Annotated in this window: 54 protein-coding genes and 2 tRNA genes (1 of these 56 only partly in view); 27 read left to right on the top strand and 29 right to left on the bottom strand. The window is 70.4% G+C overall.

Translation table 11 applies throughout. The features are described 5' to 3' along the window. Positions 1 to 219: 219 nt before the first annotated feature. Positions 220 to 858 carry an MBL fold metallo-hydrolase gene (locus tag J4573_RS17655; RefSeq protein ID WP_208256599.1) on the bottom strand — a complete coding sequence of 213 codons (639 nt, stop codon included), beginning with the start codon at positions 856 to 858 and terminating at the stop codon, positions 220 to 222. Positions 859 to 925: 67 nt separating this feature from the next. Between J4573_RS17655 and J4573_RS55355 the strand changes: the two genes are divergently transcribed. Both J4573_RS55355 and J4573_RS17645 read left to right on the top strand, forming a co-directional pair. Continuing rightward, positions 926 to 1,351, top strand: coding sequence for a MarR family winged helix-turn-helix transcriptional regulator (locus tag J4573_RS55355; RefSeq protein WP_208256598.1), 426 nt, complete (start codon positions 926 to 928; stop codon positions 1,349 to 1,351). Positions 1,352 to 1,361: 10 nt separating this feature from the next. Continuing rightward, positions 1,362 to 1,910, top strand: coding sequence for an NUDIX domain-containing protein (locus J4573_RS17645; protein WP_208256597.1), 549 nt, complete (start codon positions 1,362 to 1,364; stop codon positions 1,908 to 1,910). Between the two features lie 333 nt (positions 1,911 to 2,243). Here the strand turns inward: J4573_RS17645 and J4573_RS17640 are convergent, their stop codons facing one another. Further along, entirely contained in the window at positions 2,244 to 2,744 is a 501-nt protein-coding gene (locus J4573_RS17640) for a MarR family winged helix-turn-helix transcriptional regulator (RefSeq protein WP_208256596.1), read from the bottom strand. Between the two features lie 325 nt (positions 2,745 to 3,069). Between J4573_RS17640 and J4573_RS17635 the strand changes: the two genes are divergently transcribed. Continuing rightward, positions 3,070 to 3,714 (top strand): anthrone oxygenase family protein, encoded by a 645-nt coding sequence (locus tag J4573_RS17635; protein WP_243773119.1) that lies wholly within the window; start codon positions 3,070 to 3,072, stop codon positions 3,712 to 3,714. Between the two features lie 128 nt (positions 3,715 to 3,842). On the opposite strand, the gene J4573_RS17630 is transcribed toward J4573_RS17635, so the two are convergent. After that, positions 3,843 to 4,718: a LysR family transcriptional regulator gene (locus J4573_RS17630; RefSeq protein ID WP_208256595.1), complete on the bottom strand. Its 876-nt coding sequence runs from the start codon at positions 4,716 to 4,718 to the stop codon at positions 3,843 to 3,845. 80 nt (positions 4,719 to 4,798) lie between these two features. On the opposite strand from J4573_RS17630, the gene J4573_RS17625 reads away from it, so the two are divergent. Both J4573_RS17625 and J4573_RS17620 read left to right on the top strand, forming a co-directional pair. Continuing rightward, positions 4,799 to 4,945: a hypothetical protein gene (locus tag J4573_RS17625; RefSeq protein ID WP_208256594.1), complete on the top strand. Its 147-nt coding sequence runs from the start codon at positions 4,799 to 4,801 to the stop codon at positions 4,943 to 4,945. 35 nt (positions 4,946 to 4,980) lie between these two features. Next, a complete protein-coding gene (locus J4573_RS17620) occupies positions 4,981 to 5,382 on the top strand; it encodes a carboxymuconolactone decarboxylase family protein (protein WP_208256592.1) in 402 nt (133 codons plus the stop codon). 397 nt (positions 5,383 to 5,779) lie between these two features. Here the strand turns inward: J4573_RS17620 and J4573_RS17615 are convergent, their stop codons facing one another. The 3 genes from J4573_RS17615 to J4573_RS17605 form a co-directional block, all read right to left on the bottom strand. Further along, positions 5,780 to 6,274 (bottom strand): GyrI-like domain-containing protein, encoded by a 495-nt coding sequence (locus J4573_RS17615; protein ID WP_208256590.1) that lies wholly within the window; start codon positions 6,272 to 6,274, stop codon positions 5,780 to 5,782. A 63-nt stretch (positions 6,275 to 6,337) separates the two neighbouring features. Further along, complete coding sequence (locus tag J4573_RS17610; RefSeq protein ID WP_208256588.1) at positions 6,338 to 7,102, bottom strand: MBL fold metallo-hydrolase; 765 nt, start codon at positions 7,100 to 7,102, stop codon at positions 6,338 to 6,340. Between the two features lie 102 nt (positions 7,103 to 7,204). Continuing rightward, the gene (locus J4573_RS17605; protein ID WP_208256587.1) at positions 7,205 to 7,849 is read right to left on the bottom strand and encodes a hypothetical protein; all 645 of its coding nucleotides are present in this window, start codon (positions 7,847 to 7,849) and stop codon (positions 7,205 to 7,207) included. A gap of 88 nt (positions 7,850 to 7,937) precedes the next feature. Between J4573_RS17605 and J4573_RS17600 the strand changes: the two genes are divergently transcribed. The 3 genes from J4573_RS17600 to J4573_RS17590 all read left to right on the top strand — a co-directional run bounded on the left by J4573_RS17600 (position 7,938) and on the right by J4573_RS17590 (position 9,921). Then, positions 7,938 to 8,393 (top strand): VOC family protein, encoded by a 456-nt coding sequence (locus tag J4573_RS17600; protein ID WP_243773118.1) that lies wholly within the window; start codon positions 7,938 to 7,940, stop codon positions 8,391 to 8,393. 80 nt (positions 8,394 to 8,473) lie between these two features. Next, a complete protein-coding gene (locus J4573_RS17595; RefSeq protein ID WP_208256586.1) occupies positions 8,474 to 9,001 on the top strand; it encodes an RNA polymerase sigma factor in 528 nt (175 codons plus the stop codon). After that, positions 8,998 to 9,921 (top strand): hypothetical protein, encoded by a 924-nt coding sequence (locus J4573_RS17590; protein WP_208256585.1) that lies wholly within the window; start codon positions 8,998 to 9,000, stop codon positions 9,919 to 9,921. Before J4573_RS17595 ends, J4573_RS17590 begins: the two co-directional genes overlap by 4 nt. 77 nt (positions 9,922 to 9,998) lie before the next feature. On the opposite strand, the gene J4573_RS17585 is transcribed toward J4573_RS17590, so the two are convergent. Both J4573_RS17585 and J4573_RS17580 read right to left on the bottom strand, forming a co-directional pair. After that, positions 9,999 to 10,595 (bottom strand): dihydrofolate reductase family protein, encoded by a 597-nt coding sequence (locus J4573_RS17585; protein ID WP_208256584.1) that lies wholly within the window; start codon positions 10,593 to 10,595, stop codon positions 9,999 to 10,001. 112 nt (positions 10,596 to 10,707) lie between these two features. Then, positions 10,708 to 12,075 (bottom strand): MFS transporter, encoded by a 1,368-nt coding sequence (locus tag J4573_RS17580; protein WP_208256583.1) that lies wholly within the window; start codon positions 12,073 to 12,075, stop codon positions 10,708 to 10,710. Between the two features lie 175 nt (positions 12,076 to 12,250). Between J4573_RS17580 and J4573_RS17575 the strand changes: the two genes are divergently transcribed. Then, the gene (locus J4573_RS17575) at positions 12,251 to 12,712 is read left to right on the top strand and encodes a PPOX class F420-dependent oxidoreductase (protein ID WP_208256581.1); all 462 of its coding nucleotides are present in this window, start codon (positions 12,251 to 12,253) and stop codon (positions 12,710 to 12,712) included. A 60-nt stretch (positions 12,713 to 12,772) separates the two neighbouring features. On the opposite strand, the gene J4573_RS17570 is transcribed toward J4573_RS17575, so the two are convergent. Both J4573_RS17570 and J4573_RS17565 read right to left on the bottom strand, forming a co-directional pair. Then, positions 12,773 to 15,154, bottom strand: a complete 2,382-nt coding sequence (locus J4573_RS17570) for an ABC transporter permease (RefSeq protein ID WP_208256579.1) — start codon at positions 15,152 to 15,154, stop codon at positions 12,773 to 12,775. Then, positions 15,151 to 15,843, bottom strand: coding sequence for an ABC transporter ATP-binding protein (locus J4573_RS17565; protein WP_243773117.1), 693 nt, complete (start codon positions 15,841 to 15,843; stop codon positions 15,151 to 15,153). The genes J4573_RS17570 and J4573_RS17565 overlap by 4 nt, the downstream gene beginning before the upstream one ends. A 213-nt stretch (positions 15,844 to 16,056) precedes the next feature. Here J4573_RS17565 and J4573_RS56115 point away from each other — a divergent pair, with 213 nt between their 5' ends. The 3 genes from J4573_RS56115 (at position 16,057) to J4573_RS56110 (ending at position 19,124) form a co-directional block, all read left to right on the top strand. Beyond that, positions 16,057 to 17,427: a sensor histidine kinase gene (locus J4573_RS56115; protein WP_307796673.1), complete on the top strand. Its 1,371-nt coding sequence runs from the start codon at positions 16,057 to 16,059 to the stop codon at positions 17,425 to 17,427. After that, entirely contained in the window at positions 17,424 to 18,155 is a 732-nt protein-coding gene (locus tag J4573_RS17555) for a response regulator (protein WP_307796672.1), read from the top strand. The genes J4573_RS56115 and J4573_RS17555 overlap by 4 nt, the downstream gene beginning before the upstream one ends. Before the next feature lie 114 nt (positions 18,156 to 18,269). Further along, on the top strand, positions 18,270 to 19,124 hold the full coding sequence (locus tag J4573_RS56110; RefSeq protein ID WP_208256577.1) for a GNAT family N-acetyltransferase: 855 nt from the start codon (positions 18,270 to 18,272) through the stop codon (positions 19,122 to 19,124). Positions 19,125 to 19,233: 109 nt separating this feature from the next. On the opposite strand, the gene J4573_RS17545 is transcribed toward J4573_RS56110, so the two are convergent. The 3 genes from J4573_RS17545 to J4573_RS17535 all read right to left on the bottom strand — a co-directional run bounded on the left by J4573_RS17545 (position 19,234) and on the right by J4573_RS17535 (position 22,064). Further along, positions 19,234 to 19,686, bottom strand: coding sequence for a hypothetical protein (locus tag J4573_RS17545; RefSeq protein WP_208256575.1), 453 nt, complete (start codon positions 19,684 to 19,686; stop codon positions 19,234 to 19,236). An 11-nt stretch (positions 19,687 to 19,697) separates the two neighbouring features. After that, the gene (locus J4573_RS17540) at positions 19,698 to 20,297 is read right to left on the bottom strand and encodes a TetR/AcrR family transcriptional regulator (RefSeq protein ID WP_243773193.1); all 600 of its coding nucleotides are present in this window, start codon (positions 20,295 to 20,297) and stop codon (positions 19,698 to 19,700) included. Positions 20,298 to 20,459: 162 nt separating this feature from the next. Next, positions 20,460 to 22,064, bottom strand: coding sequence for an MFS transporter (locus J4573_RS17535; protein ID WP_208256572.1), 1,605 nt, complete (start codon positions 22,062 to 22,064; stop codon positions 20,460 to 20,462). A 137-nt stretch (positions 22,065 to 22,201) separates the two neighbouring features. Here J4573_RS17535 and J4573_RS17530 point away from each other — a divergent pair, with 137 nt between their 5' ends. Both J4573_RS17530 and J4573_RS17525 read left to right on the top strand, forming a co-directional pair. Further along, a complete protein-coding gene (locus tag J4573_RS17530; protein ID WP_208256571.1) occupies positions 22,202 to 22,972 on the top strand; it encodes a TetR/AcrR family transcriptional regulator in 771 nt (256 codons plus the stop codon). Positions 22,973 to 22,994: 22 nt separating this feature from the next. Further along, positions 22,995 to 23,381, top strand: a complete 387-nt coding sequence (locus J4573_RS17525) for a barstar family protein (RefSeq protein ID WP_208256569.1) — start codon at positions 22,995 to 22,997, stop codon at positions 23,379 to 23,381. On the opposite strand, the gene J4573_RS17520 is transcribed toward J4573_RS17525, so the two are convergent. From J4573_RS17520 to J4573_RS17510, 3 genes are all read right to left on the bottom strand, one after another. After that, on the bottom strand, positions 23,341 to 24,627 hold the full coding sequence (locus tag J4573_RS17520) for an RNA polymerase sigma factor (protein ID WP_307796677.1): 1,287 nt from the start codon (positions 24,625 to 24,627) through the stop codon (positions 23,341 to 23,343). The genes J4573_RS17525 and J4573_RS17520 overlap by 41 nt on opposite strands. A gap of 30 nt (positions 24,628 to 24,657) precedes the next feature. After that, positions 24,658 to 25,026: a YciI family protein gene (locus tag J4573_RS17515; protein ID WP_208256567.1), complete on the bottom strand. Its 369-nt coding sequence runs from the start codon at positions 25,024 to 25,026 to the stop codon at positions 24,658 to 24,660. 83 nt (positions 25,027 to 25,109) lie between these two features. Further along, positions 25,110 to 25,856 carry a carbon-nitrogen hydrolase family protein gene (locus J4573_RS17510; RefSeq protein WP_208256566.1) on the bottom strand — a complete coding sequence of 249 codons (747 nt, stop codon included), beginning with the start codon at positions 25,854 to 25,856 and terminating at the stop codon, positions 25,110 to 25,112. A gap of 117 nt (positions 25,857 to 25,973) precedes the next feature. Here J4573_RS17510 and J4573_RS17505 point away from each other — a divergent pair, with 117 nt between their 5' ends. Together J4573_RS17505 and J4573_RS17500 are read left to right on the top strand one after the other, a co-directional pair. Continuing rightward, positions 25,974 to 26,195 (top strand): sigma factor-like helix-turn-helix DNA-binding protein, encoded by a 222-nt coding sequence (locus J4573_RS17505; RefSeq protein ID WP_307796671.1) that lies wholly within the window; start codon positions 25,974 to 25,976, stop codon positions 26,193 to 26,195. A gap of 218 nt (positions 26,196 to 26,413) precedes the next feature. Beyond that, complete coding sequence (locus tag J4573_RS17500; RefSeq protein ID WP_208256565.1) at positions 26,414 to 28,195, top strand: tetratricopeptide repeat protein; 1,782 nt, start codon at positions 26,414 to 26,416, stop codon at positions 28,193 to 28,195. A gap of 44 nt (positions 28,196 to 28,239) precedes the next feature. Here J4573_RS17500 and J4573_RS17495 read toward each other — a convergent pair whose 3' ends face one another. Further along, a complete protein-coding gene (locus tag J4573_RS17495; RefSeq protein ID WP_208256564.1) occupies positions 28,240 to 29,142 on the bottom strand; it encodes a LysR family transcriptional regulator in 903 nt (300 codons plus the stop codon). A 106-nt stretch (positions 29,143 to 29,248) separates the two neighbouring features. Between J4573_RS17495 and J4573_RS17490 the strand changes: the two genes are divergently transcribed. From J4573_RS17490 to J4573_RS17470, 5 genes are all read left to right on the top strand, one after another. Then, on the top strand, positions 29,249 to 30,073 hold the full coding sequence (locus tag J4573_RS17490) for an oxidoreductase (RefSeq protein ID WP_243773116.1): 825 nt from the start codon (positions 29,249 to 29,251) through the stop codon (positions 30,071 to 30,073). A 219-nt stretch (positions 30,074 to 30,292) separates the two neighbouring features. Next, positions 30,293 to 30,375 (top strand) — tRNA-Ser (locus tag J4573_RS17485). A 1-nt stretch (position 30,376) separates the two neighbouring features. Further along, positions 30,377 to 30,449, top strand: a tRNA-Arg gene (locus J4573_RS17480). A 139-nt stretch (positions 30,450 to 30,588) separates the two neighbouring features. Then, entirely contained in the window at positions 30,589 to 32,433 is a 1,845-nt protein-coding gene (locus J4573_RS17475) for a glycoside hydrolase family 3 protein (protein WP_208256563.1), read from the top strand. A 17-nt stretch (positions 32,434 to 32,450) separates the two neighbouring features. Beyond that, entirely contained in the window at positions 32,451 to 33,413 is a 963-nt protein-coding gene (locus tag J4573_RS17470) for a TAXI family TRAP transporter solute-binding subunit (RefSeq protein ID WP_243773115.1), read from the top strand. 9 nt (positions 33,414 to 33,422) lie between these two features. Here the strand turns inward: J4573_RS17470 and J4573_RS17465 are convergent, their stop codons facing one another. From J4573_RS17465 to J4573_RS17455, 3 genes are read right to left on the bottom strand one after another with little or no spacing between them, the layout of a single operon-like run. Beyond that, positions 33,423 to 34,778 (bottom strand): sensor histidine kinase, encoded by a 1,356-nt coding sequence (locus J4573_RS17465; protein ID WP_243773114.1) that lies wholly within the window; start codon positions 34,776 to 34,778, stop codon positions 33,423 to 33,425. 43 nt (positions 34,779 to 34,821) lie between these two features. Continuing rightward, complete coding sequence (locus J4573_RS17460) at positions 34,822 to 35,496, bottom strand: response regulator transcription factor (RefSeq protein ID WP_208256560.1); 675 nt, start codon at positions 35,494 to 35,496, stop codon at positions 34,822 to 34,824. Positions 35,497 to 35,548: 52 nt separating this feature from the next. Then, positions 35,549 to 36,880, bottom strand: a complete 1,332-nt coding sequence (locus J4573_RS17455; protein WP_208256558.1) for an MFS transporter — start codon at positions 36,878 to 36,880, stop codon at positions 35,549 to 35,551. Between the two features lie 212 nt (positions 36,881 to 37,092). Between J4573_RS17455 and J4573_RS17450 the strand changes: the two genes are divergently transcribed. Next, positions 37,093 to 37,983 (top strand): LysR family transcriptional regulator, encoded by an 891-nt coding sequence (locus J4573_RS17450; protein ID WP_208256557.1) that lies wholly within the window; start codon positions 37,093 to 37,095, stop codon positions 37,981 to 37,983. Between the two features lie 9 nt (positions 37,984 to 37,992). On the opposite strand, the gene J4573_RS17445 is transcribed toward J4573_RS17450, so the two are convergent. Beyond that, entirely contained in the window at positions 37,993 to 38,760 is a 768-nt protein-coding gene (locus tag J4573_RS17445; protein ID WP_208256555.1) for an oxidoreductase, read from the bottom strand. A 214-nt stretch (positions 38,761 to 38,974) separates the two neighbouring features. Here J4573_RS17445 and J4573_RS17440 point away from each other — a divergent pair, with 214 nt between their 5' ends. Then, on the top strand, positions 38,975 to 40,561 hold the full coding sequence (locus J4573_RS17440; protein ID WP_208256553.1) for an ATP-binding protein: 1,587 nt from the start codon (positions 38,975 to 38,977) through the stop codon (positions 40,559 to 40,561). Positions 40,562 to 40,637: 76 nt separating this feature from the next. Continuing rightward, positions 40,638 to 41,627, top strand: a complete 990-nt coding sequence (locus J4573_RS17435) for a trypsin-like serine peptidase (RefSeq protein WP_208256551.1) — start codon at positions 40,638 to 40,640, stop codon at positions 41,625 to 41,627. Between the two features lie 4 nt (positions 41,628 to 41,631). Here J4573_RS17435 and J4573_RS17430 read toward each other — a convergent pair whose 3' ends face one another. Continuing rightward, positions 41,632 to 42,303: a Crp/Fnr family transcriptional regulator gene (locus tag J4573_RS17430; protein ID WP_208256550.1), complete on the bottom strand. Its 672-nt coding sequence runs from the start codon at positions 42,301 to 42,303 to the stop codon at positions 41,632 to 41,634. A 56-nt stretch (positions 42,304 to 42,359) separates the two neighbouring features. Here J4573_RS17430 and J4573_RS17425 point away from each other — a divergent pair, with 56 nt between their 5' ends. Then, the gene (locus tag J4573_RS17425; RefSeq protein ID WP_208256549.1) at positions 42,360 to 42,617 is read left to right on the top strand and encodes a YciI family protein; all 258 of its coding nucleotides are present in this window, start codon (positions 42,360 to 42,362) and stop codon (positions 42,615 to 42,617) included. A gap of 12 nt (positions 42,618 to 42,629) precedes the next feature. Here J4573_RS17425 and J4573_RS17420 read toward each other — a convergent pair whose 3' ends face one another. Then, on the bottom strand, positions 42,630 to 43,562 hold the full coding sequence (locus J4573_RS17420) for a Rossmann-fold NAD(P)-binding domain-containing protein (protein WP_208256547.1): 933 nt from the start codon (positions 43,560 to 43,562) through the stop codon (positions 42,630 to 42,632). Positions 43,563 to 43,674: 112 nt separating this feature from the next. Between J4573_RS17420 and J4573_RS17415 the strand changes: the two genes are divergently transcribed. Next, positions 43,675 to 44,607 carry a GlxA family transcriptional regulator gene (locus J4573_RS17415; RefSeq protein WP_208256546.1) on the top strand — a complete coding sequence of 311 codons (933 nt, stop codon included), beginning with the start codon at positions 43,675 to 43,677 and terminating at the stop codon, positions 44,605 to 44,607. Here the strand turns inward: J4573_RS17415 and J4573_RS17410 are convergent. From J4573_RS17410 to J4573_RS17385, 6 genes are all read right to left on the bottom strand, one after another. Then, the gene (locus tag J4573_RS17410; protein WP_208256545.1) at positions 44,577 to 45,407 is read right to left on the bottom strand and encodes a polysaccharide lyase family protein; all 831 of its coding nucleotides are present in this window, start codon (positions 45,405 to 45,407) and stop codon (positions 44,577 to 44,579) included. The genes J4573_RS17415 and J4573_RS17410 overlap by 31 nt on opposite strands. A gap of 4 nt (positions 45,408 to 45,411) precedes the next feature. Then, a complete protein-coding gene (locus J4573_RS17405; protein WP_208256544.1) occupies positions 45,412 to 47,019 on the bottom strand; it encodes an alkaline phosphatase D family protein in 1,608 nt (535 codons plus the stop codon). Between the two features lie 152 nt (positions 47,020 to 47,171). Beyond that, positions 47,172 to 47,987: a carbohydrate ABC transporter permease gene (locus J4573_RS17400; protein ID WP_208256543.1), complete on the bottom strand. Its 816-nt coding sequence runs from the start codon at positions 47,985 to 47,987 to the stop codon at positions 47,172 to 47,174. Beyond that, positions 47,987 to 48,982 (bottom strand): carbohydrate ABC transporter permease, encoded by a 996-nt coding sequence (locus J4573_RS17395; protein WP_208256542.1) that lies wholly within the window; start codon positions 48,980 to 48,982, stop codon positions 47,987 to 47,989. Before J4573_RS17395 ends, J4573_RS17400 begins: the two co-directional genes overlap by 1 nt. A gap of 2 nt (positions 48,983 to 48,984) precedes the next feature. Next, positions 48,985 to 50,277 (bottom strand): ABC transporter substrate-binding protein, encoded by a 1,293-nt coding sequence (locus J4573_RS17390; protein WP_208256541.1) that lies wholly within the window; start codon positions 50,275 to 50,277, stop codon positions 48,985 to 48,987. Further along, positions 50,274 to 51,611: a Gfo/Idh/MocA family protein gene (locus J4573_RS17385; protein ID WP_243773113.1), complete on the bottom strand. Its 1,338-nt coding sequence runs from the start codon at positions 51,609 to 51,611 to the stop codon at positions 50,274 to 50,276. Before J4573_RS17385 ends, J4573_RS17390 begins: the two co-directional genes overlap by 4 nt. 157 nt (positions 51,612 to 51,768) lie before the next feature. Here J4573_RS17385 and J4573_RS17380 point away from each other — a divergent pair, with 157 nt between their 5' ends. Next, positions 51,769 to 52,050 carry the 5' portion of an ROK family transcriptional regulator gene (locus J4573_RS17380; protein ID WP_307796670.1) on the top strand. The gene runs 858 nt beyond the window's last position, so 282 of the gene's 1,140 nt are visible here — the first part of the coding sequence; it begins with the start codon at positions 51,769 to 51,771; its stop codon lies off the right edge, out of view.

The following is a 52,050-nucleotide window of genomic DNA, read 5'->3' as shown; positions in this document are numbered from 1 at the left end:
GCGGCGCCGGACGCCGCTCGTCGGGAGTCGGCTCATGGCCGTGAGCTTGAACGCATTGGCGAGTGGGTCTGCGACCCGTCCGCGCTGACGAACGGAGGCCCGCCGGCCGGGAGTCGGCCGTTCCGGGGGTGGGCCGTCGAGGTGGCGGCTCGCCACCATGTGCCGGACCGTGTTGGGGGATTGAGGCGCGGCGGGCTTCGGCCGGGACGGGTTGGGGGGTCAGAGGTCGCGGGTTTCGCCTGGGGTTAGGGGGCTGTACGGGGCGTTGACTCCGGGGCCGTTCTCGCTGAGGAGGTTGTTGAGGACCATCTTGCCGACGTCGCTGAGGACGGAGTCGTGGACCGAGTAGGCGTGGGCGGGCTTGACCTCGCGGATGTAGTCGATGACCTCACCGGCCTTCTGCCAGGGGCCGCTGATGGGGACCATGAGGTTCTCGACGGGGCGGCTGGGGACGGTGAAGGCGTCGCCGGGGTGGAAGAGGGCGCCGTCCACGAGGAAGCCGACGTTGCCGATGCGGGGGATGTCGGGGTGGATGACCGCGTGCCACTCGCCGTGGACCTCGACGTCGATGCCGCCGACGGTGAACGTGTCGCCGTGGCCGACGGTGTGGACGCGGGGGCCGAGGCCGGTGAGCTTGGCGGCGGTCGAGCCGTTCGTCCAGACCTCGAGAGCTGGGTCGGCCTCCAGCGCCTGGCGGAGGGCGGGCTCGTCGAAATGGTCGAAGTGCTCGTGGGTGATGAGGATGGCGCCGGCGCCTTCGTACGCGGTGGGCTCGGTGAGGCCGCCGGGGTCGATGACCAGGGTGGTTCCGTCCTTCTCCAGCCGTACGCAGGCGTGCCCGAGCTTGGTGAGCCGCATTGGTCCTCCTGAATAGTTGTACAGCCTTGCTACACAAATTATACAGGCGGGCTGTAGAGTGTGCGGTGTGGGGCAGGTTGATGTCGCGGAGACCGCACGGGAGCTGAGGCTCGTCGTGGGACGGCTCGTACGTCGGGCACGGGGGCGGGAGGACCTGCCGTCCTCTCAGGTGGCGGTGATCGGCTATCTCGACCGGGACGGGTCGATGTCGACCAGTGAGCTGGCGCAGTTGCAGCGCGTTCGGCACCAGTCGATGGCCCGTACGGTCGGACAGCTCGAGGACATGGGGCTCGTGGAACGCCGGCCGCATCCGCAGGACGGGCGCAAGAGCCTGATCGTTCTGACGGACGCGGGGCGCGAGGTGATCGAGGCGCAGCGCGAGCGGCGGGCCGACTGGCTGGCCGAGGCGATCACCGCCGAGCTGTCGGAGGCCGAACGGGAGAGGCTGGCGGAGGCGGTGGGGCTGCTCGGACGGCTGGCCGACCACGACTAGGTTCGCGGGTATGGCTGACGAGCAGGCGATCAAGCAGGTGTCGTCCCGGCTGGTGTACGAGAACAGCTGGATGAGGGTTCGCGAGGACGAGGTCGAACGGCTCGACGGGTCGCGCGGCATCTACGGCGTGATCGAGAAGCGCGACTTCGCGCTGGTGATACCGGCCGAGAACGATGGATTCCATATGGTCGAGGAGTTCCGCTACCCGATCGGCCGGCGGAGCTGGAACTTCCCGCAGGGCGGGTTCCCGAAAGGGATGGACGGCGATCCCGAGGAGCTGGCGCGGCACGAGCTGGCCGAGGAGACGGGATTCCGGGCCGGAACGTTGACGCGGCTCGGATATCTGTACGGCTCGCATGGCAGCAGCACGCAGGGCTTTCATATCTTCCTCGCGACGGACCTCGAGCCGGGGGAGGCCAACCGGGAGATCGAGGAACAGGACATGCGGCAGGGCTTCATCAGCCGCGCCGAGTTCAAGCGTTATGTGCGCGACGGCGTGATCACCGACGACTCGTCGGTCGCCGCCTACACGCTGTTGATACTGCACGAAGGTCATTAGGGCTTCGCGGCGTTCGGCGTTCGGCGTTCGATGGAGGGGGTTGTGCTCGGGCGTCATTGCGTTGTCGGTGGCCGTGGCCGTGGCCGTGGCCGTGGCTCTGTCCGTGGCCGTGCCTGTGGCCGTGGCCCTGCCCGCGCCCCTGCCCGCGCCCCTGCCCGCGCCCCTGCCCGCGCCCCTGCCCGCGCCCCTGTCCGTGGCCGTGCCCGAGCTCGTGGCCGTGATCGTGATCGGGGCTGTCGATCGTCGCTTACGAGGCCGGCCTGGTTGGTCGCCTGCGAGGTCGGCCTGGTCGACGGGATCGGACCCGGCGCGACGAGTAGTTGGGTGGCTTCCTCAGTCGAGTGAGGTGTCGCCCATGGACTCGAGGAGGTTGCGCAGGAGGCCTTCCAATTGATCCCTGTCGGCGGGGTCCAGGCCGGCCAGCATGCGCGCCTCGTTCGCCACGTGCAGCCCGACCAGCTTGTCGATCAGCTCAAGCCCGGCCGGGGTGAGCCGGATCCGCACCGAACGGCGGTCGCCGGTGTCACGGATGCGTTCGACCAGGCCCTTGGCCTCCATGCGGTCGATCCGGTTGGTGATCGCGCCCGAGGTCACCATGGACGCCTTGAGCAGCGCTCCGGCGGTCAGCTCGTACGGCTCGCCAGAGCGACGGAGCGTGGCCAGCACGTCGAACTCGAAGCGCTCCAGGCCGTGCTCGGCGAAGAACTCCCGCAGGCCGCGGTCGAGCATGCGGGACAGCCGGGAGAGGCGCCCGATGATCGCCATCGGCCACACATCGAGGTCGGGCCGTTCGCGCCCCCACTGGGCGATCACCGCGTCCACCGCGTCGCTCACGGCCGACTCCTCTCAATCGAATTCCTCTTAATATTGACATACTCAACAGCGTTCCGTGGACGCTCGCATATGCGGCCACGTCTCTGAGCCATGTCGTGCGACAGCCCCCGACGGTTGCATAGAGGACATGACGCAGACGTACGAGAACCCCGCCGCATACAGGCAGAACACCGGCAACGCGCCGCACGCGGCGGCCCGGCCCTCGTACGTCGCCCACAACCCCGCCACGCTTCACGCCGCGAGCGCACCTGTCCCGTCTCACACGGGCAGCGCGCCTGCTGTGCCGGGCGTAGGAGACGTGCCTGCCACGCCACAGATCGCTCGGATGCCCGACCGCCTTCGCGTGCCTGGCGCGGTGTCCGCGACGGGGGCGATGCGGGCCGCTCAACGGTCTGACGTAGTGCGGGCGGCCTGTGCCGCTGATGTTCCTGCCTCGCCCATCAAGCCGACCAGAAGGAAGTCCCACATGTCTTGGTTCCAGACCGCATCTCTTATCGCCGCGACGCTTACCACCGGTCTCATGGCCGGGCTGTTCGCCGCGTTCTCCTACGCCGTGATGCCAGGCCTCTCGCGGGCCGACGACCGGTCGTTCATCCAGTCCATGCAGGGGATCAACGTGGCCATCATCAATGGCTGGTTCATGCTCTGCTTCATGGGCGCGATCGCGTTCGCCGGGCTGGCGGCGGTGCTGCACTTCCGCGGTGACGGGCGGCCCGCTCTGCCGTGGATCATCGCTGGCCTGGTGCTCTACCTGGTGATGTTCATCATCACGTCGGCCGTGAACGTGCCGCTCAACAATCAACTCGTCGCCGCGGGCGACGTCAGCAAGATCTCTGATCTGGCCGCTGTGCGTGCGCAGTTCGAGGCCAAGTGGGTGACCTGGAACATCGTCCGCACGATCGCCTCGACCGGTGCGTTCGGCTGCTTCATCTGGGCGCTCATCCAGCACGGCCGTTCCCTTGCGGGCTGACCTCGTCGGGGCCGACGGCGCGAGGGCTCACAGTGCGCCGCACCACAACGCGTGGTGCGGCGCACTTTGCTGTGTCCGCAGTGGTGCGGGGGCGTTGCTGTGTCCGCAGTGGTGCGGGGGCGGGGTGGCTAGGTGAGGTCGGCGAGGGTGCGGAAGCGGGCGACCAGAGGGTTGGGGTCGTCGGTACGCCAGACGAGGTGCTGGGTGGTCGAGGTGTCGATGATGGGGCGGGGGACCACGCCGACGCGGCGGAGGGCGCGGTGCGAGTCGGAGATCACGGCGGCGCCGAAGCCGGCGGCCACCAGGGCGAGGAGGGTTTGGGCGCTGCGGCCCTCCGCGCCGACGCGCGGGGCGATCCCGGCCTGGTGGCACAGGGCGATGATCTCGTCGTACGACCTGGTCGAGACGTCGCGCGGCCACAGGACCAGGGGGATCTGGCCCAGGGCTGAGACCGGGACCGGTTCGGTGGTGCGGGCGAGCGGGTGACCGCCGGGCAGGAAGAGGGTCAGCGGCTCGCGCCACCACACTTTGGCGGTCAGGCGGGCGTCCTGCATGGGGAGCCGCTGAACGGCCAGGTCATAGCGGCCGTCCAGGACGCCCTGCGACATCTCCGCGTCGTTGAAGCTCTCTTCCAGGCGCAGGTCTACGAGGGGGAGTTCCGTGCGGACCCGGCCCAGGGTGTCGCAGAGCGGGCCGTTGATGCCCGAGCCGGCGAACGTGACGGTGAGGCGGCCGGTCATGCCCTGGGCGGCGAGCCGTACGTCGTCCAGGGCGGCCTCCGCCTCCGCGAGCACTGTGGTCGCGCGCCGTACGAGCGCCTGCCCGGCCACGGTGGGGACCAGGCCGCGGCCCTTGCGGGTGAACAGTTCCACGCCGAGGCGCCGCTCCAGATCACGGAGCTGGCGGCTCAAGGTCGGCTGTGTCAGGTGCAGCCGCCGGGCCGCGCCGCTGATCGTTCCCTCCTGGGCGATCGCGACGACGTAGCCGAGCAGACGAAGCTCCATCTATACCTCCAAGGCATAGAAAGTATAGCTATGCATGCCTCATGGACAGATCTTGGTGGAGTGTGGGCCACAGTGGAGTCATGACCGAACGGAGCCCCGTCCAGACCGTCAAGGCGTTCTTCGAAGCCGCCGGCGACGGCCGGATCCGCGCCTACCAGATCTTTGAGGACTCGCTCGGTCTGGCCGGCATCCACCTGGGCCGCCGGCCGGTCCTGGCCTCCGCCTGACACCCCGAACGAATCTGAACGAGGAGATAGCGAAAATGAGCCGCGAAGAGCGCTACGAGCACGGCATGAAGGTCCTGTCGGACGTTGACGGCGAGGCCGGGCAGAGGGTCGTGGACTCCCTTGCCGACGTGTCGCCCGAGCTCGGCCACCAGGTGGTCGCCTGGGCCTTCGGCGACATGTACGCCCGTCCGGACCTGTCGCCCCGCGACCGGCAGCTGGTCACCCTTGGCGTACTGACGGCGCTGGGCGGCTGCGAGATCGAGCTCGACGTGCACATCAACGCAGCCCTGAACGTGGGCCTCACGCCCGCCGAGATCTCAGAGGCTCTGCTTCACACGGCGGTCTACGCCGGCATGCCCCGCTCCATCAACGCCACCCTCGTGGCCAAGAAGGTCTTCGGCGAACGCGACCTCCTGCCGGTCAAGCCCTCCGAGTGACCGCCCGGCCGGCTGGCTGGCCCCGCCTAGTTTTCCGGCCGTACGTGGCGTACGCGCCGCATGGCAAGCCAAAGGCCCGCGCCACCTGGCGCGGGCCCCGGCGCTTCGGCTCCAGAACGGCAATCAGGGCAGTTGGTGGTCACCTGACGAGTCGGCCGCAGTCCCCGCGACAGGTCCGCCTCAGCGGCAGCTCGCCCGCGCTGCCCGCACTGCCTGCGCTGCCGCGCTGCCCGTACTGCCTGCGCTGCCGCGCTGCCTGCGCTGCCGCGCTGCCTGCGCTGCCGCGCTGCCCGTACTGCCGCGCTGCCTGCGCTGCCGCGCTGCTGGGGCTGGTGCGCTGCTGGGGCTGGTGCATGAGTGCGGTGGGGGTTGGGGCGGCCCGGGGCGCGGGTTGCGGTTAGGGGGCGGCGAGTTTGAAGGCGACCTCGGTTTCCCAGGTTTCGGGGTCGGGCTGTTCGGCCGGGTTGGTCTTGAGGATCTCCAGGCGGGCGGCCCAGTGTTCGCCGTCGTCGGATTCGCTCATGTCCCAGGTGTGGCCCTGGCCGGCGGCCCAATTGAGGAGCTGCTTGGTGACGTCGAACAACTTGTCCGGGTGGCCCACGTGGGTGACGGACGCGTAGCGGCCGGCGGGCAGGGTGCCCGCGACGATGTCGCCCTCGACCGCGACAGCGGTCGCTACCGGGACGCCCGCCTCCACCTCCATCTGGCCGTCATCGCCCACGGTGACGTACCGGAAGAACGGGGCACCTGCGGGCGCCACGCCGCGCTGCCCCAGCCACCCGAACAGCCCCGGCATCCGGTCGGCGATCTCGTGGAACCGCTGCAGGGTGACCCGCCGCCGGACCGCGACGTACGGCTGCTCGGGGCGCTCGACGATCAATGGTTCGCTCATAGGTATGAAGACTGCCGGGTCCCCCGGAAATCATCGGCGCATCCAGAGACATTCAAAGGGCACTCACAGCTCGATGACGTCACCCGGCTGCGGTAGGTGCAGTCGGTCGGCCAGCCCGGCCTTGTCGAACGCGGCCACCAGCGTGTCGGGGCCCTGGCTGAAGTGAGCCCAGTGCTCGAAATGCAGCGGTACGACATGGCGCGCGCCGAGAAGAGCGGCGGCCTCTGCCGCAGCCTCACTGGACAGCGTGAGCAGAGCGTCGCCGAGGAGCTTGGTCTGCGCGCCGCCCGCGAAGAGCACGGCGATGTCCACGTCGTCGAACCGTTCGGCGATGGCTCGTACGACGTCCAGGGAGGCGTTGTCGCCGCTCACGTAAACCGTCGGCAGCCCCTCGCCGGACAGAACGAAACCGGTGACCTCGCCCGTCAGGTGTTCGGTCCCGTCCGGCCCGTGCTGCGCCGGAACGCCGGTGACCCGCAGGCCGCCCGCGCCGGGCAGCTCGACCGTCTCCCAGTTGGGCAGGGCGCGAACGGGGTCGCCGATCCGTTCCCGCGCGGAGGCCGTTGAGAGCACCAGGGGAGCGGCCTTCACGTACTCGCTCCCGAGGTCGTCCATGTTGTCCGGGTGCTGGTCGTGAGAGAGCAGCACCGCGTCCACGGGGCCGATGTCGGCGGCGCCGAAGGCGGGTCCGGTGATCTTGGTCAGGCCGCTGCCGACCTGATACGCCTTGGGCTGGTCGAACGTCGGGTCGACCACCAGCCGCAGCCCGCCGATCTCGATGACCGCCGTGGGCCCGCCTGCGTACCTGATCTTGAATGCGCCTGCCATCGTGACCACCTCTTGTCTCCGCTCAATTCCAGCACGGCTGACAACACAGGAGGTCGGCGCCCCATTCCGGCCGTACGACCCACTCCGACGGCGCGACGCGCACTAGTCGCGGACGGTGCCGTCCCATTGCCAGGTGGTGAGGCGGGTGTGGCCGGGCAAGTCTCCTCGCCCCGTGGCCCAGAGCATGGTCGCCCAGGGCTCTGTGTCCTCCGGAGCGTTCGGGAACAGCCGCCCCAGCACCCGCGCGCACAGGTCCGCGGGCGGCTCCCATACGAATCCGAGCCCACCGGCCAGGTCATGGGTGTGAACGAGGGTCTCCACCACTCCCATCGCCCCGAAGCCCTCAGCGTCCGAGAGTCCGAAGACGTGGTGGGAGCGAACGTCAGGGGAGGTAGTGCGCACCATCGCCGTGAGGAGGGCGCCGCACGATTCCAGCACCTGCAGCAACCCTGCTATGCCTGCGTGCGGATCCGCATGGATGGCGTTCGCGGGGCCACCCGGCCGACGGCTCTCCCAGATGAACGGCACCTCCCGGTCAAGCGGCGCCGGTGAGGGCCCGAGCTGCGCCGCGTACGCGAAGAGGTCGTCGCTGAGGTGCTCGACCGTTTCCCAGCACGTCCACACAAGCGTTCCAGCGTTGCCGTACCACCTGTCTACAGGCGCACTGCGCAGCGCCGCCACCGCCAGCCGTACGGCCAAGTCGACATCGTCAGCGGTGACCGGTTCACGCTTGCTTGATCGCGACATGCCAGGACCGTACCCCGCCCAGCTCACCCGGACTGCCCCATTTTCTGTGGTCACCACGCGTGTCAGAGGTAAAGGGCATCATCGGTTCATGGCGAGGAGATTCCAGGTGTCCATCGACTGCGCGGACCCCGATCGGCTGGCGCTGTTCTGGATGGAGGCACTCCAGTACGAGCTGGAGCGGCCGCCGGGCGGGTACGCGAGCTGGACCGATTACTGGCGCATCCTCGGCCTGCCCGAAGAGGAGGTGGATGAGAGCATCGGCAATGACCGGATCGTGGATCCGGGCGGCGGCGGTCCGCGGCTGCGGTTCCAGAAGGTCCCCGAGGGCAAGGTGGTCAAGAACCGCCTCCACCTCGACCTGGACGTGACCGGGGGCCGCTCCACACCACTCCCGGGCCGCAAGGAGCAACTGGACGCGGAGGCCGTCCGGCTGACCGCCCTCGGCGCGTCGGTCGTCCGCGTGATGGACGAGACGTACGGAGGGAACGGCTTCTACGCGATCACGATGATGGACCCCGAGGGGAACGAGTTCTGCATCCGCTGAGGAGCCGCGAAAGATCCGAGGACGTCCTGGACATGTGCAGGTGACCAACGACCCAGGAGGCCACATGCCGAGGACCCCGGATGGATGAAGAAGAGTTCACGGCGGTGTACGCCGCCACCTACAAACCCCTGCTCGGCTATGCCCTGCGCCGCTGCGGCTCGCCCGAGGACGCCGCCGACGTCGTCGCCGAGACGTTCACGGTCGCCTGGCGCCGCGCCGACGAGATGCCCGCGGGCGCGGAGGCCCGCCTCTGGCTGTACGGGGTGGCGCGCCGCGTGCTGGCCAACCACCGCCGCGGCGAACGACGTCACATGATCAAGACGGCGGCCCTCCGCGCGGAGCTGCCCGCCCGGACCTCGCCGCCGAACGAGTCGCGCGTCGCCGAGGTCTTCCAGGGCCTGTCCGAAAGCGACCGTGAGCTGCTCGCGTTCGTGGCCTGGGAGGGCCTGACCAACCCGGAGATCGCCGTCGTGCTCGGATGCTCGGCGAACGCGGTCAGCATCCGCCTCCACCGCGCCCGCAAACGCTTCGCGCGCGCCCTCCGCTCCGCGGGCGTCGACCGTTCGGCAGCCCAGACCCGTTCCGCCCTCCAAGGGGAGCTGACATGACCTCCCGAATCGACGGCCTGGTCGCCGACCTGGCCTCCGTACGCGACGACGACATCACCAGCGAGCCCCTCGGCTCAGGCGGCAAGGCCCTGCTCACCGCCATCACCGCCGCCCCCGCACCGACTCCCGCGCCCACACCGACCACCGCCGGTGGCGGATTGCTGGGTGGGCGCAGGCGCGCGCCTCGGGTGTTGGTGGGGGCCGTTGCGGTTGCGGGGGCCGCGGCGGCGGTGGTCGTTGGGATGGGGGGTTCTGATTCGGGGCCGCTGCGCAGTTATGCGAATGCTGCGGTGTCCGTTCATGCCACGGGGCGCACGTATGAGGTGGAGGTCAAGGACGCCTACGCCGACCAGCGGAAGTTCGCCGAGGCGTTCGCCAAGGTCGGCCTGGACGCGCGGTTGCGCATCGTTCCGGCACCGCCGGGGGCCGAACGGACCGTCCTCCAGGAGAACACGCTGCACGAGCCGAAGGGCGGCATGCCCCCGGGAGGACTCTCCGGCACGTCCACCTCGATCATGAAATGCCCGCCCGGTGAGGAAGGGGCCTGCCCGCTCAAGGTACGGCTTGGCGGTGAGATGTTCCTCCGGGAGGGAGCCGACATCATCATCGGCCGCAAGGCTCGTCCCGGCGAGCTCTACTGGAACGTCATGGGGACTACGGGGGACCGCCCGAAGAGCCTGCACCTGACAGGCCGTACGGCGGCGCAGGCGCTCAAGGATCTGCGCCGCCGCGGGTTCTCGGTGGCCTTCATGTTCGGCACGTTCAAGCCGGACGGCTCGGGCCAGGCATGGGATGCGCCCCCGAACTGGCGGCCCGCAGGTGAGCGGCGGGTCACGGGTGCCTGGATGCGCAGTTCCAACTCGGTGGGCCTGATGCTCCTGCCGATCAAGAACGACCCGCAGCCACGGCCCTTCAGCTGACCTGCTTTCAGCTGACCTGCTCCCTGATGGTCCCCGGGCTTCCCGGGGACCATCAGGCAGGCAAGCCTCGGGGAGCTTCAGGACTGAGGGATCACGGGGTACTGCAGGTGGGTGACCCGGTCGCCTTCGATCACGCGTGGGTTGCCCAGGGCGACAGGGGCGCCGGCGATGTCGTCGGCGAAGCGGGTGCCGCCGCCGAGGAAGACGGGGACCAGTTCGACGCGGACCTCGTCGACCAGCCCGGCCTCGAGCGCCTGCCGGCCGACGTTGCCCGCCGCGATCGACACGTAGCTGTCGCCGGCGGCCTTCTGGGCTTGGCGGACGGCGCTCTCCACCCCGTCGGTGACGAACGTGAACGGGGCGTCGGGGTGCGGCCAGTCCGTCGGAACGTTGTGCGTGACCACGAAGACCGGGGCGCCGAGAGGGTGGTGACCGCCCCAGCCCTGCGTGAGATCGAACAGGCGGCGGCCGCACACGATCGCGCCGACCTGCAGATACTCGCGTACGACGGGCTCGCTCGCCCTGCCGGGGCGGAACGTCCATTGCTCGTGCGCCGCAGGGATCTCCACCTCGCCGTTGTTGTGCCAGGCGAAGAGGTGATCGAAGCCCGACTCGTTCGGACCGGCGATGTAGCCGTCCAGCGACATGGACGCGCCCATGATGACCTTGGTCATTGCCCTGCTCCTTAGAGCCCGAGGTGGTCGAGGTACCCGAGGTGGTCGAAGCGCCTGGCGCGCCTCAGTGGTGGTGCTCGTTGGGGGATGAGACCTGCCGTTCGATCGAAACTCATCGGAGGCTACGCAGGGCGAGCACGGCGATGGCGGCGAAGCAGGCGGTGACCAGGGCGGCGCCGATGCGGAGGCCGTCGTTCATGACGATGAACGTGCCGAGGAGGGCGACGCCCATGGCCATTCCGGCCTGGCGGGCGGTGTTGAGGACGCCGGAGCCGATTCCCGCGTACGCGGGGTCGATGGACTGCATGGCGGCCGCGTTCAGGCTGGGGGAGAGGACACCGCAGCCGAGCCCGGTGAGGCCGGTCGCCAGCAGGAGAAGCGGGGTGGTCGCGCGGCCATCGACCCCAAGGAGCAGCAGGGCGCCCACGGTGGCGGTCAGCGCGCCGGACGAGAGCAGGACGCGCGGGCCGCGCCCGACGAGGCGGCGGTTGATGACGAGGGTGCCGAAGATCCAGGCGAGGGAGAACGGGACGAACAGCGCCCCGGTCTCCAGCGCGTCCAGGCCCCACCGCTGCTGCAGGTAGATGGCGAGCATGAACTGCATGCCGTAGCCCGCGAACTGGAAGGCGAACCCGGCCGTGACGGACGCCGAGAACGCGGCGCTGCGGAAGACCCCGAGCGGCAGCATCGGATGCGCGCTGCGCCGTTCGATCAGCACGAACACGGCGGCCGCGAGCAGCGTCACGACCGGCAGTGTGATGGCGAGCGTCGACGTCCAGCCGAGCGGACCGCCCTCGATCAGCCACGCGGTGACGGCCGAGAGCGCGACGACCCCCGCGACCTGCCCGGGCAGGTCGGCACGGGCCGCACGGCGCGGCGTCTCCCGAACGTGGCGGCGCGCCAGATAGAGGGTGGCGAGGCCGACCGGAACGTTGATCACGAAGATGGACCGCCAGCCCCACAGGTCGGTCAGCAGGCCCCCGCCCAGCGGTCCGGCGACGAGGGCGAGGCCGCCGGTGGCGCCCCAGGCGGTGATGGCCTTGGCGCGTTCCATCGGATCCTCGTAGGAACGGGCGATGATCGTGAGAGTGGTGGGCAGCAGGCCGCCGGCCGCCAATCCCTGCAGGAAGCGTGCGCCGATCAGCGTGCCGAGGGTCGGGCCGGCCGCGCACAGCAGGGACGTGGCGGTGAACGCGCCCAGCGCCATCATGAACAGCCGCCGCGCGCCCCATCTGTCGGCGAGCGCGCCGGCGGTCAGCAGAACGCTGGCCAGCGGGATCGTGTAGACGTTCACCACCCATTGCAGCGCGGTGATCGAGCCGTGCATGTCGCGTCCGATGGCGGGGAGCGCGACGTTCAGCGCGCTCCCGTCCAGCAGGACCATGAAGTGGCCGAGACAGACGGCGGCGAGCGCCCAGGCAGCGGTCCGGCGGCCTCCGGCAGTGGCCGGAGGGGTCTTCGCAAGGGCGGGAGCGGTCACGCGAAACCTCCATGACGTGGGGGTTCAGGGGAGTGATCGCAATGTACATACTAGTAGGTACAGACGTCAACGACGGGAGCCAGGGTGTGACCCGCCCTCCCTGGGACCTCGGACATCTGTGATCGTGGTGGGCAGGAACGTGGAGAGCAGGAACAACGACACGAAGGGATCGCCCATGCCGACCATCGCGACCGCGCACAAGCCCGAGCTTCCGGAGCTGCTGGATTTCCTGCGGCCCCGGCACCACGGGCTGCTGTCGACGGTACGGACCGACGGGCGGCCGCAGCTGTCGCCGGTCACCTGCGGCGTGGACTCCGACGGCCGCATCGTCGTCTCGACCTATCCGGAACGTGCCAAGGCCCGCAACGCACGCCGCGACGACCGCGTGTCCATGTGCGTGCTGTCCGACGACTGGAACGGGCCGTACGTCCAGGTCGACGGCACCGCCGAGGTCCTCGACATGCCCGACGCCCTGGACGGCCTGGTCGAGTACTTCCGCTGCATCTCCGGTGAGCACCCCGACTGGGACGAGTACCGCGACGCCATGAAGCGCCAGGGCAAGTCGCTCATCCGCATCACCATCGACCGCTGGGGCCCCATCGCCACGGGCGGCTTCCCCGCCCGCCTGGCCGACTAACGATCAGGCAGGCGAGGAACCAACTAACAGTCGCCGGCCGGCGACTGTCCTCCCTAAGGGTTATTCGGTGCGAAGGGCGGTGGCGGTGCGGATGCGGGCTGTCCAGGTCGCGGGCAGGAGGGCGCCCGCGGTGGCTATGACCAGACCGCCCAGCAGCAGGGGGATGAGTACGGGCGGGTCGTAGACGGCCAGGTCGGCAGGGGGAATCGTGATGTCGGCGGCGTCGCCCATCGCGGGCAGGACCTCGCCGTGGAGCGCCATGCCAATTGGGACCCCGATGGCTCCGGCGACTAGGCCGATGCCGGTGACCGAGGTGATGACCATGAGGATGGTCTGCCTGGGGGACATGCCCAAAGCTTTGAAGACGCCTAGGTCGTGCACGCGTTCGCGGGTGTCCAGGACGACCGTGTTCAGGACGCCCATCCCCGCCACGGAGACCAGCATCACCGTGAGGATCCCGGCCAGCGAGTCCATCGCGATGAGAGTGCTGCTGATTTCGCCGGAGTTGGCTTGCGCGTTGATGCCCAGGGGCTGCAGCGCCTGGTTGAGAGAGTCCACGTAAGCGGCGGTCTTGTAACCGGGCTTGAGGTCGATGTTGAACTCCTCCGAACCCGGGAGAACCTTGGCGTTCAGCCCGTTGAGGGACGAGGCGGGGGTGAGGACCGTCATGCCCTCGCCGCTGAGGTCGAACGCCTCTCCGACCACACGTACGGGGACACGACGGCCCTCGTTGGTGAGCGTGATGGTGTCGCCTACGTGGGTGCCCGTGTTGTTGAGAAAACCGGTCGGCACGACCGCCTCGCCAGGACCGCGGAACCACCGGCCGGAAATCATCTGGTACGAGCCCCACGACGGGGCGCCCGAGTAGGCGTTCACGTGGACGCGCCGTGCCAGCCCTGCCGCGCCGAGCTCAAGCTGGCCGACGCTGAAGAACCTCCGCGTCCCGGGCAGCGCCGAGATCTTGGCGGCGACCGCCGCAGGGTCCGCGGGCTTCGGGTCGGCCGCGCCCGGCGGCGGGATCGAATGGACGATGACCGCACCTGGCGAACGCCGGTCCATGCCGTTCTGGATGCCGTTCAGCGACAGAGCGAGGCCCGCGCAGAACGTCACGCCGACCGTGCCGAGGATGACGGCGACCGCCATCGTGGCCGAACGCGCGGGCCGGGCGAACGGGTCGGCCAGGCCCAGGCTGAGCGGGCGCGGCCCGGGCAGGCGGCCCAGCAGATGGCGAACGGACCGTCCCCGGCCGGTACGGGTCGTACGGCCGACGGCGATCGCCTGAGCGGTGCGCAGGCGCCCGGCGCGCAGGGCGGGGACGAACGCGGTGGCGGCGACGGCGACCAGAGCGGCAAGAGGCACGGCGATGCTGATCCAGGGCGCGATGCTCATGGAGCCGGTGCCGTAGGCGTCCTCCGCCTCGTGCATCACCGGGATCGCCAGCAGATTGGCCAGCACGACCCCAAGCAGCGTGCCGACCAAGGCGGGCAGCAGCGCCTGGCCGACGTACGCGCGCACGACCTGCGACGGGGTGAAGCCGAGCGCCTTCAGGATGCCGATCCGCCGCGTCGCGGCACCGACCGCCCCGCTCACCACCACGCCGATGATCAGCACGGACATGACCATGCCGAGCAGCCCGAAGGCGACCACGAACGGGACGAACGTGCCCGACGTCCGCTGGGCGGCCACCTTGACCTTCAGGTACGACGCGGCGTCGGTCAGCGCGCCCGGCGGCACGGCGGCGGCCACGGACGCGCGGGCGGCGTTCAGCTGGGCTTCGGTGGAGGCCGCGCGGAACCGGTAGAGCATCTGGCGGCCGGGCGCCGTGCCCGGCTTGGCCAGCGCCTCGAGCTGCTCGGGCGACACCCAGGCGTCCGCGCTCTCGCTGACCGACTTGGCCGTCCCCACCACGGCGAGGGTCGGGCGGCCGGGCAGGTCGGGGAACGTCAGCTTCGAGCCCGGCGGGATGCGCATGTCTCCCGCGTTGAGCACGACCTGGCCCTTGCCGGTGGCCCAGTGCCCGTCGGTGAGGTCGACGCGGTCGACGGCCCCGCCCGGTCCCGTACGGCCCACGATCGTCATCGGCGGGCCGCCGCCGTCGTCCAGGAGCGGGGGACCGCCGCGGTCGTCCTCGATGACCGGACGCAGGGTCAGTACGGGGTAGGGACCGGCCGTGGCGGTCACGCCGGGCAGGCTCGAGGTGGACTTCAGCTCAGCGTCGGTGACCTTCGCGCCGTCGAAGCCCGCGGTCAGGTGCGCGCCGTTCTGGCGGCCGAACGCATGGTCGAACGGGCCCTGGGACGCCACCACGAGCCCTGCGGCCAGCACGGACGCGGTGACGGCCATCATCATCGTCAGCGCCATCACCACCGTCTGAACGCGCCGCCTCCCGACCCCGGCGCGCACGACCCGCCCAAGCGCCCCTCCACCACCCCGCGCGGTCATCGGGCCACCGCCCTGACGTCGCGGGCGATCCGGCCGTCGACCAGCTCGATCGTTCTGCCGGCGCAGGCGGCGGCCAGGGCGGTGTCGTGGGTGACCAGGAGGATGGTCTGGCCGTCGCGGTTGAGGCCGGTCAGCAGGTCGGTGACGCCTGCGGCCGAGGCCGTGTCGAGGGCGCCGGTGGGCTCGTCGGCCAGCAGGAGCGCGGGCCGGTTGATGAGCGCGCGGGCGATCGCGACGCGCTGGCGTTCGCCGCCCGACAGCGTGCCGGGGTACGCGCGGGCATGTCGCTTGTCCAAGCCGAGGTAGTCCAGGAGCTCGTCGGCGCGGGCACGGGCCTTGTCGCGCGACATCCCGGCGAGGCGGGCCGGGAGGATCACGTTCTCGTCCACGGTCAGGTCGTCCAGCAGGTTGAAGAACTGGAAGACCATGCCGATCCGTTCCCGCCGATACCTGGCGGAGGCGGCCTCGCTCAGCTCGTCGATGCGCAGCCCGGCGACGGTGACGGTGCCCTGGCTCGGCCGGTCCAGGCCCGCGATGAGGTTCAGCAGGGTCGACTTGCCGCTGCCGGACGGGCCGAGCACGGCGAGCGCCTCGCCCTGGCCGACGCTCAGGTCGACGCCGGCCAGCGCCGGTGTTCCCGCGTCGTATCTCTTGCTCGCATCGCGCATCTCGATGATCGGCGAGCCCATGGGACCTCCAGGAGGGGACGAAACAGAGGTGAATGTCGATGGCCACGACGCTAGAAACGGCCGGCCCTCGCACGCGTCGCACGCGATGACGAATTCCGGCACTCCGCCGGGACGAGGGCGCGGCGGGTCCTCCTTGCGATGTACGCGGAGGTAGTAGGCCCGCTGGTCTCCCAGAGGGATGTCAGACACCTGCCGGTTTGCGACACTGTGCCGGTGAGCAGCACGTGGCCGGGGCGCTGGAACGCCGGATTCACCGCACCGTGGCGGGTCATGCGCGGCACCGCCGTTTCGCCGACCGGCCTCACCCGCTGGTCATGGACGGCCGACGCCGTGCTCGCGATCGCGCTGGCGGTGGGCGCGATCCAGGGGTCCCTGGGCCGGCCCGGCGACGACCTCCCGTTCCGGCCGCCGATCGGCGACCGCCCGCTTCCGCCCGGCATGCCCGTGCCGCCGACGCCGCCGGAACCGCCGCAGCCGCCACAGCCTCTGGAGCCGCCCGTTCCGCCGCACGCGCACGGCTTCGAGCCGGTCGCGCAGTACTACGGCGGGTTCCACTGGTGGATGGTGGTCCTGGCGGCCATGACCGCGCTGCCGCTGGTGGCGCGCAGGCGGTATCCGCTCGCGGTGTTCTGGGTCGTGATCGCCGCGACGCTCCTCTACCACGACACCCCCGGCTACGACGCCGCGTTCACCTTCACCGCCTGCGTGATCGCCGCCTACAGCGCCGCCGTCTACAGCCCGCACCAGGTGGCCGCGCTGGCGAGCCTGGTGCTGGGCGGCGCCGCGCTGGTGGCGGACGGCAAGGCGAACGTGCCCACCATCGGGCCGGGGATCGCGACGCTGCCCGCCCTGATGCTGGTCGTGTTCGGCGCCAACACACTCCACAACTGGCGGCAGCGCCTGCGCAGGTTGGAGGCGCAGCAGGAGGCCGCCACGCAGCGCGCGGTCGAGCGTGAACGCTCCCGGATCGCGCAGGAACTGCACGACGTCGTCACCCACAACGTGAGCATGATGGTCGTGCAGACGGGCGCCGCGCGGAAGGTGATGGCGGCCGCGCCGGACCGGGCCGAGCAGGCACTGCTGGCCGTCGAGTCCGGTGGACGCGCCGCGCTGACCGAGCTGCGGCACGTCATGGGCCTGCTCACGATGAACGGCGACGACCCGCTGCAGCTCCAGGACGAGGACCTCACCCCGCCGCCCGGCCTCGGGCAGGTGGAGGCGCTGGCCGAACGGGTGCGCGAGACCGGCATGGCCGTGGAACTGACCGTGACCGGCACCCCCGTTCCGCTGCCGCCGGGCATGGACCTCGCGGCGTACCGCGTGCTGCAGGAGGCGCTGACCAACACCGTCAAGCACGCCTCGGGCGCCCGCGTGGAGATCGCCATCGACCACGGCCCGCACGCGCTGCGCCTCGAGGTGACCGACACGGGCGGCGTCCCGGCGGCGACGGCCCGTTCGGGCAACGGGCGCGGCCTGATCGGCATGCAGCAGCGGCTCGCCGTCTACGGCGGCACGCTGGAGGCGGGCGACCGTCCGCTCGGCGGCTACCGCGTGCGCGCGCAGATCCCGCTGGCCGACGTGTGACCGCCGACCCCGGCCTCGTGACCGGCGGGTCCGGTCCCGCGACGCCGCCGCGCGTGGTGATCGCCGACGACCAGGCGCTCGTACGGACCGGCTTCTCGATGATCCTGGCGGCGGACGGCATCGAGGTGGTCGCGGAGGTGGCGGACGGCGCGCAGGCCATCGACGCGGTCCGGCGAACGCGGCCCGACGTCGTGCTGATGGACATCCGGATGCCCGAGATCGACGGCCTGGAGGCCACCCGCCGCATCCTGTCGTCGGTCAAGCCGGACGACTCCGGCGCCGCTCCGCGCATCATCATCCTCACCACCTACGACCTCGACCGGTACGTGTACGCGGCGCTGGCGGCCGGGGCCAGCGGGTTCCTGCTCAAGGACGTCTCGCCCGAGCATCTGGTCGCCGCCGTCCGCCTCGTGCGTTCCGGCGACGCGCTGCTCGCCCCGTCCATCACCCGCCGCCTCGTCGAACGCTTCGCGCCCCGCGACGAGCAGGCCGCGATCCTGCACCGCGACCTGTCCGCGCTCACGCCGCGCGAGCTCGAAGTCCTCCAGCTGCTCGCCCGGGGGCTGAGCAACGCCGAGCTGGCCGAGACCCTGCACCTGAGCGAGACGACGGTGAAGACGCACGTCACCCGCATCCTGTCCAAGCTCGACCTCCGCGATCGTGCGCAGGCCATCGTCGTCGCGTACGAGAGCAGGCTCGTCACCCCGGGCGGCCACCCACAGCGCTGAAGCGGCACTGGACGTCTCTGAAGCGGCGCTGACGGAGTGCTGAAGCGGCGCTGAAAACAAGGTGCGGACGGGCCGCGCGCCGCCTCATGCTGGGCTATGGCCATGGGCTGGAACGTGACGGACGACCTAGAGACCTTCGTGGCACGAGCCGGCGGCTTTCTGCGCGCGGACTCCGTCCACAACACCGTGCCGCTCACCGTGGTCGAGATGCTCAGGGCGACGGGCCGGGAGGTCTATGGCCCGGGTGCCGTGCTCCTCGGCTGGTGGACCTCGCCATCGGGTGACATCGAAGGCACCTTCCTGCACACCCGCGGCTATCCGCTGCTGTTGAGCGCCATGCCCGAACCGGCCGCGCGAGACCTCACGGGCGTCATCGCGGAGACGGAACGCGAGGTGATCGGGGTCAACGGCACCAACGCCCTCGCGGCGACGTTCGCCGAGGAATGGCGGCACCGTACGGGCGAGACCGCGACCGTCCGCATGCGCCAGCGCCTCTATCGCCTCGACAAGCTGACCCTGCCCGAACCCCTCCCACCCGGCTCGGGTCGCTTCGCTTCCTCCGACGACATCGACACGCTGGTGACCATGAGCAAGGCGTTCGAGGACGACACCGGTGAACAGGTGGGCGCCAACCCGCAATTGGTCGGCGACCGTATCGGCTACCAGGGTTACGGCCTCTGGGAGAACGCCGGGGCCCTGGTCTCGTTCGCCGGTCGTACCCGGGTGGTGGCGGACATGGCCCGGGTCGGGCCGGTCTTCACGCCTCGCGAACATCGCCGCCACGGCTACGCGTCCGCCGCGACGGCCCTCATCAGCCAGGCCGCACTGGACGCGGGGGCGGGCAACGTCGTGCTGTTCACCGACCTGGCCAACCCCACGAGCAACAGCATTTACCAGCAGCTCGGCTACCGCCCTGTGAGCGATGTGGTCCAGTTGGCCTTCGTCAAGGAAGGTGACCGGGGAAATTAAGAGGTCCGCCGCGCCAACGGGGGCATGGCGCGGCGGACCGGCTTGAAGGGCCTGCATGAGGAAACCCTGGCCCTCTCCAGCTCTTCGAGTGTCCGCCTGCATCGGCGGACTAGCAAGGGGTACGGCCCCGGATGCTGCGTTCTGCCCGATGTAGGACAAGTTCGTCGGCAACGCGTCGTTCGGCCTCGGCCCACAGCGGGCGGACGTCGCGGAGGCGGGCGGGCAGGTCCGCCACGGGCACCTCCCACGAGGAGCGGACGAAGTCCTGCATCCACGGCCGGATCTTTTCCATCGCCGCACCGTGCGGGTCGGTGCGCGTGTAGGACGCCAGCGACTTGCGGTCGGTCCAGGCCGACAGGGTCCAGAACGTGCCCTTGAACGGCTCGGAGCGGAAGGCCACGCCGAGCAGTCCCGGCGAGTGCCGCGCCTGCCACCACAGGGGCGGCCCGTACCGCATGAACGAGGGGACCCGGAGGCGGCTGGCGAGCTCGAACCAGGTCACCAGCACGACGGCCTTCGGTCCCGCATCGGGCTGGTCGACGGTGGTCCAGGGGATCGACATGTCCGTGCTCCTCAGCGCAGGAATTGGCCGGCGATCGTGCGGTGCATGGTGTCCAGGACCGCTTCGGGCTCGGGGAGGTGGCCCGCCAGCTCCAGCGAGACGAAGCCGTGCATGGCGGCCCACAGCGCGGCCGCGATGTGCCGTGGCTCGGCGTCGATCAGGAGGTCCGCGGCGGCGCAGTCGGCGACCGCCTCTTGCAGGATCGTGAACGTCGGCGCGGCCTGGAGGATCGCCTCTTCGCCGGGTTGGAAGCCGGGGATCGGATCGCCGAACATCAGCTTGTAGTAGTTGCGCTCGGCCAGCGCGTTCTCCCGGTAGGCGCGGCTCAGGCCGACCAGGTGGACCAGGGGATCGGGGTCCTTGGGGACCGCGGCGAGCCGTCGCTGGAAGCGTTCGAAGCCCTCGGCGTAGAGCGCCTCCAGCAGGCCGGCCTTGTTGCCGAACAGCCGGTAGAGCACGGTGGTCGAGCAGCCGACCTCGGCGGCGATCCGCCGCAGCGCCAGTGCCTGGACGCCCTCCGTGGCCAGCAGGTGGCTCGCGGCGTCCAGCAGCGTGGTGCGGATCGCCTGCTCGCCATGCAGCCGGGCCTGCTCGAACGCGCTCAGTGTCATGGCCACCGTCCCGCTCGCTCAGTAACAACGTTTTTCGCCGATAACGTCGTTATCGCACGGCCCGCCACAAGGGTCAACCCCTGATCGGAGTTGACCCTCTGGTGCGTGAAGCCCCGGCTCCTGCGTCAAGCCCGGCTTGTGCGTGAGGCCCTGGCTTGTGCGTCAGGCCCCGGCCGAGCCTGACGGCGTGGCCGCCGTAGCCTCGCCGGCAGTGGGGTCGTCCTCGCCGGGCGGGACGACCGCGACGCCCTCCGCATCGGCAGCGGCGGGCTTCGGACGCAGGATCGAGAGGGCGACGATCACGGCCGCGATGCCGCCGAACAGGCCCACGATCGAGGTGACCGACAGCGCGTCCACGAACGCGTCCTTCGCCGTCTGTGCGAGCGCCAGGTCGTGCTTGGCCGCGGCGATCGCCAGCGCCTCGCCGATCGAGTGGTGCGCCGGGCCGGTGACCGAGTCCGGCATCGAGCTGGAGTACGCGGCGGTGAGGACGCTGCCCATGATCGCGACGCTGAGCGCCTGGCCGACCTGCTGGACGGTGTCGTTGACCGCCGAGCCGACCCCGGCCCGTTCGGGCGGCAGCGCGCCGAGGAGCGTGCCGTACGCGGCGGGCCCGGCAGTACCGCTGCCGGCGCCCATGATGACGAGCGCGAAGACCAGCCACGGGTAGCCGTCGCCGGGGGAGAGGGTGGCCAGGATGCCGAACCCGGCCGCCAGCAGCCCGAGGCCGATCGCGAGCGTGAGGCGGGCGCCGAGCTTCTTGTCGACCGCGACGCCGATCCCGTTGAACGCCATCGCGGTGACGATGAGCGGCATGAACGCCAGGCCCGTCTTCATCGGGCTGTAGCCCAGCACGAACTGCAGGTACTGCGTGAGCGCGAGCATCAGCCCGCCCGCGGAGAACGACAGCAGCACGATGGACAGGCTCGCGCCGCTGAAGTTGCGGTCGCGGAACAGCTTCATCGGCAGCATCGGCTCGGGGCAGCGCCGTTCCCAGACCGCGAACGCCACCAGCGCCACGACCGCGACCGCGAAGCCGAGCAGGACCGAACGCGACTCCCAGCCGTCCCGCGCGACCGAGATGACCGCCCAGACCATCGCCGTCATCCCGGCCGTCGACAGGACCGCGCCGACCAGGTCGGGGCGGGTCGCCGGGCCGCGCGACTCGGGGATGATCAGGAGCGCGGCGAGCACGCCGAGGGCGGCGATCGGCACGTTGATGAGGAACACCGATCCCCACCAGAAGTGCTGGAGCAGGAAGCCGCCGAAGACCGGGCCGCCGAGCGCGCCCAGCATCAGCACCGAGCTCCAGATCGCGATGGCCTTCTTGCGTTCCTTGTCGTCGAAGACCGTGGTGAGGATGGACAGCGTTCCCGGCATGAGGAACGCGCCGCCGACGCCCATCAGCGCCCGCGCGGCGATGAGCTGGCCGGGGGAGTCGGCGAGCACGGCGGGCACCGACGCGCCGCCGAACATGATCAGGCCGATGATCAGGCCCTTGCGGCGCCCGAAGCGGTCCGACAGGGAGCCCGCGGTGAGCAGCAGCCCCGCGAACACCAGCATGTAGGCGTCCAGGATCCACTGGATGTCGGAGCTGCTGGCGTGCAGGTCGGTGATCAGCTTGGGGATGGCGACGTTCAGGACGGTGTTGTCGATCACCACGACGAGCAGGCTCAGGCAGAGCACGCCGAGGATCCACCAGCGGCGCGGATCGCGCGCGTCGGCGTCGGTCGCCGGGGAGCCGGGGGCGGGGGACGGGGCGGACAATGGCGCTCCCTTAGAACAGTGCACGAATTTTCGCACACCGTACCAAGCTTAGAACAGTGTGCGAAAGCCATTAAGCTGGAGCCAGCGACCCGGTCCGATCGAGGGCCGGCGCCCCGACCCCGTGCGGAGGACGCCCGATGCCGCGTAAGTCCGATCCCGTCGCCGACTCGGTCTGGATGCGTCCGAGCAAGTCACGGCGCGGACGGCCGCAGCTCAGCCGCGAGGAGATCGTGAGCGCGGCCATCGAGCTGCTCGACGCGGACGGGCTCGACGGGCTCAGCATGCGCCGCCTCGGCGCCACGATCGGGGCGGGGGCGACCTCGCTCTACTTCTACGTGGCGCACAAGGACGAGTTGCTGGAGCTGTGCCTCGACGAGGTCATGGGAGAGATCGAGATCGACGACGTGCCCGACCACGCCGACCATGCCGACCAGGGCGAGGGTGGTGACTGGCGCGCGTCGGCGGCCGCGTTCATGCGGAGCTACCGGGAGGTGATCGTGCGTCACCCGTGGATGCTGGGCCTGCTCGGCGTCCGGCCCGCCATCGGCCCGAAGGCCATGCGGATGAGCGACCGGCTCGTGCACATGCTGACCTCGGCGGGGTTCGAGGGCATGGGCGTGGCGCACGCGAGCTCGCTGCTGATGTCGCACGTGTTCGGCGGGGCCACGCTCCAGGTCGCCTCCAGCTCCCTCATCGAACGCACCGGCGGGAGCGCCCGCGAGGTGGCCGACACCATGGAGCCCTACGTCGAACGCTTCGGCGACGAGTTCCCGCACTACACCAAGTGGTTCCAGTCCCACCGCGACCTCGATCCCGAGTGCTATCCCGAGGAGGCGTTCCGGTTCGGCGTCGCCCGCATCCTCGACGGCCTGGAATCCTGGCGCGCCGGGGCCTCGAAGCAGAGCTGAGCGACGCCGTATCCTCCGGTTCGTGACGGTTACCTACGTTGTCGAGGGTGCGCGGGTCGGGACGCTGGAGGACTTCTGGCGGGTGGTCGGCGAGGCGGTGAACGGGCCGGGCGGCTATTTCGGCGGCAACCTCGACGCGTTCAACGACTGCCTGCGCGGCGACTACGGCACCCCGGACGACGGCGACTGGCGGATCGAGTGGCGCGACCACGAGCTGTCGCGCCGCAACCTCGGCTACCCGGAGACCGTTCGCCAGCTGGAGATCAGGCTGACCCGCTGCCACCCGTCCAACGACGAGACCGTGCGCGCCGAACTGGCGGACGCGCGGGCCGGACGCGGCGCGACGGTCTTCGACTGGCTGGTCGACATCATCGAGGACCAGATTCCGGGTCGCCTGCACCTCCGCTGACGGGTCCGCTCACAGATCGTGCCCGGCGGAGGAAGACGTCCCGCTCGCGCTCGTTGCGCGTGATCTTCGCCGCGCGTTCGAACGCCGCCCGCGCCTCCTCGCCGCGCCCGAGCCGTTCCAGCAGATCGCCGCGCGCGGCGGGCAGTTGCGGGTAGTCGTCGATCTCCAGCCCGTCCAGGATCTCCAGCCCCGCCGCGGGACCGTGCGCCATGCCGACGGCGATGCCGCGGTTCAGCTCGACGACGGGGTTCGGCGCCAGCTGCGTCAGTACGCCGTACAGCGAGGCGATCTGCGCCCAGTCGGTCTCCTCCGCGGTCCACGAGAGAGCATGGCAGGAGGCGATCGCCGCCTGCAGTGTGTACGGGCCGACCGGCTTGCCGAGCCGCCGCGTGACCGCGAGCGCCTCGAGCCCACGCCTGATGAGGAGCCGGTCCCACAGCGCGCGGTTCTGCTCCAGCAGCAGAACGGGCTTTCCGTCGGCCCCGGTCCGCGCCGGGATCCGCGACGCCTGCAACTCCATCAACGCGATCAGCCCGTGGACCTCCGGCTCCTCGGGCAGCAGCCCGGCCAGGATCCGGCCGAGCCGCATCGCCTCCTCGCACAGCGACGGCCGCATCCACTCCTCGCCCGCCGTCGCCGAGTACCCCTCGTTGAAGACGAGGTAGAGCACCCCCAGCACCGACGTCAGCCGGGCGGGCAGCTCGGCCGGGGCGGGCATCTCGAACCGCACGTCCTGCTTGGCCAGCGTCCGCTTGGCGCGGAAGATCCGCTGGCCGACGGTGGGCTCGGCGGTCAGGAACGCGCGGGCGATCTCGTCGGTCGTGAGCCCGCCGAGCAGCCGCAGCGTGAGCGCCGCCCGCGCCTCCGGCGACAGCACGGGATGGCAGGTCATGAAGATGAGCCGGAGCACGTCGTCGCCGATGTGGTCGTCGAGGTCGGCGTCCCAGTCCGGCTCCTCGTGGCCGGCCGTCTCCCGGCCCACCTCCTGGAGCTTGCGCTCGTAGGTGGCACGCCGCCGGACCAGGTCGATCGCGCGGTGCTTGGCCGTCGACATCAGCCAGCCGCCGGGGTTCGGCGGGACGCCCTCGGCCGGCCACTGCTCCAGCGCGATGACCAGCGCGTCCTGGGCGAGCTCCTCGGCCAGCCCGACGTCGCCGACCATCCGGGTGAGCCCGGCGATGATCCGCGCGGACTCGATCCGCCAGACCGCTTCGAGGGCCGGAAAGGAAGAATCGGTGGCCGCCACGGCCACCGATTCAACCACCTTCCGACCGCGCTATCCCTGCTGGAAGTCCTCCGGGGTGAAGATCTGCAGCACCTGCACCTCACCCTCCCAGCCGGGCCACAGGTCCTTGTGCAGCTGGAGGAAGCGCGAGGACCACTCGACCGCCTCCTCCTTCGACCGCACCTGGTACACGGCGTAGCTGATCATTTCCTTGGACTCGGCGAACGGCCCGTCGGTGACGGTCAGCTTCCCGCCGGAGACCTGCACGCTGGCGCCCATCGCGCTCGGCGCCAGGCCGCCCTGGTCCAGCAGCGCGCCCGCCTTGGTGGCCTCCTCGCCGAGCTTCATGATCGCCTCCATCAGCTCCGGCGGGGGAGGGGAGTCGGGGCGGTTGTCCTGGAGCAGAGTGAGGTAACGCATCGGGTTTCCCTTCGTGGATCTTCGCTTTCTTGCCTACGCCTCGATCGGGAAGGGATCGATTCGACAGGCGTCCCGAAGTTTTTTCAAGCGAATCTCGCGCGGACGATCGCGCCGGTCTCGGGTCCGGCCCGTTCGATCACCCTGCCGTCCGCCGCCCAGAACCCGGAGCGGCCCGCTGCGGGCGCGTATTCGCCGCCTGTCGTTCCCGCGAAGCTCGCCATCGCGACCCACACGCCGTGGTCACCGGCCACGCGCCGGGCTCTCTCGTCGGGCACCTGCGCGTCCGCCTCGGTCTCGCAGACGCTCGCCACATTGCCGTCGACGCCCAGGGCCGTGGTGTCGGAGGCGTGCTGCGGCATCCCGGTGTCCTTGCAGATCGCCAGGCCCAGCCGCCAGCCGTCGACCTCGAGGACCTCCGGCTTCGCGCCGGGCACGAACCGCTGCGGCTCCAGGCCGCCGAGCCACATCTTGCTGTACGCGAGCCGCACGCCATCGGCATGGCCATGCCCATCGCGAGCGACGTCGCCATCGCGATCGCCACCGATGGCCAGCATGCCGATATGCGCGGCTCCGCGTTCACCCTGCACGGGCGCGCCGACGAGGGCGATCGCGCCCGTCTCCCTGCACGCCTGAACGATCGGGGCCAGCCGCGCGTCGTCGACGCCGATGGCCGGTGCGTCGAGCTCGTACCCCGTGAGCGACAGCTCCGGAAACACGACCAGCCGCGTCTCCGCCGCTCGCACGAACGACGCGTGCGTCCGCGCGTTCGTCTCGACGTCGAACGAGACGCACACAGGCTGGACGACTGCGACATCAAGGGCCTCGCGCAAGCCCGCACACCTCCCGTGGACGCGCGCTCACCTCCCGTGGATAAGCGCTCCTGAGCCTCACCTTAAGGCTGGCCTAAGGGCCTGCCACGGACGCCCCGCGCCTGCGAGGTTCGAGGCGTGGCACCCCGCAATCCGTACGCCCCCGCGACCCCTCGTCCGGCCTCCGTGGCACGGGCGTTCCGCTCACTCCAGCCGGCGCATCGCGAGATCCTCACCGAGACCGTCTTCCGTGACCGGTCGGTGAACGAGGCCGCGGTGTCGCTCGGGCTCCCCGTCGGGGAGGTCAAGGTGCGCGTTTATCACGCACTTCGGGCCCTCCACAACGCATTGGGTACATGAACTGTCCACTACGCCAATGACGTGTGTCCGACAAGTCTCCTGACGTATTGTCCGGATCCGGTCAGCTTGCCCCCTGCGCATTGTGATCGGTCGTATTCACCGTGGAAGGTGGGCATCGGTTGATCATTCACCATCAGGAGGGGACCGATGAAAAAGATCGTCGTGCACAGGAAAGGGACCGTGGGGCTCCGCGGGCCCGCCAGCGCCAAGCATGAGGGTTGACGAGAGTCCTGAGGGCCACCGCTGACCGGCGGATTCGCGGCCCTTACACGTTCGGCGGCGCCCTGGTCGCCACCTTGCTCCCCGGGGCGCCCGCCGAGCTGACGGCCGCGTACGACATCGAACTGCGCGCCATGGCTCCAGATCTCGACGTGCCCGAACGGCGCAGCCCGCTGACCGCCCGCGTGGACCGGTCCGAGCGCATTCTCGTTCCGGCTCCCCAGCACACGCTGCGGCTGGCCAACGGCGTCGCCGAGTTCGTCAGGGCGCGGCTGGAGTCCGATGGTGTGCTGACCGTTCACCTGACCGGGATCGAGCAGGCCGATCAGGCCGACCGCGAGCTGCTGGCGGTGTTGGAGCGGCGGGTGAGCGCGCTGAACGTCGAACTGGACGATGATCCTGGCGGGGGGCCGCTGGAGGATCTGACACCTGAGGAGCATGACGCGCGTGCGGACGCGCTGACCGCAGAGGGATCCACGGCGGTGCGGCTCGGCGCCGTCCCGTACCACCGCGCGCGGGGCACCGACCGGCGTAAGGCGGCAGAGGACCACCTGTTCGCCGTCTACTGGTGCCTCGACCACGGCTGTCACGACGCGGCGGCCGAGCTCGGCGAGCGCGGCCTGGCGTTCGCCGATCCGGGGTCGCGGGTCTGGTGGGAGCTGATCCACCGGGCCGCGATGGCGCTCGGCGCGCTCGAACGCGAGCAGGACGCCGAACGGCTGCTGCACCGGGCGCGGCGCGGCACGACCTCGGCGGTCTGGCACTCCACGATCTGTTACTCGCTGGCGATGCTGACCACGCGCCACCACGATCCGGCGGCGCGCGATCTGGACGCGGCGTACGGGTGGATCAACAACGCCATCGCGCTGTGCGGGCTACTGCCCGACCCGGCCGAACGCGCGGTCAAGCTCGGCTTCGACCTGAACGGCAAGGCCCTGGTCGTGAGCCGCCTGGGCGACCTGGACGAGGCGCTCCGGCTCGTTCAGGAGGCCATCGACCTCGCCGACCGCGACCTGTCTCCAGGCGCCCAGCGGGTGCACCGGATGGTGCTGCTCGCCAACCGCGCCCAGGTGTACGACCGGCTGGGGCGGACCAAGGAGGCCCTGCTCGACTGGGACGACGTGATCACCGCCGATCCCGCCTATCCCGACTACTACATCGACCGCGGCAACCTCCGGCACCGCCTCGGCATGTTCGACGAGGCCATCGCCGACTACGAGGCCGCGATGAGCGCGGGCCCGCCGTTCTCCGAGCCGTACTTCAACCGCTCGCAGGTGCGCTACGACCTCGGCGACACCGGCGGCGCGCTCGCCGACCTGGACCGCGCGCTCGAACTCGACCCGGGCTTCACCGAGGCCTATCCCAACCGGGCCGGGCTGCTGGTGGCGCTCGAGCGCCACGCCGAGGCCCGCGCGGACTGCGAGGCCGGCCTGCGCCTCACGCCCGACGACCCCTACCTGCTGTGCGTCCTCGGGCAGGTCGAGGCGGCGGCCGGCCGGCACACCCAGGCGCGCGACGCGTTCGACCGCGCGCTCGAACGGGACCCGGCGCTGGCGGAGGCGTGGGCCAGCCGCGGCATGCTCGCGTTCGACACCGGCGACGCCGCCGGCGCGGTCGCCGACCTCACCGAGGCCGTCGTGCTGAGCGAGGACGCGCCGCTGCTGTTCAACCGCGCCGTCGTGCTCCGTTCGCTCGGGCGGGAGAACGAGGCGCGCGACGACCTCCTGCGTGCGCAGGAGCTGGCTCCCGACGACGAGGACATCCGAAAGGCACTCTCCTAGCAACTGCGGACAGCCGCTTTACCCGTTTGCGGACACTGGCCCGCCTAGCCGCGGGGACGGTCCTGGCCGTTCGCGGACAGCTCGCGGACGATGCGGGCGAACGTCCGGACGAGCGGGCCGTCGGCGCCCTCGACCCAGGCAAGTGCGACCCGGAGCGGCTCGGCGCCGGTCAGCGGGACCCACACCAGGTCGGGGCGGTTGTAGTAGAGCGCCATGCTGGACGGCACGAAGCAAATGGCGGCGCCGTCGGCGACCTGTTCGAGCATCTCCTCGACGTTGTCGTTGGTCGGGCCCCAGCGCGGCTCGGAGCCGTCGGGACGCGGGTTGATCGCCCACCAGTCGACCCACTCGCGCGGCGCCCGTTCGGTCCACATCAGCGGCTCGTCGTTGACCTCCATCACCGAGACCGCCTCGCGCGAGGCCAGCGGATGGCCCGCCGGCAGCCCGACCAGCCGCTGCTCGGTGTGCACGATCTCCCAGTGCAGGCCGCTCAGGTCCGTCGGCAGCCAGACGAACGCGACGTCCACCAGACCGTCCCGCAGCGCCCCGACCTCGCCGCCCCAGTCGTAGCGCTTGGGCTCGACGCGCACGCCCGGATTGCGACGAGCGAACTCCGACCGGGCGCGGGTGGTGAGCTCCCCGGCCCCGCTGGCCTCGAACCCCACGCGCAGCACGCCGGTCTCGCCCCGCCGGTGCCGGTCGGCGGCAGCGACGATCCGGTCGGCCTGCAGCAGCGTGCGCCGGGCCTCCGCGATGACGTCCCGCCCCGCGGCCGTCGGCCGGACCCCGCCCGCGTGCCGGTCGAAGATCCGTACGCCCAACTCCGCCTCCAGGTTGCGCAGCGCGTACGACAGCGCGGGCTGGCTCACGAAGAGCGTCTCGGCGGCCCGGCCGAGGTTGCCCTCGTCGGCGATCGCGACCAGATACCGCAGCTGACGGAGCTCCACGCAGGCATCATAAGTCCTCTTTATGAAGCGAGCGATCTTCTGTCTTGGACGCCCGTACGCCCCGGCTGCCATAACTGAGCGTGTCACCGCTGATGTGGAGGAAGAGATGAGCAAGGTCTGGTTGATCACGGGCGCGACATCGGGCTTCGGACGGGCGATCACCGAGGCGGTCCTCGCGGCGGGCGACACCGTGGTGGCCGCCGGACGCCGCCCCGCCGCCCTCGACGACCTGGTGGAGGCCCACCCCGACCGCCTGCGCGCGGTCGAGCTGGACGTCACCGACCCGGCGCGGATCAGCGCCGTCGTCGCCGAGGTGGCGCTGTGGTACGGACGGATCGACGTGCTGGTCAACAGCGCGGGCATGGCCCTGATCGGGGCGATCGAGGAGACCTCCGACCGCGAGCTGCGCGACCTGATGGAGGTGCACTTCTTCGGCCCCGCCGCACTCACCCGGGCCGTCCTGCCGTACATGCGCCGCCAGGAATCGGGCGCCATCGTGCAGATCACGAGCATGGGCGGCCGGATGTCGTTCCCCGGCGTGGGCGCCTACTCGGCGACCAAGTTCGCCCTGGAGGGATTCTCCGAGGCCCTGGCCCAGGAGGTCGCCCCGTTCGGCATCAAGACCCTGATCGTGGAGCCCGGCGCGTTCCGCACCGGCCTGCACGGCGGCGGCATGCGCATGACCGCCGCCAACCCCGCCTACGACGACATCGTCGGCCCGTCCCGCGCCCAGCAGGCCGACTTCGACGGCAAGCAGCCCGGCGACCCCGCCAAGGCCGCCGCCGCCATCATCGACGCCCTGGAGGCCGATAACACCCCGCTCCGCCTCGTCCTGGGCAACGACGCCGCCGACGCCATCACCGGCAGCCTCGACCAGGCCCGCGACGAACTGACCGCCTGGGAGAAGGTCTCCCGAGGCACCGACCTCTGACGTCCACCGGCCCGCACCGGCTCGCGCGAAAACCCTTTGCGCGGGCCGGAACCGTTCTGGCAGAGTCAACGTCGAAGCCACTGAGCACCAGGAGAGGAGACGCACGATGCGACGTAGTAGCAGCGCCCTCTCCGGTCTCGGGAGCAGCCGACGTAGCTGACCTACGTGCGTGCCCACCGCCCGCGGACCCGGAGTCCGTACGGGCGGTTTCTTGTTTTCGGAGGGTTGGCCGAGCGGTAAGGCAGCGTCCTGCTAAGGCGTCGTCGGGGTCACCCGCGTGAGTTCGATTCTCACACCCTCCGCGTCTCCGTGGCGCAGTGGAAAGCGCGCCGGGTTGCGAACCCGGAGGCCGCAGGTTCAAGTCCTGCCGGAGACACCGGGTCGGTCCTGCCGGGAGCACCGAGTCGCTCGCGCCGAGGGGTTGTCAGGGCGTGCAGATCGACTTACGTTCGGCGGTGAGGTTTGTTGTTGACGGGAACATACGCCACCCACCCACCCCTCATGTGGAGGCGATCATGCACCGTAGCCCACCCCGAACCCTTGCCCTGGGAGTCGCGTCCGCTCTGGCGGTCGCGTTGGCGGCTCCCGCGAGTGCGGCGACGCAGGTGAACGCGGGGGTCTATCTCGACTCGCGCAAGCCGGTGAAGGACCGCGTCGAGGCGCTTCTGAAGCAGATGAGCCTGGACGAGAAGCTCGGCCAGATGACCCAGCCGGAACGGCAGGCGGTCACCGGCGACGACATCACCCGCTACCGGATCGGGTCGCTGCTGTCGGGCGGCGGGTCGACGCCGACGCCCAACACGCCCGAGGCCTGGGCGGACATGACCGACGGCTTCCAGAAGCAGGCGCTGGCCACGCCCCTGAAGATTCCGCTGATCTACGGGGTCGACGCCGTTCACGGGCACAACAACGTGGTCGGCGCGACGATATTCCCGCACAACATCGGGCTGGGGGCGACGCGGGACCCGAGGCTGGTGGAGAAGATCGGCCGGGCCACGGCCGAGGAGGTCACGGGAACCGGGCCCGACTGGAGCTTCGCGCCGTGTCTGTGCGTGGCGCGCAACGATCGGTGGGGGCGTACGTACGAGTCGTTCGGCGAGGTGCCTGAGCTGCCGTCGATGATGACGTCGATCGTGACGGGCTTCCAGGGGCGGAAGCTGGGCGGGCCCGCGTCCGTGCTGGCCACGGCCAAGCACTATGTGGGTGACGGCGGGACGACCGGGGGCGTCGACCAGGGGAACACGCAGGTGTCGGAGGCCGAGCTGCGGGCCGTCCACCTGCCGCCGTTCCGTGCGGCCGTCCAGCGGGGCGTGGGATCGGTGATGATCTCCTACAGCTCGTGGAACGGCGTGAAGATGCACGGGCAGCAGTACCTGATCACGGACGTGCTGAAGAAGGAGCTCGGCTTCAGCGGGTTCGTGGTGTCGGACTACAACGGGATCGACCAGATCGACGGGCAGGCGGGGTTCACGCCGGCCGAGGTGACGACGGCGATCAACGCCGGGATCGACATGGTCATGGTCCCGTGGGACTGGAAGAAGTTCATCGACACGCTGCGCGGCGAGGTGCAGAACGGGCACGTTTCCATGGCCCGCATCGACGACGCCAACCGGCGGATCCTGACCAAGAAGTTCGAGCTGGGGCTGTTCGAGCGGCCGCTGGCCGACCGGTCGTACCTGAAGACCGTCGGCAGCGCGCAGCACCGGGCGCTGGCGCGGCAGGCCGTCGCGGAGTCGCAGGTGCTGCTCAAGAACGACAAGAACGTGCTGCCGCTGCGCAGGGACGACAACAAGATCTTCGTCGCGGGCAAGAGCGCGGACGACATCGGCACGCAGACCGGCGGATGGACGATCACCTGGCAGGGGCAGACCGGCAACGTCACGCCGGGGACCACGATCCTGCAAGGCATCGAGCAGAACGCCGGCAAGCGCACCACGGTGACCTACAGCAAGGACGGCACCGGGATCGATCACTCCTACAAGGCGGCGGTCGCCGTTGTGGGAGAGCTTCCGTACGCCGAGTTCATGGGCGACCGGCCGGACGGGATGAGCCTGGACCCGACCGACCTGGCGACCATCGAGAAGCTGCGCGCCTCCGGCGTGCCGGTGATCGTGGTCCTGGTCTCGGGTCGTCCGCTGGACATCTCGGCCGAGCTGCCCAAGTGGAACGCCCTGATGGAGGCCTGGCTGCCCGGCACCGAGGGCAGGGGAGTGGCCGACGTGCTCTTCGGCCTGCACCGGCCCACCGGGAAGCTGCCGGACACCTGGATGAACAGCGTCGACCAGCAGCCGATCAACCGCGGTGACGGCCAGAAGCCGCTGTTCCCGTTCGGCTACGGCCTGACCTATCACCGCAAGTAGGCGCCTACTGTGGGCGCATGGCCGTGGCTACGCATCTGAGCCGCCGAGGGCTGCTCGCCGCCGCCGTCCCGGTGTTGGGGCTGGCGGCGGCGGGCTGCTCCGGCGGCTCGCCGCGCCGCCGCCTCACGCTGGCCAGCGGACCGGCGGGCGGCCCGTACGCGATCTTCGGGCAGCGGCTGGCCGAGGCGGTGCACCGGCGCGACGACAAGCTGTCGGTACGGGTCGTGCTGACCTCTGCGAGCGTGGAGAACCTGCACATGCTCGGCAGCGGCGGCGCCGACCTCGCCATGTCGCTGGGCGACAGCGCCGCCGACGCGGTGGTCGGGCTCGGGCCGTTCAGTGGCGGGCGTCTGCCGGTCACCGCGCTCGCCCGCGTCTACCTCAACTACACCCACCTGGTCGTCCTCGGCGGGTCGCCGATCCGGAAGGTCGCCGACCTGGCGGGCCGGCGCGTTTCGCTGGGCGCCGCGGGCTCCGGGACGGCCGTCATCGGCGAACGCGTTCTGGCCGTGGCAGGTCTCGCCCGGCCCGTGCGGCCCGTGAAGCTGGGGCTCGACGAGTCGGTCGCGGCGCTCGAGGCGAAGGAGATCGACGCGTTCTTCTGGTCCGGGGGCGTGCCCACGGCGGCCATCGCGGCCCTCGCCGGGCGCGAGCCGATCAGGCTGATCCCGCTGGACGGCCTGGCCCGGCCGCTGCGGAAGGCGAACGGCCCGACGTACGTGGGCGTTTCGGTGCCCGCGTCCACCTACCGGCAGCTCGCCGAGGTGCCGACGGTCGGCGTGCCGAGCTACCTGATGGCGCGGGCCGCCCTGCCCAATGACGTGGCGTACGAGGTGACCCGCGCGATGTTCCAGTACCGGGATCGGCTTCCCGGTCCCGAGAGCCCGGGCAGCTACCTGGACGAGCGCTACGCGATCGGCACCGGGACCGTGCCGCTGCACCCGGGCGCGGTCCGCTACTACCGCTCCGTCTACGGCTGAGGTGTGGCTTCAGGGCTGAACGAGAGGTAGCCGCAGCTCGACGACCAGGCCGTGCGGCTCGGCGGCTGCCAACGCCAGCGTTCCGCCGCCCGTTCGCGCGAGCTCGTCGGCGATCGCCAGCCCCAACCCGCTGCCCTCGACGTTCCCGTGCCGCGCCGAACGCCAGAACCGGTTGCGCGCCGCCTCCAGCTCGTCCGCCTCCAGCCCGGGCCCGTCGTCCGCCACCCGCAGAACGGCCTCGTCGGCGTCCTCGCTCAGCTCGACCCGCACCACCCCGCCGGACGACGACGTGAACTTGATGGCGTTGTCGATCGCGATGTCGGCGATGCGGCCCGCGGTGTCGGGCGGGCAGGTCGCGATGAGCGCGCCCGGCAGCTCCGACCGCAGCTCGATGCCCGCCGCCCCGGCGACCTCCTCCCACGCCGACAGGCGGGGCTTGAGCTCCTCGACCAGATCGACCGGCTCGGCGACCGAGGTCCCCGCCTCCACGCGGGCCAGGGCCAGCAGGTCCTCCAGCAGCGCGCCCAGGCGGTCCATCTCCTCCATGGCGCGCTCGTGTTCACCTGCACCCGAATCGGTGAGATGCGGGTGCAGGTTCTCCAGCCGCAACGACAGAACGGCCAGCGGCGTGCGCAGCTCGTGTGAAGCATCAGCCACGAAGGCCCGCTGCTTGTCCAGGGCGGCCGCGACCGCGTCGGCCATCGCGTTGAAGCGTTCCTCCAGCCGCCGCAGCTCCGACGGCCCGGGCCCGGTGACGGCGGCCCGCGCGGTCATCCGCCCGGCGGCGATCGCCTCGGTGGCCGCGTCCAGCTCCGCCACCGGGCGCAGCGCCCACCGCGTGAGCCGCCGCGCCACCACGATCGCGAGGGTGAAGACGGCCAGAGCCCCGAACGCCAGCGCCAGCCAGATGAGCGCGATGTCGCGGCGGGCATCGTCGGTCGGCGCGGAGATCAGGACCGTTCCGACGACCTGCGCGTCCCGGCCCGCGGGCTCGGCCACCACGGCGTGCCGGGGACCGAACGGGGTGATCAGCGGCAGCTTCTCGGTCGTCCGGCCCGCCAAGGCTCGGCGCAGGGCCGGACCCTCGTTCGTGATCGGCTCGTCGGGCGGGATCATCACGGTCTTGGCGCCGTTCCGCACCTCCACCGCCGCCCCGTACAGCGTCGAGTAGCGCTGCACCTCCGCGGCCAGCAGCGAGTCGTCGCCCTCCCGTACGGCCTGGTCGGTCAGCTCGGCCAACCGGGTCGCGTCCGCGCGCCGGTCCAGCAGCAGCTCGCTCGTGCGCTTCTGCGCGTACGCCAGCCCGAGCGGAATGGCCAGCGCCAGCACCAGCCCGCCGATCAGCGTCAGGTACGTGATCAGCATCCGCCGCCGCATCAGCCCGCACCCGTCATCAGCCGGGCGTTCATCAGTCCACGCCCAAGCGGTAGCCGGCGCCGCGCAGCGTGCGGATCAGGTCCGGGCGGCCGGTCTTGGCGCGGATCCCGCGGATGTGCACGTCCAGCGACCGCGAGGCCGCCAGGAACGCGTCGCCCCACACCGCGTCCAGGATCTCCTCGCGGCTGCGGACCACGCCGGGCTCGCGCGCCAGCAGCGCCAGCACGTCGAACTCCCGCCGCGTCAGCGCGATCGACCTGCCGGCCACGCAGACCTCGCGGGCCGGCAGGTCGATGGTGACGTCCCCGGCCACCACGCTGGTGGCCGGGGACGAACCGCCGTTCCCGCCGCCACGGGGGACGCGGCGGGCGACGGCGTCCATCCGGGCGAGCAGCTCCATGATCTTGAACGGCTTGGTGAGGTAGTCGTCGGCCCCGGCGCGCAGCCCCTGCAGCACCGTCCGGTCCTCGGTCAGCGCGGTCAGCACGATCACCGGGACCGCCGACACCCGCCGCAGCCGGCGGAGCATCTCCAGCCCGTGCATGTCGGGCAGCAGCAGGTCGAGCAGCACGAAGTCGGCGCCGTCCTTCAGCCGCAGCCCCTCGTCGGCGCGCGTGACCCGGTCCACCCGGTGGCCGCGCTCGGTGAGGGCCGTGGTGAGGGCGTCGGCGAGCCGATCGTCGTCCTCGACCAGAAGCACCCGCATGCAGACCTGCCTCACTGGGACCCACTCCGCGTCAAGAGTAGGTCCCAGCCCGTCATGCGCGAGCGGTGAGCCGCTCGCCCGCCTCGCCCGTCCCGGCCGGGGCGGCATCCTTCTCCGCCCCGGTCAGAGCCGTGTGCCGGGTCTCGCGCATGGTCAGGTAGACCACCAGCGACACCGCCGCGCACGCCGAGACGTACCAGTAGAAGCCGGACTCGATGCCGCCCTTCTTGAACCACAGCGCCACGTACTCGGCCGTGCCGCCGAACAGCGCGTTGGCGATCGCGTACGGCAGGGCCACGCCCAGCGCCCGCACGTGCGTCGGGAACAGTTCGGCCTTCACCACCGCGTTGATCGAGGTGTAGCCGGTCACGATCACCAGTCCGCCGGTCATCAGCAGCAGCGCCGGGACGAAGCCCGACACGTTCCCCAGCGCCGTCATGATCGGCACGGTGCCGAGCATCGACCCGATCCCGAACGTGATCAGAAGCGGCCGCCGCCCGATCCGGTCCGACAGCGCGCCCGCCAGCGGCTGCAGCAGCATGAAGATCGTCAACGCGCAGAAGCTCACCAGCGCCGCGTCGTTCTTGCTCATCCCGGCCGTGTTCGACAGGTACTTCGTCAGGTAGGTCGTGTAGGTGTAGTACGCGACCGTGCCGCCCATCGTCAGGGCGATGACCAGCGCGAACTCCCGCTTGTGCGCGAGCAGCCCGCGCAGCGTGCCCCGCTCGACGCCGGCCTCCTCCTCGTACGCCTCGGTCTCCAGCAGGTTCCGCCGCAGGTAGAAGATCACCGCCGCCCCCACGGCGCCGACCACGAACGGGATGCGCCAGCCCCACGAGTGCAGCGTGTCCGACGACATCGTGTGCTGCAGGATGATCTGCAGCCCGAGCCCGCACAGCTGCCCCATCGTCATCGACACGTACTGGAAACTCGACGAGAACCCGCGCTTCCCCGGAGCCGACGCCTCGGTCAGGTAGGTCGCGCTCGCCGCGTACTCACCGCCGACCGACAGCCCCTGCAGCAGCCGCGCCACCAGCAGCACCAGCGCGCCGAAATAGCCGACCTGGTCGTACGTCGGCGCGACCGCGATCAGCAGCGCGCTCACCGACATCAGTGTGACCGTGGTCGTCAGCGCCGCCTTGCGGCCCTTCCGGTCGCCCAGCCGCCCGAGCAGCCAGCCGCCGACCGGCCGCATGAAGAACCCGACGGCGAAGATCCCCATCGTGTTGAGCAGCTGCGCGGTGTCGTTCCCCTTGGGGAAGAACGCCGAGGCGAAGTACACGGCGAAGCTGGAGTAGATGAACCAGTCGTACCACTCGACCAGATTGCCGATCGAGCCGCCGACCAGCGCCTTCCAGGGACTTCGGGACGTTGAGGCCGTCATGCGGGCGCCTCCTCAAGCTCGGTGAAACGGGGGGAGTGACCTGCGTCACCGCAAGTCACCGAAGCTTCACCGACGTAAGGAACCACCGACAAGCGCGAGCCCCCAGATCTAACGTCCGCTTAAGAAAGCCGCCCTCGGCCCATGGGAATCCCCGCCCGCCGAACCAGGTTGGCCACGTGGACCGCCCTGCCGCCTGAAGGAAACAGGAGCCGATGAGCCTTCGCCAGTTCGAGTACGCCTTGGCCGTGGCGGAGGAGGGCTCGGTGACGGCGGCGGCCGAACGGCTGCACGTCGCCCAACCATCCATGTCGCAGCAGATCCGCGGCCTGGAACGAGAGCTCGGCGTGGAGCTGTTCGACCGTACGCCGACCGGACTGGTGCCCACCGCGGTCGGCCTGGCGTTCCTGCGGGAGGCGCAGGTCGCGGTGAACGCGGCGCGGCGGGCGAGGGCGACGGCGCGGGCCGCAGCCGACGAGCTGGTGGGCGAACTGGTCGTCGCGGCACAGCTGGGCTTCGGCACGCGCCAGCTCCCGGGCGCACTCGCCACCCTCCGCCGCCGCTTCCCGAGGCTGGAGGTCACCGTCTTCGAGGAGCCGAGCTCCGCCGAGCTGGACCGGCTGTGCCGCCGAGGCGTACTGGACCTCGCCCTGATGGCCGCCTGCGAACGAACCCCCGCCGACGCCCACCACCTCGGCGACGAGGAGTTCGCCGTCGTCCTGGGCGCCGGGCATCCGAGCCTCGCCGCGGACCAGATCTCCCTCCACGAGCTGAAGGGCGAGCCGTGGGTCAGGTTCGACCGCGACAGCGCGCTCGACGGCGTACTGCTGAACGTGCTGCGCGACAACGACCTGACCCCCGCCACGGCAGCCCGCGTGTCCCAAACCGCCACCGCCGTACGCTGGGCCGCCCACGGACTCGGAGCAACGCTCGTCCCAGCGTCCGCGGTGCCTGCCGACCACGAGCACCTCGCCCGCCCGATCTTCCCGGCCGTGTCCCAGCCCGTCATCGCCGTCCTCCGGCAGGGCGCGGGCCCGGCGGAGAAGGCCTTGCTCGACCTCCTCCGCCAGCAGACCTGGTCCGAACCCCTCTCTCAGGTCTCCTAAGGCGCGCGGTCACCCCCTGGGAAACTCGCCCCCGTCCACCACGAGATTGCTCCCGGTCAGCCAACTCGCCTTGTCGGACACCAGGAACATCACCGCGTGGGCGATGTCGTCCGGCTCACCGTCCCGCCCCAGCGGTGGAGTGTCGCCGGCATTGGTCTGCCCCGGCGCCGCGTTCAGCCGCGCCCACTCCTCCCGCGTCGCCGCACCGCCAGGGGTAGCGGTCCGGCCGGGCGTCACGGTGTTGACCCGGACCCCGAACGGGGCCAACTCAGAGGCCAGCCCCCGGCTGTAGTTCTCCAGCGCCGCCTTCGCCGCCGTGTAGTGCAGGAACTGCCCCACCGGAGTGGTGACCGCCGCCGACGAGACATGCACAATGACCCCCGAACGCCGTTCCCGCATCCCCTCCGCCAGCAACGAGTCCAGTCGTACCGACGCCAGGAAGTTCAAGTCCAGCGCGTTCTGCCATTCTTCATCGGTAATGGCGGAAGAGTTCTCATACGGTCGCGCTCCGCCCGCGTTGTGAACGATGATGTCCACCCCGCCGAGCCTCTCCTCCGCAGCCACCGCGATCGCCTGTGCTCCAGCCCGCGTCCGCACGTCAGCCTCCACAAACGAGGCCCCCTCCGGCACCGTCCCCGCCGCCCTGGCAGTGGTCAGCACATCGGCACCCGCGTCCAGGAACTGCCGTACGACAGCCGCCCCGATTCCGCGAGAGCCACCAGTGACGAGCGCCCGCTTCCCTGCGAGCTCCAGTGTTCCAGACCCATTCCTGCTCATTCCAACATCCCCTTCAATCGCTTTTTCGACCTGTCTCAAGCTACGGCCGCAAAAGAACGGAGAACAAAGACGAAACTGCAGCAGGGGGCATAGGAGGTTCCTAAGGCGCTCCGGCCTGCGCGCCTGACCCTTGGTCGGGGCCTCGGACGGGTCTGTTATGGGCAGTCCGTCGAGTCACGTTCGCGGCGATCGCGTAGCCGATACCGTACGGAGCGTGAGTGTGAGGATTTTCAACGTGGCGGGCCCCTGTCGGCCGGAACGGCACTACATGCTGCCGCCCCAGCCCCGTCTCCCGCAGGCACATGAGCTGATCGAGCACGGGCAGTACTTCGTCGTTCACGCCCCCCGGCAGACGGGGAAGACCACGACGCTTCAGGCGTTGGCCCAGGAGCTCACGACGTCCGGCCGGTACGCGGTGGTCTATCTGTCCTGCGAGGGCGCTTCCGCCCGTGCACAGGGGAACGCGACCCCGGAAGAGCTCATTCTCGCGGCGATATCAGACGGAGCGGGATACTCCGGGCTCCCTGACGCCTGCCGCCCACCGGATCCGTGGCCAGCGGCACCGTCCGGACACCGCCTCTTCCGGGGACTCACCGCATGGGCCGCCGCGTCTCCCTTGCCGCTGGTCCTGCTCCTCGATGAGATCGACTCTCTGGTCGGTGACCACCTGACCAGCGTGCTGCGGCAGTTGCGCGCCGGCCACAACGCCCCTACCCCGTTCGCGCATTCGGTGGTGCTCTGTGGGATGCGGGATGTCCGTGACTACAAGGCGGCCTCCGGCGGCGACCCGACTCGCTTGGCCAGTTCGAGTCCGTTCAACATCAAGGCGGCCTCGCTGCGCCTTGAGAACTTCTCCTTCGACCAGATGGCCGACCTGTACGGCCAGCACACCACCGAGACCGGGCAGAAGTTCACCGAGCATGCGCTGCAACGGGCCTTCGAGGCCAGCCAGGGACAGCCCTGGCTCGTCAACGCGCTGGCCAGTGAGGTCATCCGCAACATGCGGATTCTCCCGCCAGAGCCGATCACCGATGAGCACATGGAGGAGGCGATCGAGCGGCTGATCGTCGCGCGCGCCACCCATCTGGACTCACTGGTGGCACGCCTCGCCGAGCCACGCATCCAGCGCATCATCGAACCGGTGATCGTCGGCGACCAGATCCCCGTCGACTCGGCGTTCAACGACGATCTGGCCTACATACGTGATCTGGGATTGGTCACGCGGACCCACCCGCTCCAGGTGTCCAATCCGATCTACCAGGAGGTCATCCTCCGGGTGCTCGCGGAACGCACGGAGAGCCTCGTCCATGCCGAGCCCAAGAGCTTTCTCACCTCTGACGGGCGCCTGGACTTCGACCGTCTGCTGGAGGAGTTCGCCGCGTTCTGGAAGCTGAACGGGGAGATCCTGACGAGCCATGAGATCTACCACGAGGCCGCATGCCAACTGGTCTTCATGGGCTTTCTCCACCGCATCGTCAACGGAGGCGGCTACATCGACCGCGAGTACGCCGCAGGTCGCGGCCGCATCGACCTTCTGGTCCGCAAGCCCTACGCCGGCCCTCACGGCGAACGCGCCTGGCAGTGGGAGGCGGTCGAGTTGAAGGTGCACCATCCCGGCCGCCCCGATCCGCTTCCCGACGGGCTCACCCAGCTTGACGGTTACCTGGACAGGCTCGGTTTGGAGACCGGTGCGCTGGTCATCTTCGACCGGCGTCCGGACGCCCCGCCGCTGCCCGAGCGCACCACCATCACCGAGGCCCGGTCCCCGAGCGGCAGGACGATCACCCTGCTCCGCGCCTAAACGATCATCCTCCGGCCACCCTGGAGTCACCAAGATCCACTTTGCTGGGAGCCCCCTCCCCGCGAATGGAGCACGTGTGAGACTCCAGCTTCTTGCGACGGCTTCGGCCGTCGCGCTGTCGTTCGGCGTGACCGTGGACACGGCGCATGCCGACGACCAGAGCTCGGCCACCGTAGGACGGGCGACCGCTGCCATGTCCTCCGCGGCCAACGCCTTCTGGACGCCCGAGAACATGGCCGCGGCCACCCCGCTCGACGCCCTCGAAGCCCCCTCGGGCGACGTGCCGAGCGCCCCGTCCACCCAGACCGAGTCCGCGGACGGAAGCGCCCCCGCGCAGGCGGCCACCTTCGGTGCGGACAGCCTCACCTACTTCTGGCAGTCCAAGGCCTGGGCGGGCCACGGCGCCGCCCCGGCCCGCACCATCGGCAAGCTCTACTTCGACAAGGACGGTGCCCGGAACTGGTGCACCGCGACGGTCATCTCCTCGGCCAACCACAACACCGTGTGGACCGCCGCGCACTGCCTGAGCGACGGCAACGGCCACTGGTACAAGAACATCCTGTTCGCCCCCGACTACCACGACGGCCAGTGGCCCTACGGGCACTGGGCCGCCAAGTCCTGGGCCGTCCCCGAGGGCTACCACCACGGCAAGAACAAGGTCCATGACATGGGCGCGGTCGCCCTGAACACCTCCTCGGGCCGCCGCGTCGGCGACGTGGTCGGCTGGCAGGGCTACAAGTTCGGCTCCACCCAGGCCTTCACCGACTCCCGCTCGTTCGGCTACCCGGTCGACACCTTCCCCGCCCGCTCCGGCATCGACTCCAACGGCGCCGACCTGCGCTTCTGCGTGGGCAGTTCCACCTTGGAGTTCTGGCGCAAGCTCCACTGCGACATGGGCCACGGCGCGAGCGGCGGCCCCACCATCTACGACATGCCGCTGTCCCGCGGCTGGGGCTACATCGTCACGAACCAGAGCTGGGTCAACCCGAGCAACCCCGGCTACACCTTCGGCCCCCAGCTCGGCGACAACGCCATCAACGTCCACAACGCCGTCCAGGCCGACTAAGCGATCACTCAGTGGGCTTCCTCGGCACCCAGCCGAGGAGGCCGCCGGCGTCCAGCACAACGACGGCACCAGGCTCGATCCTGATCAGGCCCTCACGGGCCAGAGCCTGAAGCGCCCGATTAACCGACACCCTGGTGGAGCCGACGGTCTCCGCGAGCCCTTCCTGAGCACCCGGCAGAACAACCCGCGCACCACACCGCATCGCCCGCGCCAGCCATTCGGCGACACGCGTGGCAGCGTCGTCGAACGCCACGCGGACCAGGTCGTCCTGCCGTTCCCCGACCTGCTCCGCGAGATACCTCATGACGTGCCTGCGGACATCGGGGACCTCGTCAACGAGCGCGAAGAGCTCATCCGCACCGATCAGCCGGAGCCTGCTCGGCACCGTCGCCGTCCATGTCGCGGTATAGGTGCCCGCGCCGAGCACCGCCGCCTTGTCGACCGCGCAGGGCGCCGCGAATTCGCCCAGCCGCAGCCGCCGCCCCTGCTCGGTCTCGTGAACGCCCGTCAGGGAGCCGTCCTCGACCACGATGAGCCGTGCCGCCGCCTGCCCGCGAACGGCGACGACGGTCCCCGCCTCGACCGTCCGCGAGATCGAGCGTTCGACCACCTTCCGTAGCCGCGCCGCGTCCAGCGAAGCGAACAGCGGCACGGCCCTCAACAACAGGGCCGTCATCCGGCGAGTATCACGCGATACAGCGCCCGCCACCAGGCCACCCATACGCTCGGTTCATGTACGCACTGGAGCTGACCTTCGAGCAGACCGACGAACGCCTGGCCGCCCGCCCCGCACACCGCCAGTACCTCTCCCAGCTTCATGACCAGGGCAGGCTCGTCATGGCAGGCCCCTGGTCGGACGACTCCGGTGCCCTCCTGCTGTTCGACACCGACGAGCGCGGCATGCGAGAGATCATCCAAAGCGACCCCTACTACTCCACCCCTGGCGTCACAGTCGCCGCCCTCCACCATTGGCAACCGATCATCAGTTAGGCCGGTCGGTGATCAGGCGTTGGTCAGGGCGCGGGTGTCGTCTGTCCCCGTGAGGGAGGCCTTGAGGGTCTCGTCTAGCGGGGTCGGCTTCACCCCGAAGGTGTCGGTGATTCGGGTGGAGTCGACGACGAAGGGGCGGTGCGACATGTGGTGGGTCTCCCACAGTTCCTCCCAGATGGGGGCGGTGTTGCCGAGCAGGGTCAGCTCGCGGTCGCTCATCTCCTCGACGCGGGGCGGAGGTGCGTCGGCCAGATCGGCCAGGCGTTCGGCCATCTCTCGTACGGAGTGGACGACCATGGGGGCGTGCCAGGCCTGGCCCAGGGCTCGCTCGTCGTGGGCGACCGCGTAGAGGGCTGCGGCGGCGTCGTCTACTGAGGTGAATGAGTGCGGGACGTCCACGGCAGCGGGGACGAGCGCTAGTAGGCCTGCTAGGACCTTGGGCTGGACCATGGCGTTGAAGATGGAGAACGCGCCGGCACCGATGAACTGACCCGCTCGGATCTCGGTGACGCGGATGCGGCCCGCGTCGTGGGCGGCCTTGGCGTTCAGCCACATCTGGGCGCGGACCTTGCCCTTGGGGCCGGTGGCGGCGAGCGGGTGGTCCTCGGTCAGCGTTCCTTCCACGGGGCCGTAGCCGTAGAGGTTGCTCAGCATGACGTAGGTGGCGTCGGTGCGTTCGGCGGCTGTTTGGATGGAGCCGAAGAGGGGCGGGACCGTTTCGGGCCAGGTGTGGTACGCGGGCATCGCCAAGTTGAAGAGGGTGTCCGCGCCCTGGGCGAGGTCGGTGAGGCGGTCGGTCTCCCCGGCGTCCAGGGCGACCCGTTCGACGTTGCCAGGACCCTCGCCGCTGCGGCTCACCATCGTGACGCGGTCGCCCGCGTCGGTGAGCAGCTTGGCCAGGTTGTGGGCGGTGGCGCCGCGGCCGACGATGACATGGAACGGCATGACTCTCCTTAATGGGAACATCGCGCCCCGGTGGGCGCTTGATCTCACTGTGCGGCGCCGGGCGAGAGACGAGCAGGGGCCGCGGAGCCAACCATCCGGAGGTTCTGGCCACATGCATCGGATCGCGTTCGTCGCCGTCCCGCCGGTGTACGCGTTCGACCTCGCCATCTCGCAGATGGTGCTGGACTCCGCCCAGGGCTACGAGCTGGTGGTGACTACTGCGGAGCCTGGGCGGGTGGAGGCCCTTGGCGGTACGGACCTGATGGTCGAGGAGGGGCTTGAGGCGGCCTCGGACGCCGACACCGTGATCGTGCTCGGTGGGGGAGGCCGGGAGGACGTCGACCCGCGCGTGCTGGATCTCGTTCGGGACGCTGTTGAGAGTGGGAAGCGGGTCGCCTCGTTCTGCACGGGGGCGTTCGTGTTGGCGCAGGCGGGGGTGCTGGACGGGCGGCGTGCCACGACGCATTGGGGGCTGACGGAGGAGTTGGCTCGGCGGCATCCGGGCATCGAGGTGGTGTCCGAGGTGTTCGTGGAGGACGGGCTGATCCTCACCTCGGCTGGTGCGGCGGCGTGTGTGGAGCTGTGCCTGCACCTGGTGCGGACGGACTTTGGGGCTGCTGCGGCGGCAGCGGCCGGACGGCTGGCGATCGTGGCGCCGCCTCGGCCCGGGGAGCAGGCGCAGGTCGTTCAGATGCCTCTGCCCGTCACGCCGGACGAATCGCTGGCGGCCACCAGGGAGTGGGCGCTGCGGCGGCTGGACGAGGCGATCACGCTCCACGACCTGGCCGCGCATGCGTGTGTGAGCACGCGGACGTTCACGCGCCGGTTCCAGGCCGAGAACGGGGTGAGCCCGATCCAGTGGCTGCTGGAGCGGCGCGTCGAACGGGCCCGCGAGCTGCTGGAGACCACGTCCCTCCCGATGGACCAGGTGGCGTTCCGCAGCGGGCTCGGCAGCGCCGATTCGCTACGGCAGCACCTGGTCCGCCGGGTGGGCGTGACTCCGACCGCTTATCGTCAGCGCTGGAAGACGCCCAGCGCGTCGTAGGCGTGCCATGAGCCGATCTTCTTGTCGAGGGTGAGGACGTTCTCGCCGGCCTTCAAGGAGGAGGCGGGGAGGGGCAGCTCTACGTAGGACGGCTTGAGGGTGGTGCCGGGGACGGTCGTGTCGCCTTCTAGGGAACCTCTCGTGGCGCCGTTCTCCAGCTTGATGTCCTTGACCGGGGTGTCGTTGAGGGCGAGGTTGATCACGCCGGGGTTGGAGGCGTGGGTGTCGATGAGCCAGATCGCCAGGACGACCTCGGCGGACGGGACCGACTCCAAGGGGAAGCGGAACGTGGTGCGGCTCGGCTTGCTGCCCGCCCACGAGTCCGCCGGGCCTGGCTGGATGTAGGCCCAGTCGGTGTTCGGGACGCTCTTGCCGTAGGTGTAGTCCACGCCGTTCGGGAACTGCTTGGTCACCTGCGCGTATCCGGCGGGCGCCAGCGCCAGCTCCAGGCTCTTGCCGTCGAACGTGCCGACCGTGGCGATCGGCTTGCCGGAGACGGTGACCGAGTCGGCGCTGTGGCCGGCGATCTCCGAGGTGGGGCGGCTGCTGTCGCCCGAGGCGTCCACGGTCACGATGCGGTAGTACCAGTCCTGGCGTCGGCCGCCCATGCGGTCGTGGGCGAACGAGGCGTAGACGGTCTTGGTGAGGAGCGTGTCGGGGCCGGGCTTGAATCCGCGCTGCTGTGAGCCGTAGACGGCGTAGTGGTCGACCAGGGGCCGGTAGGCCTCGCCCTCCCAGGTCAGGCGGATGCGGCCGATCTCCGGGGCCGCCTTGATCTTGCGTACGGGCTGTGGGCTCATCGGCTCAGGCCTCTCGGTTCAGGCCGGGCTTGCCGGCCTCGGTCACGAAGCGGGCGGCGGTGGTCACCGGGGCGCCTGGACTGCTGACGTACGCGACGGACTTGAACTCGGAGGTCAGCGTGCCGGGGGTGAGGGTGCAGCTGACGTAGCCGCGGCGGGCGTTGTAGAGCTTCACGTGCGGGTTGCCCAGCCAGATCTTGGCGGAGGCGTCGGTCTCGCCGCCGTCGCCGTCGGAGCCGATCGAGCTGCAGACCAGCTCGGTGCCGATCGTGCGCGAGGCGGGGTCCCTCCAGTCGGCCTTGAGCTCGGCGGCGACGGCGCGGTGGATGTCGCCGGACAGGACGACCGGGTTGGCGATCTTGCTGCGGTCGAACGCCTGCCAGAGGCGGTCGCGGTTGGCGGGGAAGCCGTCCCACATGTCGTTGCTGTAGAGCTCACCGGGGCCGGTGTCGCGGTCGATCTGGGCCATGACCGTGCCGGTGCCGAGGAGGTTCCAGGTGGCGCGGGACTTCGCGAGGCCGTCGTACAGCCACTTCTCCTGGCGGGCGCCGAGGATCGTGCGCTTGGGATCGTGGCGTTCGGGGGAGTTGTCGACGACCTGCCCCGCCGGGTAGGTGTCGCGGTACTGGCGGTTGTCGAGGATGTCGAGCTGGGCCAGCCGTCCCCAGTGCCTGCGCTGGTAGAGCGCGAGGTCCGGACCCTTGGGGAGCTGAACGCTGCGGAGCGGGAGGTTCTCGTAGAACGCGCGGTAGGCGACGGCGCGGCGGCGCAGGAAGTCCGCCGGCGCGATCCCGGTCTCCGACCAGGCGTTGGCGTAGTTGTTCTGCACCTCGTGGTCGTCGGAGGTGAACATCCAGGGGAACGCGGCGTGCGTGGCCTGCAGGTTCGGGTCGGTCTTGAAGAGCGAGTAGCGCAGGCGGTGCTGCTCGAGCGTGTTGATCTCGACGCCGTGCTCGGGGCCGACCGGCAGGGGCTCGGTGCGCAGCCAGTTCGCCTTGGTGATCCCGTATTCGTAGATGTAGTCGCCCAGGAACAGGACCAGGTCGAGGTCCTCCTGCGCCATGTGCTGGTAGGCGGTGAAGTGGCCGTGGTACCAGGCGGCGCAGGACGCGGTGCTGAAGCGGAACGAGGCGGGGGTCGTGCGCGGGTCCGGGGCGGTCTTCGTACGGCCGACCGGGCTCAGCGCGTCGCCCGCGCGAAAGCGGTAGAAGTAGTCGCGGCCGGGGCGCAGGCCATGCACCTCGGCGTGCACCGAGTGCGCCAGCTCGGGCGTCGCGACGGCCTGGCCGCGCCGCACGATCTTCTTGAACGTCTCGTCCTCGGCCACCTCGTACCGCACGGTGTAGGCGCGGCGGGGCATCCCGCCGTGGCCGTCGACCGCCAGCGGCTCGGGCGCCAGCCGGGTCCACAGGACGAAGCCGTCGGGCAGCGGGTCGCCCGAGGCGATGCCGAGCTTGAACGGGTCGGACGGCACCTTGCCGGAGCCGGCGGTCAGCGCGTCGGCGTGCGCCGTGCCGGTCTCGGCTCCGGTGCCGAGCGCGAACGCGGCGGCGCTCACGCCGGTCATCGTGAGGAACGACCTGCGGCCGATCGGAGGCAGGGGTGATCTCATGCGCGGTACTCCAAGGAGGGGAGGGGACTGACGCGAGAGGGGATCAACGCGAGCGGGGATTAAGGCGAGCGGGATTAAGGCGAGCGGGGATTAGGGCGAACGGGGGCTGACGCGAGCGGGGGCTGACGCGGATGATCACTTACGGGGGTGAATCACTTGAGGCCGCCGGATGTGAGGCCCGCGACGATCCGGCGCTGGAACAGCAGGACCACCACGACGAGGGGGACGGTCACCACCACCCCGGCCGCCATCTGGGTGCCGAACGGCTGGTCGTAGCCGGTCTGGCCGGTGAACTGGGAGACGATGACGTTGGCGGTCTTCATCTTCTGGTCGTTGACCATGCTCACCGCGATCAGGTACTCGTTCCACGCGATGACGAACGTGATGATCGCGGTGGTGAAGACGCCCGGCGCGGCCAGCGGGAGGATGATCTTGCGGAACGCCTGGCCGGCCGTGCAGCCGTCGACCATGGCGGCCTGCTCCAGCTCGAACGGCAGCCGCCGGAAGAACGCGGTGAGGTTCCAGACCGCGAGCGGCAGCGCGAACGACAGGCTCGGCACGACCATCGCCTGGTAGGTGTTGATCCAGCCGATGTCGGTGAACAGCTTGAGTAGCGGGACGATCAGCAGGCTGCCGGGGAACATCGACGTCGACACGACGAGGGCGAGGACGGCGCGCTTGAAGCGGAACCGCAGCCGGGCCAGCGCGTACGCCGCCGACACCCCGATGATCAGGGTCAGCACGGTCGTCGACCCGGCCACGATGAGGCTGTTGCCCAGGGACCGGACGAAGCCGTGCCCGGGCTTGAAGACGGCGCGGTAGTTCTCCAGCGACATCGGGTTCGGCCACACCGACATGTCGAACATGTCGTTGGTGCGGCGCAGGCTGGAGACGACCATCCAGTAGAACGGCAGCAGGCAGAAGACCGCCGCGAGAACGGGTGAGAGCCGGTCGGCCACGCGCCTCATCAGTCGTCCTCCCCGATGATGTCCGCGCCGAGCAGCCGTACGAAGACGTAGGCGGCCAGCGCGATGTAGAGGAACAGCACCACCGCGGTGGCCGCGGCGGGCCCGTACCGCAGGTTCATCGCGTCGTCCCAGGCGAGCTGGGAGAGCGTCTCGACCGATGGTTTGCGGGTGCCGATGAGGACCTGCGGCAGGTCGAACATCCGCAGCGCGTCCATCATCCGGAACATCACCGCGACCAGCAGTGTGGGCTTGACCAGCGGCAACGTGATGGAGATCAGCCGCTGCCAGGCGCTCGCCCCGTCGACCTTGGCGGCCTCGTAGACCTCGTCCGGGATGACCTGCAGCCCGGCGAGCACCAGCAGCGCGACGAACGGCGCGGTCTTCCAGGTGTCGGCGATGATGACCGCCCAGCGGGCGGCCTGGCCGTCGGCGGTCCACAGCACCTCGTGCCCGAGCACCGCGTTCGCGACGCCGTCCGCCGCGAAGATCCACCGCCACAGCAGCGCGGAGATGGCCGTCGGGATCGCCCACGGCACCAGCACGCTGGCGCGGAACAGCGCCCGGCCGCGGAACGCCCGGTGCATGAGCAGCGCCATGCCGAGGCCGAGCACCGTCTCGATCGTGACCGTGACCACGGTGAAGAACGTGGTGTTCCACAGCGCCGTGGTGAACCGGTCGTTGCCGATCAGCGCGGTGTAGTTCTTCAGCCCGCTGAACGAGTCGGCCTGGACGACCAGGCCGTCGGCGTCCAGGCCCTCGCTCGTGCGGTGCAGCGAGTCCCAGACGGCCGCGACGACCGGGAAGGCGATGACGACGCCGAGCACCAGGAACGTGGGGGACAGCAGGGCGGCGGCGAGCCGACCCTGTCCGTCGCCCCGCGTACGCCGGCGTCCGCGGCCGGGCCGCTCGTGGCCTTGGGAGGGCGGCCCGGCCGGGGACGCTGCCGACGAACCGGTCTGGAGGAGTTGACCGGTTCCGGCGGACGGTTGGCTCATCGTCAGTCCGTCAACCCCGAGAGGGCGGTCTGCAGGTCGGCAGAGGCCTGGTCGACCGACTTCTTGCCGGTGATCGCGGCGGTGACGTTGTCCTGGATCGCGGCGCTGACCTCGCTGTACTTGACCGCGACCGGACGGCCCTTGGCCGCGTCCAGGCTCTTCTTCAAGACGGGCAGGTACGGGTACTTCTTGATCATCGCGGCGTCGTCGTAGAGCGCCGAGCGCGACAGCGGGAAGGACTGCTCGGTGCCGTACTCCTTCTCCACGTCCAGGCTCACGATGTAGGTGATGAAGGCGCGCGCGGTGGCCTGGTGCTTGGAGAACGCCGAGACCGACAGGTTGTTGCCGCCGAGCGTGCCCGAGCCGAGGCCGTCCTTGCCGGGCAGGGGAGCGACATCGAACTTGCCGTTCACCTTGGACGAGCCGTCGGTGGCCTCGGCCATCGCGTAGACGTAGGCCCAGTTGCGATGGAAGACGAGCTTGCCCTCCTGGAAGGCGCGGCGGCCCTCCTCTTCCTTGAGGGTGACGCCCTTGGCGGGGATGGTCCCCTTCTTGAAGCCGTCCACCAGGAACTGCATCCCGGCCTTGGCCTGCGGGGAGGTGACCTGCGGCTTGCCGGAGGCGTCGAACACCTGGCCGCCCGCGGACTGCACCGCCTCGGAGTAGTTGACCGTCAGGCCCTCGTACTTGTCGTACTGGCCCGCGAAGCAGTCGACGCCCTTGCCCGCCGAGGTCTTCTTCACCTTGTCGCAGTCGGCGGTGAGGTCGGCCCAGGTCTTGGGCGGCTCGTTGACGCCCGCGTCCTTCAGCAGGTCCTTGCGGTAGTAGAGGATGCCGGTGCCGGTCAGCCACGGCGCCGCGTACAACTTGCCGCGGTACTTACCGGTCTCCAGCGCCGCCGGCACGAACGTGGACGGATCCAGCTTGGACTCGTCCAGCGGCAGCACCCAGCGTCGCGCGGCGAACTCGGCGGTCCAGACCGCGTCCAGCCGGATCACGTCGTACGCGCTGGACTTGATCTGCGCGTTCTGCACGAGCTGCTGCCGGGTCTGGTCGCCGTCCTCGGGCAGCTCGACCAGCCGGACCTGCTCCTTCGGGTGGGCGGTGTTCCACTTGCCGATGAGCTTCTGGATGGTGCCGGTGAGGTCCTTGCCGGTGGCGAACGTGATCGGCCCGCGGCCCTCGTTCGTCGCGGGGGCGGACGAGGTCTTCTTGTCGTCGCCGCCGCAGCCGCTGAGGGCGAGCGCGAGGGTCAGCGCTGTGGCGGCGCCGCCCCAGAGTGTCCTGGTCGTCATCGGGTGGCCGTGCCTTTCGCGGGGGTATGGCTCTCGGGGTGTGATGCGGGGTGTGATGCGGAGTCGGATGCGTGGTCGTGGGGGACGTCGTTGATCGTGCCGGCGTGGCGGGCGCGTTCGGCGGCCCAGACCACGCGGTGCGAGGCGAGGCTCTCCTCGCCGTCGGTGCTCAGCGCGGACGGGTCGCCGGTGGCGATCGCCGCGATGAAGGCGTCGGCGAGGGCGGCGTCGCCCTCGTCGTGCCGCCCGTCCTGTGCCTTGTGGGCGTCGGACGTCGAGAAGGTCTCCAGCTCGCCGGTGACGAAGTCGCGCACCTGGAGCTGGATGCCGTCGCCCTCGACGCACCCGGTCGACCCGAAGATCCGGGTCTGCCGCTGGGCGTAGGGGGAGAAGGCGGTCATGGTGAACGAGCCGGTGGCGCCGGAGGGGAACTCCATGTTCACGACCTGGTGGTCCACCACGTCGTTGTCGCCGCTGTAGACGCAGCGCCCGTACGGGCCGTCCCGCAGCGCCGCCAGCACGCCGTCCTCGGTGCGGTCGGGGGTGACCGCGCCGAGCGGCCAGGCCTCCAGGTCGGGGTCGCCGAGGCAGGACAGGTAGAGCCGCTTGGCCGAGTAGGCGCAGGTCTTCTCGACCGGGCAGGTCAGGCACCGGTCGCTCGCGCCGGCGGGCTTGTTCTCGGGGCGGAAGTGCGACAGCCGCCCGAACGAGCCGATCCGGGCCGGGAGCTCGCCCATCACGTGGATGATCCAGTCGATGTCGTGGACCGACTTGCTCATCAGCACCGGGCCGGATTCGGCCTCGCGGCGCCAGTTGCCGCGTACGTAGGAGTGGGCGAAGTGCCACCAGCCGACCGGCTCCAGGTGCTGGATGCTGATCGGGGTGCCGATCCGGCCGGACTCGATCAGCTCCTTCAGCATCCGGGTGTAGGGGGTGTAGCGGAGCACGTGGCAGACGGCGAGCATGACCCCGGCGCGTTCGACGGCCTCGACGATTCCGGCCGCGTCCGCCTCGGTGGTGGCCATCGGCTTCTCCAGCAGGAGGTGGTAGCCGAGGCCGGCGAAGGCGACCGCTGGCTCGGCGTGCTCGGCGTCCTGGGTCGCGATGATCATGCCGTCGGCGAGCTTCCCGGCCGCGGCCAGGTCCCGCCAGTCGGCGAAGACATGCTCGGGCGGGATACCGTGCTCCTCGGCGAAGCGTTCGCGGCGCACCGGATCCGGCTCGGCGACGGCGACGACCTTCGCCCTCCGGGTCGCCAGCGCCCGGCGGGCATAGGTCGATCCCCGCATCCCCGCTCCTGCCACGGCGAGCGTGGGCCGGGTAGTCTCCGTCAAGGGCGCTCTCCTCTGATCCCGACGCAGTCGGCCCGGGGGGTGTGGGGGGTCGTCCCCCCTTGGACAGGGCTGACCTGCGAAGTTCTTTACGAAAGGCAGTTTCGTAAGTAAGTTGGCAATAATGTCGCCGGTCCCACGATCCCTGTCAAGAGGTACTGTGTCCGAAATCTCCCTGCACGGGGCCCTGCACGGCGGGGACCCCTCGGTGCTGCGCCGGCTGAACTCAGCCGCCACCCTGCGGGCGCTGCGCGGCGGCGGCGAGCCGACCCTCAGTGAGCTGGCCAAGCAGGTCGGGCTGTCCCGGCCCACGTGCGAGGGCGTGCTGGCCGAGCTGACCGAGCGCGGCCTGGTCTCCGAGGTGGCCCCGCGCTCCGGCTCCGGACTCGGGCGGCCCGCCCGGCGCTACCGGTTCCGCGCCGAGGCCGGCTACGCGCTGGGC

Origin of the sequence: Actinomadura barringtoniae (assembly GCF_017573505.1) — a bacterium.
GTDB classification, from domain to species: Bacteria; Actinomycetota; Actinomycetes; order Streptosporangiales; family Streptosporangiaceae; genus Spirillospora; species Spirillospora barringtoniae.
This window is presented reverse-complemented; position numbering and strand designations above follow the sequence as displayed.

What these genes read in the sequence shown, in the direction of transcription:
- J4573_RS17530 (WP_208256571.1), top strand. Translation starts at nt 22,202, where the DNA reads ATGCCGCGTAAGTCCGATCCCGTCGCCGACTCGGTCTGGATGCGTCCG.
- J4573_RS17570 (WP_208256579.1), bottom strand. Translation starts at nt 15,154, where the DNA reads ATGACCGCGCGGGGTGGTGGAGGGGCGCTTGGGCGGGTCGTGCGCGCC.
- J4573_RS17515 (WP_208256567.1), bottom strand. Translation starts at nt 25,026, where the DNA reads ATGCGTTACCTCACTCTGCTCCAGGACAACCGCCCCGACTCCCCTCCC.
- J4573_RS17475 (WP_208256563.1), top strand. Translation starts at nt 30,589, where the DNA reads ATGCACCGTAGCCCACCCCGAACCCTTGCCCTGGGAGTCGCGTCCGCT.
- J4573_RS17490 (WP_243773116.1), top strand. Translation starts at nt 29,249, where the DNA reads ATGAGCAAGGTCTGGTTGATCACGGGCGCGACATCGGGCTTCGGACGG.
- J4573_RS17395 (WP_208256542.1), bottom strand. Translation starts at nt 48,982, where the DNA reads ATGAGCCAACCGTCCGCCGGAACCGGTCAACTCCTCCAGACCGGTTCG.
- J4573_RS17590 (WP_208256585.1), top strand. Translation starts at nt 8,998, where the DNA reads ATGACCTCCCGAATCGACGGCCTGGTCGCCGACCTGGCCTCCGTACGC.
- J4573_RS17610 (WP_208256588.1), bottom strand. Translation starts at nt 7,102, where the DNA reads ATGGCAGGCGCATTCAAGATCAGGTACGCAGGCGGGCCCACGGCGGTC.
- J4573_RS17400 (WP_208256543.1), bottom strand. Translation starts at nt 47,987, where the DNA reads ATGAGGCGCGTGGCCGACCGGCTCTCACCCGTTCTCGCGGCGGTCTTC.
- J4573_RS17600 (WP_243773118.1), top strand. Translation starts at nt 7,938, where the DNA reads ATGGCGAGGAGATTCCAGGTGTCCATCGACTGCGCGGACCCCGATCGG.
- J4573_RS17450 (WP_208256557.1), top strand. Translation starts at nt 37,093, where the DNA reads ATGAGCCTTCGCCAGTTCGAGTACGCCTTGGCCGTGGCGGAGGAGGGC.
- J4573_RS17425 (WP_208256549.1), top strand. Translation starts at nt 42,360, where the DNA reads ATGTACGCACTGGAGCTGACCTTCGAGCAGACCGACGAACGCCTGGCC.
- J4573_RS17605 (WP_208256587.1), bottom strand. Translation starts at nt 7,849, where the DNA reads ATGTCGCGATCAAGCAAGCGTGAACCGGTCACCGCTGACGATGTCGAC.
- J4573_RS17390 (WP_208256541.1), bottom strand. Translation starts at nt 50,277, where the DNA reads ATGACGACCAGGACACTCTGGGGCGGCGCCGCCACAGCGCTGACCCTC.
- J4573_RS17595 (WP_208256586.1), top strand. Translation starts at nt 8,474, where the DNA reads ATGGATGAAGAAGAGTTCACGGCGGTGTACGCCGCCACCTACAAACCC.
- J4573_RS17625 (WP_208256594.1), top strand. Translation starts at nt 4,799, where the DNA reads ATGACCGAACGGAGCCCCGTCCAGACCGTCAAGGCGTTCTTCGAAGCC.
- J4573_RS17460 (WP_208256560.1), bottom strand. Translation starts at nt 35,496, where the DNA reads ATGCGGGTGCTTCTGGTCGAGGACGACGATCGGCTCGCCGACGCCCTC.
- J4573_RS17420 (WP_208256547.1), bottom strand. Translation starts at nt 43,562, where the DNA reads ATGCCGTTCCATGTCATCGTCGGCCGCGGCGCCACCGCCCACAACCTG.
- J4573_RS17465 (WP_243773114.1), bottom strand. Translation starts at nt 34,778, where the DNA reads ATGCTGATCACGTACCTGACGCTGATCGGCGGGCTGGTGCTGGCGCTG.
- J4573_RS17645 (WP_208256597.1), top strand. Translation starts at nt 1,362, where the DNA reads ATGGCTGACGAGCAGGCGATCAAGCAGGTGTCGTCCCGGCTGGTGTAC.
- J4573_RS17565 (WP_243773117.1), bottom strand. Translation starts at nt 15,843, where the DNA reads ATGGGCTCGCCGATCATCGAGATGCGCGATGCGAGCAAGAGATACGAC.
- J4573_RS17405 (WP_208256544.1), bottom strand. Translation starts at nt 47,019, where the DNA reads ATGAGATCACCCCTGCCTCCGATCGGCCGCAGGTCGTTCCTCACGATG.
- J4573_RS17545 (WP_208256575.1), bottom strand. Translation starts at nt 19,686, where the DNA reads ATGTCGATCCCCTGGACCACCGTCGACCAGCCCGATGCGGGACCGAAG.
- J4573_RS17585 (WP_208256584.1), bottom strand. Translation starts at nt 10,595, where the DNA reads ATGACCAAGGTCATCATGGGCGCGTCCATGTCGCTGGACGGCTACATC.
- J4573_RS17575 (WP_208256581.1), top strand. Translation starts at nt 12,251, where the DNA reads ATGCCGACCATCGCGACCGCGCACAAGCCCGAGCTTCCGGAGCTGCTG.
- J4573_RS17635 (WP_243773119.1), top strand. Translation starts at nt 3,070, where the DNA reads ATGCCCGACCGCCTTCGCGTGCCTGGCGCGGTGTCCGCGACGGGGGCG.
- J4573_RS17410 (WP_208256545.1), bottom strand. Translation starts at nt 45,407, where the DNA reads ATGAGCCCACAGCCCGTACGCAAGATCAAGGCGGCCCCGGAGATCGGC.
- J4573_RS17470 (WP_243773115.1), top strand. Translation starts at nt 32,451, where the DNA reads ATGGCCGTGGCTACGCATCTGAGCCGCCGAGGGCTGCTCGCCGCCGCC.
- J4573_RS17415 (WP_208256546.1), top strand. Translation starts at nt 43,675, where the DNA reads ATGCATCGGATCGCGTTCGTCGCCGTCCCGCCGGTGTACGCGTTCGAC.
- J4573_RS17655 (WP_208256599.1), bottom strand. Translation starts at nt 858, where the DNA reads ATGCGGCTCACCAAGCTCGGGCACGCCTGCGTACGGCTGGAGAAGGAC.
- J4573_RS17620 (WP_208256592.1), top strand. Translation starts at nt 4,981, where the DNA reads ATGAGCCGCGAAGAGCGCTACGAGCACGGCATGAAGGTCCTGTCGGAC.
- J4573_RS17455 (WP_208256558.1), bottom strand. Translation starts at nt 36,880, where the DNA reads ATGACGGCCTCAACGTCCCGAAGTCCCTGGAAGGCGCTGGTCGGCGGC.
- J4573_RS17445 (WP_208256555.1), bottom strand. Translation starts at nt 38,760, where the DNA reads ATGAGCAGGAATGGGTCTGGAACACTGGAGCTCGCAGGGAAGCGGGCG.
- J4573_RS17430 (WP_208256550.1), bottom strand. Translation starts at nt 42,303, where the DNA reads ATGACGGCCCTGTTGTTGAGGGCCGTGCCGCTGTTCGCTTCGCTGGAC.
- J4573_RS17630 (WP_208256595.1), bottom strand. Translation starts at nt 4,718, where the DNA reads ATGGAGCTTCGTCTGCTCGGCTACGTCGTCGCGATCGCCCAGGAGGGA.
- J4573_RS17615 (WP_208256590.1), bottom strand. Translation starts at nt 6,274, where the DNA reads ATGAGCGAACCATTGATCGTCGAGCGCCCCGAGCAGCCGTACGTCGCG.
- J4573_RS17540 (WP_243773193.1), bottom strand. Translation starts at nt 20,297, where the DNA reads ATGACACTGAGCGCGTTCGAGCAGGCCCGGCTGCATGGCGAGCAGGCG.